The sequence below is a fragment of the Buttiauxella izardii genome (assembly GCF_003601925.1).
In the GTDB taxonomy this organism is placed as follows: domain Bacteria; phylum Pseudomonadota; class Gammaproteobacteria; order Enterobacterales; family Enterobacteriaceae; genus Buttiauxella; species Buttiauxella izardii.
Map to the genome: position 1 here is coordinate 1 of NZ_QZWH01000007.1, position 57,671 is coordinate 57,671.

The following is a 57,671-nucleotide window of genomic DNA, read 5'->3' on the forward strand; positions in this document are numbered from 1 at the left end:
CTCACCCTAACCCTCTCCCCCGGGAGAGGGAATTTCTTTCCTTTTATTTCCAATCCCTCTCCTCATCACGCTGTTTTTCGCCGACTTTGCTGCGATACTTACTCTATACGCTAAGGGGTACTGCATTTCCCCGGGCAAGGTAGAGGAAAACACCATGGAATATGAATTTTTGCGCGATGTCACCGGGCGGGTGATGGTGCGCATGTCGATGGGCCACGAAGTCGTGGGGCATTGGTTTAACGAAGAAGTAAAAGATAATCTCGGCCTGCTTGATGAAGTCGAAGAAGCGGTAAATTCAGTGAAAGGTAGCGAGCGCCAGTGGCAACGCACCGGACATGAATACACCCTATGGCTCGACGGTGAAGAAGTGATGATCCGCGCCAATCAGCTGGAAATGTCAGGTGATGAAATGGAAGAAGGGATGAACTACTACGATGAAGAGAGTTTGTCTTTTTGCGGCGTCGAAGATTTTATGCTGGTGATCGCGGCCTACCGCGAATTCTTGAGTCAAAGATAAAAAAAACAGGCCCTTGCGGGCCTGAAAGCTGAAAGGCATTACTTGCTTTTTTTAATCACATCAACAACACGGACACTGTAAGTCATTGTCGCACCAGGCGGGATCTTAGGCGGTAATCCTTTACTGCCGTAAGCCAGATCTGGCGGAACAACAACGGTAATACTGCCATGGTTGCCCAGACGCTTGAGCGGGCCGCTGAAAATTGGCGGGTAAGCGCTTAATGGCTGTGACCACACTTTGCCAGCCGCTTCCATATCGCTGATGACAGTGCCATCCGGCAGCGTCTCTTTCATGACCACAACCACGGTATCTTCCGGGCCAATCGCATCCTGGCCGGCGTAATCAATGCGGCTGTAGACCCCATCTTTGAACTCAGTGCCTTTCTGTTTGGCAAATTTCTGCTGGTAAGCTTTCCCTTCTTTAATCGCCTGACTCTCTGCTTTCGACAGGTTTTCCAACAAAGCCTGGGAAGCGGCATTCAGTGATTTATTTCGTGTGTTTTCATCAAGGGCCAGCGTGCCTTTAAACACATCGTTGATGCCCAGCATCACCGCATCGTGATCGACTTTTACGCCCTGGGATTCACGCGTGTTCAGTTCCTGCAAAACATCATTCCCCAGCGACACGCCGATGGAATAAGCCTGCTGTTGCGGAACAAGTTTCAAATCCACCACGGACGCTTTTTTAGCCGCTTCATCTTTAAACTGAGTGAAATCGGTGGTGAGTTTTGCCAGCTCGGTTTCTTTCGCTTTTACGGCCTGACTTTCTTGATTCAACTGCTCTTGCAGTGCGCTGATTTGCGTTGCATGCGCTTGATCACTGTCATTAAGTTTTTGAGTCAGGCTTTCAAGCAGAGCCGCTTTTTCTTTGAGCTGCGACTCCAGCGATGCTGACTGCTTTTGTACATCAGCAAGGCCGGTATTTTGTTGCTTCTGGGCATCAAGCTGCGCTTGTAACGTCTTAATCTGCGCCGTTAGCTCCGCTTCTTTTTGCGCATTCGTTTCTTCTTGCTCATTCATTGCCGCAAGTTGCGTCTGGAGCTGGCGAATGGTGGCATCTTTCTGCGTTAGCCAACCCTGCTGCTCAGAGAGTTTGGCATCAGGCGCGTTTTTCTTGTCGCTTGCCGTGACCCGTTTTTGACTCTTAGAAGAGTTCCTCACCGATCCCGTGGAGGCTTTATCCTGTGCCTGTTGTGCATAATTAAGAATGGCAGGAACAGAATTATCGAAATTAGAACTCGTCGTGATAGCGACTAAAGGATCTTCTTCAGCATTCGCCATCTGACCTAAACCCAACAGGCAAGTTATCGCCAATGGAAATTGCAATATTAATGAGTGACGTTTCATCGAATAGAGTTCTCACCACGAACAACCAGACTATCCATTAACTCTTTATCAATATCAGCGCACAGCTTAATACTCTTAAAGTGATACATAGAGTCAATTGCCTGGCGAGTGGTGTCACCGACTTGCCCACGAACGCTATTATATTGAGAGGCTGCATTAACCAGAGCGTTAAAATCACTATTCAATTTACGAGCACGTGAAGGATTCACTTTTTGTAATGATTCAAGCGCTTGACGGCAAAAGGTAATTTGTTCTTGTTGTGATGTTTTAACGGTATTTTGAGTGGTGCTTTCTAAGTTCGGCACCGGCTGAATCGGCTGCACGATTGTCGCTTTCTCAATAGGTTTGGCTTGCTGCGAGGACATTACGCTACAGCCGCTTGTCAACATGATCACAATAGTGGCAATTGCCGGGTAAAAACCGTGGATTGCTTTTTTAATTTTCATGGTCACGTATATCCATCCTTTGGTTTTATTTAAAAACTTATGCTGATTTCCATAGCAATAAACAAACTCTGGCGATGAGCTAAAGTAGAATGTTCTTTCTGATAAAAATAAATAACCTGGCGGTGAGTGTTGAAACTCTTCACTCAATTAATAAATAAAATGCACTCTATGATGTTTGCAATTTTAATTAGTTAATCTTGATTAACCGTTTGTCTGTATAAGAATAACTATTTTTTATTTTTACGCAATTAGCCGACGAATTTTTAGGAAATTGTTATATATGGGAGGGTTAAAACAGCAAAAATAGCCGCTTAATAGCGGCTATAACTTCCAGAAGCGTTTTAAAAAGACGGGTTACTTCACGTAGGCAAGTAAGCTTAACGAGTCCCGGGCAAGGGATTTACATTTGTTCGCGGTAGGAATGGCGATACCACTTAAATCACGATAACTGTCTTCACCGAGCGCCTTCATATTGAAGGTGTCGTAATTGCTCAAATCCCACTGGTTTTGCTGGGCAAAAAAGACCAGTGCGCGGCGAATTTGTCCATTAGGCAGGTTTTGGTAGCCACAATCATTTTTCAGGAACACAAAAACCGCAGTAAGATCGGCCATATCTTCTGCTTCAGATTCGCTAAGTGCCTGACTGCTGGTGGAAAAAACCATCAACAAACCCAGCATTAATGCCCTAACTCCCATCTTCATCACATCTACCACTTTTTATCAGATACGAAACGTTAACACAGTTAAATATGGCACGACGAGATTTATTATCTGCCCTGTAACCCGTATAAAACTTGACCTTCCCCTAAGGGTAAAGTTTATGCTCACTCTCACGCCTGCTAATGAAAGGAACTGAATATGCATCGCCGTGATTTTCTGAAATATTCTGCTGCTATTGGCGCGTTTAGCGCGCTGCCGCTCTGGAGTAAAGCGGCATTGGCTGCCGACAGACCCGCATTACCGATCCCCGGAATTCTCGCCCCTGATGCAAAGAATAGCATCCGATTAGCCGTGCAAGCGGGCAAAAGCACTTTTAATGGCAAAACCGCTACCACCTGGGGCTATAACGGCAATTTGCTCGGTCCTGCTTTGCAACTGACGCAGGGCGAAGAGGTCACCGTTGAAATTAATAACCATCTGGCCGAAGAAACGACGGTGCATTGGCACGGATTAGAAGTCCCCGGCGATGTCGATGGCGGCCCGCAAGGCGTGATTGCCGCTGGTGGCAAGCGCACAGTGAAATTTACCCCACAGCAACGCGCCGCAACCTGTTGGTTCCACCCGCATCAGCATGGCAAAACAGGCCATCAAGTCGCAATGGGGCTGGCGGGCCTGGTATTGATTGACGATCCCGAAAGCCGCGCGCTGCGCTTGCCGAAACAGTGGGGCATTGACGATGTGCCGCTGATTATTCAGGACAAACGTTTTGCTGCTGATGGCCAAATTGATTACCAATTAGATGTGATGAGCGCCGCTGTCGGCTGGTTTGGCGACACGTTGTTGTGCAATGGCGCGGTGTATCCGCAACATGCCAACCCGCGCGGCTGGCTGCGTTTACGCCTGCTCAACGGTTGTAACGCCCGTTCTCTGAATATCGCCGCCAGCGACAATCGCCCGCTGTATGTGATTGCCAGCGACGGTGGTTTACTGGCGGAGCCGGTAAAAGTGACCGAACTGTCGATGCTAATGGGCGAGCGTTTCGAAGTGCTGGTAGATACTCGCGACGGTAAAGCGTTTGATATCGTCACGCTGCCGGTTAAGCAAATGGGCATGACGGTTGCGCCTTTCGACAAACCGCAGCCTGTGGTGCGCATTCAGCCGCTGATTATTGCCGCGTCTGGCGAGATGCCTGACAAACTGGCTAACGTTCCTGCGCTACCAAATATCGACGGCGTGACCGAACGTTGGTTGCAGTTGATGATGGACCCGATGCTGGACATGATGGGTATGCAGGCGCTGATGGACAAATATGGCCAGCAGGCGATGGCGGGCATGAGCATGGTCGGGCATGGTGGCATGATGGACAATATGGATCATGGAAAAATGACCCATGGCGGCATGAATCACGGTAAGCAGGGATTCAATTTCCATGATGCCAACAAAATTAACGGCAAAGCCTTTGATATGAACACGCCAGCCTTTGCTGTTGAGAAAGGCAAATACGAGAAATGGACGATTTCCGGCGAAGGCGACATGATGCTGCACCCTTTCCATATTCACGGTACGCAATTCCGCATACTCAGCGAAAATGGTAAGCCGGTTGAAACTCATCGTCAGGGTTGGAAAGATACGGTTCGTGTGGAAGGAGGGCGCAGCGAAGTGTTAGTGCGTTTTGACCACGCGGCTTCTAAAGACCAGGCCTATATGGCGCATTGCCATCTTTTAGAACATGAAGACACCGGCATGATGCTTGGGTTTACGGTGGCGTAAAGATTACGCCCTCATCCCGGCCTTCTCCCCCAGGAGAAGGAGAAACCAATTCCTCTCTCTCAGGAGAAGGAGAAACCCATTCCTCTCTCCCAGGAGAAGGAGAAACCAATTCCCTCTCCTGGGGGAGAGGGTTAGGGTGAGGGCGTAACCTGCTAAATTACTTCGCGTCCGGCAAAGCGTAAGCCACAATATAGTCGCCCATCTTGGTTCCGAAGGAGCCGTGGCCACCCGCAGAAATTACGACATATTGTTTGCCATTCACTTCATAAGTCATCGGCGTTGCCTGTCCACCGGCTGGCAGACGCGCTTCCCACAACTTGTCACCGTTGCTCATGTTATACGCGCGCAGGTAGTTATCTGCGGTTGCGCCAATAAACAATACGTTCCCGGCGGTAGAAATTGGGCCACCCAGCATCGGCATCCCCATTTTAAACGGCAGAGGGAGCGGTGAGCTGTCGCGCACAGTACCGATACGTTTCTTCCACACCACTTCGTTGGTTTTCAAATCCAACGCAGAAATGTAGCCCCACGCCGGTTGCTTACACGGCAAACCAAACGGAGAGAGGAACGGATTCAGCGTCACGCCATACGGCACGCCGTACTGTGGCTGAATACCGGTTTCAGTACCGGAACCTTTGGCATCTTTCGGTGGCTCCATCGGGTTGCCTGGACCGCGTGGCATCAGCTTAGAAACAAACGGCAGCGCCATTGGGTTAGCAATCGCGACCTGACGGTTTGGATCAACCGAAATCCCACCCCACTCGAACATCCCCAGGTTACCCGGGAACACCAGCGTGCCTTGCTCAGATGGCGGAGTGAAAATGCCTTCATAGCGCAGCTTGTGGAAGATAATGCGGCAGACCATCTGGTCGTACAGCGTTGCACCCCACATATCCGCGCCGCTCAGATCTTTCTTCGGACGGAAACTTAAATCCGAGAACGGCTGAGTTGGCGTCACGTAATCGCCTTTCGCCGCACCTTGTGGCACTGGTTTTTCAGGCGCTGGAACTACCAGTTTGCCATCGCGACGGTCGAGCACAAAGATGTTGCCGGTTTTCGCTGGCGCGTAGATCACCGGAACGGTTTCGCCTTTAACGGTAATATCCGCAAGCGTCGGCTGCGACGGCATGTCCATATCCCACAGGTCGTGGTGAACCGTTTGATATGACCAGGCCAGTTTCCCGGTGGTTGCGTTCAGCGCCACAATGCTGCTGGCGAAACGCTCCTGTTCCGGCGTGCGGTTGCCGCCCCAAATATCTGGCGTGGTCACGCCCATCGGCAGGTACACCAAATCAAGCTTCGCGTCATAGGCGGCAGGCGCCCATGAGTTTGGCGAGTTAATGGTGAAGTGATGTTCATCGCCAGGAACCGCGTTAGGGTCTTTCGCACCTGGATCGAACGCCCACAGCAGTTTGCCGCTGTTGACATCAAACCCACGGATCACGCCAGACGGCTCGCGAGTGGAGTAGTTATCCGTCACCGCACCGGCAATCACGATCACTTTATCAGTGATGATCGGCGGCGAAGTCGGCTCATACATGCCAGGCGTGGTGACTGGCATATTGGTTTGCAGATTCAGAATGCCTTTGTTAGCAAAGCTTTCGCACAGCTTGCCGTTGTCGGCATTAATCGCAAACAGACGGCCATCATTCACCGGAAGAAGAATGCGGCGCGGGCAGTCTGAAACCACGTCCGGGCTTGCGTTATCCGCCGTTGCTTCGTGGTAAGAAACACCACGGCAGGTCACGTGCTGGAACGAAGGATTGGTATCCAGACGCGGATCGAATTTCCACTTCTGCTTGCCGGTTGCCGCATCCAGCGCAAACAATTGCTGGTGCGCGGTACACAGGTAAAGCGTGTCGCGGATTTTAATCGGTGTAACTTCGTTGGTGATTTCACCCGGATCGGTTGGGCGCTTCACATCACCGGTCTGGAACGTCCACGCTTCTTTAAGCTCACCGACGTTTTTATCGGTGATCTGCTTTAAAGGAGAGTAGCGCTGGCCTTCTTGATTGCGGCCATACGCAGGCCAGTCGGCATCAGGAATCGTCGAGCTGACTGCCGCTGGAGTTTGTGCATCGGCACTCAGCGTGCCATTGATCTCTTGCGGGTCGTTAAAGACCGCCCAGATCAACCCAATCACGGTAATCACCAGAACCGCACCCAATGCAGGAGCGGCACCCGCCGATGGACGGATCAAGTGACGATAAACAAACGGCAGCAGCAGCCACACGCCGAAGAAGAACAGAACGTCTAAGCGCGGCGTTAATGCCCAGAAATCGAAACCGACTTCCCACACGGACCACGCCACGGTGCAAAGCAATAATGCGGCGTAAACCCAAAGTGCCAATGCTTTACGTTGCCAAAGTAACACTGCGGTGATGAGCATCACCACGCCTGCAATTGGGTAGTACCAGGACCCACCAATTGCCACTAACCATATCCCGCCAATTAATAAATACAGCCCGGTCAGTACCGCAAACAGGGCTGTTAAGGTTGCGATGACTCGCGAACCTGAGTTATTTGTTTTCACAATTATCACGCTCTTAAAAGTTTGATAGCAATTCATTATAGTTATTAACAAGTGTGATCAAAATCACAATATGAGCTTTTTTACTGATAGCGGATGCGAATGTGTTTTGCTGTTATACTGCTGGCCTGAATATTTTGTGTTGGCCGAAATTTAACCAACATCGAATGATTTATTTTTAAATCATATGGTTATAACTATGAAACATACTGTTGAAGTGATGATCCCCGAAGCGGAGATCAAAGCCCGTATCGCTGAACTGGGTCGTGAGATCACTGAACATTATCGTGATAGCGGTAGTGATATGGTGCTGGTGGGTCTGCTGCGTGGTTCATTCATGTTCATGGCGGATTTGTGCCGCGAAGTGCAAGTGCCACACGAAGTCGATTTTATGACCGCATCCAGCTATGGCAGCGGCATGTCTACCACCCGCGATGTGAAAATCCTGAAAGACCTTGATGAGGATATTCGCGGCAAAGACGTGCTGATCGTCGAAGATATTATCGATTCCGGTAATACCCTGAGCAAAGTGCGCGAGATCCTGAGCCTGCGTGAGCCGAAGTCACTGGCGATTTGTACGCTGCTGGATAAACCAGAGCGCCGTGAAGTTGACGTGAACGTGGAGTGGGTGGGTTTCGCCATTCCTGACGAATTCGTTGTAGGTTATGGCATTGATTACGCTCAGCGTTATCGCCATCTGCCTTACGTCGGTAAAGTGGTTCTGCTGGACGAATAAGTCCGTAGCGTCCATTAAAAAAGGGCCTTTAAGGCCCTTTTTGCTATCTGCGTTACTGCGAAGGTGTTCTATTCTTATGGCTGATATGGGAATTTTTCAGGTTTGAAATCCCGCTGCGGTAACCCTGCTCCAGCGATTCGCGGCTGGTGGCAGTGACTTCTAAATCGCGCAGGCGACCATCGTGAATACCGTAAGCCCAACCGTGAACTGTCACTTTTTGCCCGCGTTTCCACGCCGACTGCATAATGGTGGAATGGCCAAGGTTATAAACCTGCTCCATCACGTTCAACTCGCAAAGTGTGTCCAGACGCTGCTCCGGTGGGAGTTCTCCCAGGAGCGAACTATGCTTGAACCAGATATCGCGAATGTGCAGCAACCAGTTGTTGATAAGCCCTAAATCAGGGTTCTCAACCGCGGCCTGGACACCGCCACAGCCGTAGTGACCGCAAATAATAATGTGTTCAACTTCAAGAACATCAACCGCGTACTGAACCACGGAAAGGCAATTCAAGTCCGTATGAATAACCAGGTTTGCGACGTTACGGTGAACAAACAATTCGCCAGGCTCAAGGCCAGTCAGACGTTCAGCGGGAACACGACTATCAGAACAGCCAATCCACAAGAAGCGAGGTTTTTGGGCCTGAGACAAACGTTCGAAAAAGCCCGGGTCTTCGTCCTCCATCAGTTTTGACCAGACCTGGTTATTGCTGATGAGGGTATCTATGTCTTTCATGGAAGTTAACAACCTGTAACGGAAGAAGTGCGTTGAGGTAATATAGGGCAACTGATAGAGCAACTGAAATAATTTTTAAACAGCTTAACTTTTTTGTACCGGACAAGGTAACCGTATATCCATGACAATTGCATTAGAACTGGAACAGTTAACGAAAACCTATCCCGGCGGTGTTCAGGCGCTGCGCGGCATAGATCTTCGTGTTGAAGCAGGGGATTTCTACGCTCTGCTGGGGCCGAATGGCGCAGGGAAATCCACAACGATCGGGATTATCAGTTCGCTGGTCAATAAAACCTCGGGCAAAGTTCGCGTGTTTGGCTATGACCTTGAAAAAGATGTGGTTAACGCCAAGCGTCAACTCGGCCTGGTACCGCAGGAATTCAACTTCAACCCGTTTGAAACCGTGCAACAAATCGTGGTGCATCAAGCGGGTTACTACGGCGTTGAACGTGCAGATGCCATCGCGCGTAGCGAAAAGTACCTGAAACAGCTCGATCTGTGGGAAAAACGCAACGAACGTGCGCGAATGTTGTCCGGCGGTATGAAGCGCCGTTTGATGATTGCCCGCGCCCTGATGCACGAGCCAAAATTGCTGATTCTTGATGAGCCAACCGCGGGTGTGGATATCGAGCTGCGCCGTTCTATGTGGGGCTTCCTCAAAGATCTGAACGATAAAGGCACCACCATTATTCTGACCACGCACTACCTTGAAGAAGCCGAAATGCTGTGCCGCAACATCGGCATTATTCAAAACGGTGAGCTGGTCGAAAACACCTCGATGAAATCATTACTTTCAAAGCTGAAGTCAGAAACGTTCATCCTCGATCTTGCGCCGAAAAGCCCGCTGCCACAGTTGGATGGCTACCAGTATCGCCTGGTCGATACCTCGACACTTGAAGTTGAAGTGCTGCGCGAGCAGGGAATCAATAGCGTATTCAGCCAGTTAAGTTCGCAAGGAGTTCAGGTATTAAGTATGCGTAACAAAGCTAACCGTCTGGAAGAGTTGTTCGTGACGCTGGTTAACGGCCATAAAGGAGACCAGGCATGATGCATCTCTATTGGGTGGCGTTAAAAAGCATCTGGACCAAAGAAATCCATCGCTTCACGCGTATCTGGATCCAAACTCTGGTGCCGCCGGTCATCACTATGACCTTGTATTTTATCATCTTCGGCAACCTGATTGGTTCACAAATCGGCTCAATGCATGGCTTCACTTACATGCAATTCATCGTGCCGGGTTTGATCATGATGGCGGTGATCACCAACTCCTACGCCAACGTCGCCTCATCTTTCTTTAGCGCCAAGTTCCAGCGCAACATTGAAGAGCTGCTGGTGGCTCCGGTGCCGACGCACATTATCATCGCTGGTTATGTTGGCGGTGGCGTGGCGCGCGGCCTGTGCGTGGGGATTCTGGTCACGGCGGTTTCGCTATTCTTCGTGCCGTTCCAGGTTCACTCCTGGCTGTTTGTTGCGTTAACGCTGCTGCTGACGGCGATTCTGTTCTCGCTCGCCGGTTTGCTTAACGCCGTGTTTGCCAAAACCTTTGACGACATCAGCCTGATCCCAACCTTCGTGCTGACGCCACTGACCTATTTAGGCGGCGTGTTCTACTCGCTGTCGCTGCTGCCACCGTTCTGGAAAGCGCTGTCGCACCTCAACCCAGTGGTCTATATGATCAGCGGCTTCCGCTACGGTTTCCTCGGCATTAATGACGTGCCGTTGCTGTTCACCGTTGCGGTGCTAGTCGGCTTTATCCTCGCTTTCTATATTCTGTGCTGGTATCTGATTCAACGCGGCCGCGGTTTACGCAGCTAACGCGCAAAACCTCCCCGAAAGGGGAGGTTAAATACCCACTTTCCTGATTCATATTGATTAGCATCACATGGCATTTTTTTGCCTCTGGCACACTTGCGCTCTGCGAAAAGGAGAATGCCATGTTGGGATGGGTGATTGCCGGTCATGACTATTACGCTCAGGATATGCTGGATGCAATTGAGCGACGTTTTGGGCCGCAACCGCAATGTTATGCGGTGAATTACTGGAAAGGGCTGAGCACTAATATGTTGAGCCGGATGATGTGCGACGCGCTGTATAACTGCGACTCCGGCGATGGTGTTATCTTTCTGACGGACAAAACAGGGGCCGCGCCTTATCGCACTGCTGCACTCATAAGCCACCAACACCCACATTGTGAAGTGATTTCGGGCGTCACGCTTCCGCTATTGTTTGCGATGCGCACACAACGTGAAACGCTGACCAGCGAGCAATTCCGCGACAGCATAGTTGCGCAGGGCGGGGACGACATCACCAGCCTCTGGCACCAACAACAGAAAAATCCGCCGTTCGTGTTACTTCACCAATATTAATTTGCCAGTTTGGTATTGGTCTGGATTTGCTAGAATGGCATCTTCTTAACGTCGTCGAGACTCTAAGGGCTTATGCTAAATCGCTTTATCTTTGCTGCGTTGATGCTGATTTGTAGCAGCGCCAATGCCAGCCTGCTCAGTAGCAACCATACTCCCGCGCAATATATGCAAACCACCGAAGATGCCGATATCTGGGCGCAGGTGGGGGATAAAGTCATTTCCGTAGGGACGATTCAGGAAGGGCAAATTCTGGCCGTTGTGCCAATGGCTGCGGATTATTACGAATTTAATTTCGGCTTCGGCACCGGTTTTATTGATAAAGCTCACCTTGAACCGGTAGCAGGAAAACAGCGCGTCGAAGACCGACTGGGTGATTTGAACAAGCCGCTCAGTAACCATAACCTGGTCACTTTCCGCGATGTTACCGTCTATAACGCGCCCGATAGCGGCAGCGCACCGTTTGGCACGCTGGCCGATAATTTACGTTATCCGGTGATTGGTCGCCTGAAAGACAGACTCAACCAGACGTGGTTCCAGATTCGCATCGGCAACCGCCTGGGTTACGTCAGCAGCCTGGATGCGCAGCAAGATAACGGTATTCCGGTGCTCACTTATCACCACATTTTGCGCGATGAAGAGAACACTCGCTTCCGCCATACCTCAACCACGACGTCGGTTGTGGCATTCAGCAACCAAATGACCTGGCTGCGCGACACGGGTTACACCACGCTGACCATGTACCAGCTTGAAGGATACGTGCGCAACCGCATGAACCTGCCTGCGCGCGCGGTGGTGATCACTTTTGATGACGGCCTGAAATCGGTTTATCGCTACGCGTATCCGATTCTCAAAGAATACGGCTTTAAAGCCACGTCATTTATTATTTCATCGCGCATCAAAGCGCACCCGCAAACCTGGAATCCAAAATCGCTGCAATTTATGAGTATTTCGGAATTACAGGCCAGCCAGGATGTGTTTGATATCCAGTCGCATACGCATTTTTTACATCGCGTAGATGCCAACCGCCAACCGACGCTGTTGCGCCGTACTTACCGCAATATCCTGCTGGATTTTGAGCATTCAAGACGTGCGCTCGCCCAGTTTAATCCGCATGTTTTATATCTTTCGTATCCGTTTGGCGGCTACAACGATAAGGCGGTAAAAGCCGCAAATGATGCAGGTTTCCATATGGCGGTGACGACGGTGCGTGGGAAGGTGAAGCCGGGGGATAATCCGTTTTTGCTAAAACGGCTTTATATATTGCGGACAGATTCGCTGGAAACCATGTCGCGATTGATCAGTAACCAGCCTGCTTCTTGACGCCCTCATCCCGACCTTCTCCCCCAGGAGAAGGAGAAAAACATAACATTCCCTCTCCTCCAGCTGAAGGAGGAAAACATAACATTCCCTCTCCTGGGGGAGAGGGCTAGGGTGAGGGCGCTTGTCTCTGTTAAGCCACCTGAACCGGAACTGCTTTTGCCAGGCGTTTCATCTCGTTGTCGCCATCGAAATAGGCCGCTTTCGGCTTCCAGTTGCGCGCTTGCTCATCCGGCATCGTCACGTAACTGGCGATAATCAGAATATCACCGACGCTGGCACAGTGTGCTGCCGCGCCATTCACCGAAATGATCTTAGAACCGCGTTCGCCAGCGATAGCGTACGTTGAAAAACGTATCCCGTTGGTCACGTTATAAATATCAATGGCTTCATATTCCAGAATGCCTGCCGCCTCAAGGAAGTCCTGATCGATGGCGCAGGAGCCTTCATAATGCAAATCCGCCTGCGTCACTTTGACACGGTGAAGTTTGCCTTGCAGCATGGTGCGTATCATAGCTTAAACCTTCGTCACTAGAGTTACGTAAGCGGCAAACCCTGGGCTTGCCACCGGAATTGAGTCGGGCAGTATTGCCCGATTTTTCGATGCTGTCTACTGCGCCAGTTCGACCTGAATATTATCAATCAAACGCGCCTGGCCCAGCCATGCGGCCATGAGCACGACGGCGCGTTTACTCTCAACATTCAGCTCCAGCAAAGTATCCGCATCGCGGATTTGCAGGTCGTCGGAGCGGAAGCCTTTTTCGTTAAGCTCGGTGGCAGCGATCGCCAGCATCTCTTCGGTATCACGCTCGCCCGCACGCAGTTTATCGGCCAAAGACTGCATCACTTTATGCAGGCCCGGTGCGATTTTGCGCTGCTCGGCGGTGAGATAACCGTTGCGTGAACTCAGCGCCAGACCATCTTTGGCACGAACCGTTGGCACGCCAATGATTTCGATGTCGTAACCCATATCGACAACCATTTTGCGAATCACGGCGACTTGCTGGAAATCTTTCTCACCGAAGCAGGCGATGTCCGGCTGCACCATATTAAACAGCTTGCTGACGATGGTGGAAACGCCACGGAAATGCCCTGGGCGGCTTGCGCCTTCGAGCATGGTTGAAAGCCCTGGCACTTCAACAAAAGTCTGTGATTCCAGCCCTTGCGGGTAAATATCAGCAGGCGCAGGCGCAAAAACCAAATCCACTTTGCGGCGGTTTAGCTTTTCACAATCTTCCTGCAAGGTGCGTGGATATCGGGTTAAATCGTCCGGGCGGTCAAACTGCATCGGATTAACAAAAATCGTGGTGACCACCACGTCGGCGCGGCTTTTGGCATCATCGACCAGCTTCATATGCCCGTCATGCAGATTGCCCATGGTTGGCACCAGCGCGATGCGTTTGCCTTCCTGGCGCCAGCGGCGGATTTGCTGACGTAACAGCGGTATGGTTTCGATAATCAACACAACCCTTCTCCTGTCAGTGGAAACTGTGTTCTTCACCTGGATAGGTGCCGGACTCAACTTCGGAAATATACTGGCGCACCGCAGCGCGCATGTCGCCGGTTCCGGTGAGGAAGTTTTTGGCAAATTTTGGAATGTGGCCGCCGGTAATCCCGAAGGCATCATGCATCACCAGAATCTGCCCGTCAGTGACGTTGCCTGCACCGATGCCGATCACCGGAATTGCCAGCGCTTCGGTAATGCGTTTTGCCAGAGCTACCGGCACGCATTCGAGGACTAAAAGCTGTGCGCCTGCGGCTTCAAGCGCTAAAGCGTCATCAAACAGCGTTTGTGCTGCGGCTTCATCACGGCCCTGAATTTTGTAGCCACCGAAAATATTCACCGACTGCGGCGTCAGGCCCAAATGCCCGCAAACCGGAACGGCACGTTCGGTCAGCATTTTGACTGTCTCAGCCAGCCAGCGGCCACCTTCAAGCTTGACCATATTGGCACCGGCGCGCATCAGTTCGGCGGAGTTGGCAAAGGTTTGCTCAGGCGTGGCGTAGGACATAAACGGCAGGTCGGCGAGCAGCAGGCAGTTTGGCGCACCACGGCGCACGGCGCGCGTGTGATAGGCGATATCTTCTACGGTGACGGGCAGAGTGGAATCGTGCCCTTGAACGGTCATCCCTAATGAATCGCCAACCAGCAGCACACCAATGCCTTCATCGGCAAACAGTTTTGCAAAGCTGAAATCATAAGCGGTGATGGTAGCGAATTTACGTTGAGCCTGTTTCCACTGGCGCAACTGAGACATGGTGATGGGTTTCATGGCAATCCCAGAGAAGTAAAAATGAGGAGTGAAATTGTCTGTTACTTTACCAAAAAGTAATCCCATCCCTGGAGAGATTTTCTAAAACTTCAGCCACGCGCAGGCCATCGGGGAACGCGCATTCAGGCGCAATTTCCAGCAAGGGAACCAACATAAAAGCGCGGTTTTTCATATCGTAATGCGGAATCGTCAGCGTTGGCGTATCAAGCGTCAAATTGCCGAACAACATGATATCGAGATCGAGCGTTCGCGGCCCCCAACGTTCTGCTTTACGCACACGACCATGCTCCAGCTCAATACGTTGAGTATGAGCCAGTAATGCTTCCGCAGACAGTTCAGTCTCCAGTGCGACAGCGGCATTCAGGTAATCAGGTTGGTCTTGCGGGCCGAGCGGCGGAGTGCGGTAGTACGAGGAGATAGCAACCACCCGGCTTTGCGGAATGGTTGCGATGGCGTCAAGCGCATGAGTCACTTGCTCAAGCGGCGACGCCATATTGCTGCCAAGGGCGATAAACGCCAGTGTCATGCACTTCCTCCGCTACGCGGTGCACGTTTGCGCGGGCGGCGATGACGGCGGCGTGCCGCAGGTTCATCACCTAAAACATCAAGCATATCTTTTTGCGCTGGTGGCGCGGCAACCTGGAACTCGCCCCACCATTTGGTCAGACGCTGGAGTTCGCTGTTGTTTTCCACTTCGGCACGCAGTGCCAGCAAATCGTATGCCGCGCGGAACTTAGGATGCTCCATCAGTTTCCAGGCGCGTTTGCCCTGGCGGCGTGACAAACGAAGCTGCAAGCCCCAGATATCACGCACCAGCGTGGTAATACGTTTTGGAATCGCCAGCGCACGGCAGGCTTCATCCAGCACTTCGTTCATCGCTAAAGCGAACGCGTCCATATAAGCCAGGCCGCTTTCCTGAGTCAGCTTCTGAGCCATCTCAAGCTGCGGATACCAGAACATGGCAGAGAACAAGAAGGCCGGATTGACGCGCATATCGTTATGAATGCGGTTATCGGTGTTCTTCAGCACCTGGTCGATCATGCGTTCCATCGGGCTGTCACCCTGCTCGGTAAAGTAGCGGGTGATGGATGGGAATAACGGCTGGAACAGCTGGTATTCACGCAGTAATTCGTAGGTCGCGTAACCGTGACCGGCTTGCAGAAGTTTTAAAGACTCTTCAAACAAACGGGCTGGTGGCACGTCATTAATCAGTGTGGCTAAACGCGGAATCGGCTCGCCGGTTTCCGGGCTAATCGTCATATTCAGCTTGGCGGCGAAACGCACGGCACGCAGCATTCGCACCGGATCTTCGCGATAGCGCGTTTCCGGATCGCCAATTAAGCGGATAACGCCGTTGCGTAAATCACGCAGGCCACCGACATAATCGCGAACCGAGAAATCGGCCACGCTGTAATAAAGGCTGTTGATAGTGAAATCGCGGCGTTGTGCATCTTCTTCGATAGAACCAAAGATGTTGTCGCGCAGCAGCATACCGTTCTGGCCGGTTTGCGAGGTCTGTTTATCAGACTTCTGCTCTTCGTGATGCCCACGGAAAGTGGCGACTTCAATGATTTCCGGCCCAAACATAACGTGAGCCAGACGGAAGCGACGGCCAACTAAACGGCAGTTACGGAAAAGTTTACGCACCTGATCGGGCGTTGCGCTGGTGGTGACATCAAAGTCTTTCGGGCGTTTGCCAAGCAAAAGGTCACGCACACCGCCACCCACGAGGTAAGCCTCATAGCCTGCTTTGTTCAGACGATAGAGCACCTTGAGGGCATTTTCACTGATATCTTTGCGCGACAGAGCGTGCTGGTCACGCGGAATAACCGTGATTTGCGGGAGATCTTCATTCTCCTCGACCACGACGTCATCGCGGTTAAGCACCTTGCGGCAAAAATTAGCGACTCGGGTAAAAATAGTACACCTCGGCAGTGTCAATCATAGGGACAAAAAAAACAGCGGCTAATCATAGCTCAGTGCGTGCCATTTGAGAATGATGTATTCACGACGAGCCAGGTTGAATAGCCTTGAGCGACCAGTTTTGCACCGCCTGATGCAACAACTCGTTTAGCGTTAAATCTTGCCAGTGGGCGATTTCTGGCTGATTCAAAAAAGTTAGAGCGTCACGGATAACCGGGCGCGGATCGCCTTGTGGAAGGGCTGGCGCGTGATTCTGCTTCGATAACTTTGCGCCATTTTCATTAAGTACTAATGGCAAATGGACGTAATCTGGCACCTTCCAGCCAAATTGTTGATACAGCGAAATTTGCCGCACAGTGGGCTCAATTAAATCGGCACCGCGCACAATTTCGCTCACGCCCTGGAAATTATCATCCACCACTACAGCAAGATTATAGGCAAATAACCCATCACGACGGTGAATGATAAAATCTTCACGCGCCAGTTGTTCGTCGGCAATTAAGGTTCCGTGCAGTTTATCTTCAAAACGTAATACCGGATGGCGTTGTTCAAAACGCAATGCGGCATTCTCTGGTCCGAGATTCAGCGTGCGGCAATGGCCGTCGTAAAAACCGCCAATTTGCTGAATGCGGCTGCGGGTGCAGGTGCAGTAATAACTCAGCCCTTGTTCGCGCAACCAGGAAAGAGCTTCACGATAAGCCTCGTGGCGTTGAGATTGCCACAGCACTTCGCCATCCCAGTGCAGACCGTAATGTTCTAACTGCTGTAAGATGGTCGCGGCGGCACCAGGAACTTCGCGCGGCGGGTCGATATCTTCGATACGCACCAGCCACTGACCGTGTTTTGAACGTGCCTGTAGATAACTGCCGAGTGCGGCAATCAACGAACCGAAATGGAGTTCACCCGAAGGCGAGGGTGCAAAGCGCCCAATATAGTGAGATGTGGTCATTTTTCAGGGAGCTAGAAATGAATAAGGCGGGAGAGACTCCCGCCTTTGAAAGTGATGAAATCGCGAGCTGTTAGCCAGCCATTTGTTTTTCGCGAATTTCTGCCAACGTTTTGCAATCAATGCACAAATCAGCGGTCGGGCGAGCTTCGAGGCGGCGGATGCCGATTTCAACGCCACAAGATTCGCAGTAGCCGAAATCTTCGTCTTCTACTTTCTTGAGAGTCTTCTCGATTTTTTTGATCAGTTTACGTTCCCTGTCACGGTTACGCAGTTCGAGGCTGAACTCTTCTTCCTGGGCTGCACGGTCTACCGGGTCCGGGAAGTTTGCTGCTTCGTCTTGCATATGCGTCACCGTGCGATCAACTTCATCCATAAGTTGGCTACGCCAGGCTTCAAGAATAAGCTTGAAGTGCGACAGCTGGGCTTCGTTCATATACTCTTCGCCCGCTTTCACCTGATATGGCTCCACCCCAGCGATGGCGAGGATACTCAGGGACGATGTTTTACGCTTTTGCCCTTCTTGCATGTTGTTTCTCCTTAACACGCACTATCGGTCCCCTGTTCGGGGGAAAATCAGGCCGCTATAAATAGCAGATGCTTTTCGGGTTGGCAATTATATAAATTCCTCTCTTGACAACCCTGTGAAGAAAAGCGTATTTACGCGAGCCACCAGCACACAAAACAGACAAACGTTAACTGCTCTTTATTAAAAAATTATAAACAGACAGGCAACGGCGAAATTAGAGTAAGCCCAAGGGCTGAAAGTTCGGCCTTATAGGCAATAATTTCGACTCCGGACTGTTGCGCCTCGTATAACAGTTGCGCGTATTTTGCGTCGATGTGGCGTGCCGGGGAAACTTGAGTGATGCCAGAATGCAATACCGCAAACAGCAACACCGCGCGTTCGCCCTGCAAAACCACGCTCATCAATTCCCGCAAATGCTTCTGGCCTCGAAGGCTCACCGCATCTGGGAAATAGCCACAACCTTGTTGTGATAACGTGACTGATTTTACTTCAATATAGCAGTTAACCTTGCAATCTGCCTGTAACATAAAATCAATGCGGCTGCGTTCTGCGCCGTACTTTACTTCACTTTTAATGACTGTATAGCCCATTAATTCTGAAATGCTTTCTGCATTCAACGCTTCTTTCACCACGGCATTGGCGCGCAACGTATTCACACAAATAAACTCACCGTTTTGCGTCTGCGTGATTTCCCAGGTGTGAGGATATTTACGTGTCGGGCTGTCGGAGGTGGAATACCAAACGGTATCGCCAGGGGTTGCGCAACCGGTCATCGCTCCCGTATTCGGGCAATGTAACGTCAGTTCAACGCCATCCGGCGTAACGACATCGGCCAGAAAGCGTTTGTAGCGTTTAATTAATGTGGCCTGCTGCAACGGCGGGTTAAATTCCATTCACTCTTCCTTATTACTTAACGTCCAGCGTTGGTGTTCCAGGTAACGCGTGCGCCCTTGTTTGTAAACGGACTCGTACAGTGCAAATTCATCGACCTTAAACTGCCAGCGAAAATTGGGCTGTGGGATGGAAACGGCTCGCGGCGTGTTGCGATAAAGCGTGATGTGCGGATGAAAAGGCTGCGGGCTTTGGTAACAGCCATTACGCGCCGCCTGGGAGCGTAACATATTCGCAAGTTGAATGAGTCCTAAAGGGGCGTGACGCGGGCCAATCCACACCACGTTTGAGCGCAACCATTGCCCGGCGTCGTCAATCGTCAGGGTAAAACCATTCTGGCGAATGCGCCCGGCAAGCTGGCTCAGCGCTTTTTGCTTTTCAGCGCTGATATCGCCCAAAAAGGCCAGCGTCAGATGCAGGTTTGCGGCTGCTACCGGGCGGCCAGTATCTTCAGGAAACTGTGTGGCGCGCCACTGGATAATCTGTTTTTTCGCCTCTTCAGGCAGTTCGAGGGCAAAAAACAGACGGCGAGTTTCAGCCATTTTGGTCTCTCTCGTTATGATTTGGCTTGATGCTACAATAGCGAACTTTCGATGATAACCCTTTTGGAGCCGTTCGTGCCGTCATTACCGGTCGCCGCAGTCTTACCCGATATTCTTCACGCCTTGCAAAATGCGCCACAGGTTTTACTGAGCGCGCCTACCGGTGCGGGTAAATCGACGTGGCTGCCGTTGCAGATTTTACAGCAGGCAAACTTAGGCGGACGCATTTTGCTGCTCGAGCCGCGTCGCCTGGCAGCGCGTAACGTTGCGCAGCGTCTCGCAGAATTATTGGGTGAAAAGCCGGGCGAAACCGTGGGCTACCGGATGCGTGCGGAAACCTGTGTCGGGCCGAACACGAAGCTCGAAGTCGTGACCGAAGGGATTCTGACGCGCATGATTCAGCACGACCCCGAACTTGAAGGCGTGGCGCTGGTGATCCTCGATGAATTTCACGAACGCAGCCTGCAAGCCGATCTGGCGCTGGCGCTGTTACTCGATGTGCAACAAGGCTTACGCGACGACCTCAAATTATTGATTATGTCGGCAACGCTGGATAACCCGCGTCTCCAGCAATGTTTACCAGACGCACCGATTATCAGCTCCGAGGGCCGCGCGTTTCCTGTTGAGCGCCGATACAGCCCGTTTTCCACGCATCAACGTTTTGATGAAGCCGTCGCTATTGCGGTGGCGAATTTGCTACGTGAGGAATCTGGATCTTTATTACTCTTTTTACCGGGCGTCGGCGAAATTCAGCGCGTCGCGCAGCAACTGCAAGAGCGTGTGGCAAGCGATGTTCAGCTTTGCCCGCTTTATGGCGCATTGCCTTTAAACGAGCAGCGCAAAGCGATACTGCCTGCGCAGAACGGCCAGCGAAAAGTGGTGCTGGCGACCAACATCGCCGAAACCAGCCTGACTATCGAAGGCATTCGTCTGGTTGTCGATTGCGCGCAAGAACGCGTCGCGCGCTTTGATGTGCGCACCGGGCTTACTCGGTTGATTACCCAGCGAATTAGCCAGGCGTCGATGATTCAGCGCGCCGGGCGAGCAGGGCGTCTGGAGCCGGGCATCTGTTTGCATCTGGTTAGCGCGGAACAGGCTGAACGCGCCGCCGCGCAAAGCGAGCCGGAAATTCTGCAAAGCGACCTCTCCGGTTTGCTGCTCGATTTGCTGCAATGGGGTTGTCAGGATCCAAACCAACTGACCTGGCTTGATACACCCCCTGCAACTAATATTGCCGCGGCACGAACGTTATTACGCCAGCTTAATGCGCTCGATGAGCAAAACCGGCTCACGCCTGGAGGCCAGAAAATGGCGAATCTTGGCAACGATCCGCGTTTTGCCGCCATGCTGGTTAATGCAAAAACGGCAGATGAACAGGCAACCGCTGCCCGCCTGACCGCGATTCTCGAAGAGCCACCGCGTGGCCAGGACAGCGATTTGCGCAATGCGTTTGGTCGCCGCCAGGAAAACTGGCAGCAGCGCAGCGGGCAATTGTTAAAACGCTTGAATAGCCGTGGCGGTGAGGCAGATTTTTCCCTTGCTGCACCGTTACTGGCGCAAGCGTTTCCCGACAGAATTGCCCGCCGCCGTGGGCTGGATGGACGCTATCAGCTAGCCAACGGTATGGGCGCGATGTTGAATCAGGACGATCCCTTAACGCGTTACGAATGGTTGTTGGCACCGCTACTGTTGCAGGGCAGCAACACGCCCGATGCTCGTATTTTGCAGGCGATTCCGCTGGAAATTGATGCGCTTTCCGCGCAGTGCCCGGGATTACTCACGCAAAGCGATTCCGTGGAATGGGATGAAACGCAAGGCACGCTGAAAGCATTTCGCCGCACCCAGATTGGCAAACTGGTGCTGAAAGTTCAGCCGCTGGCAAAACCGTCTGAAAGCGAGATGCATCAGGCGATGCTCAACGGGATCCGCGATAAAGGCCTGAGTGTTTTGAACTGGTCACCGCAGGCGCAACAGCTGCGAACGCGCCTGGCGTGTGCGGCGAAATGGCTGCCTGAGCTGAAATGGCCGGAAGTTTCAGACAATGCCTTGCTGCAAGATTTAGACCGCTGGCTGTTACCCGAACTTCATGGTGTACACTCGCTGCGCGCATTAAAAAACATTGATGTCACACGGGCGTTACAGAACCTGCTCGACTGGAACGCACGCGTGCGTCTGGATAGTGCGCTGCCAACTCATTACACTGTGCCGACCGGAAGCCAGATAGCGATTCGCTATGATGATGAAAACCCGCCCGTTCTTGCGGTTCGTATGCAAGAAATGTTTGGTGAAGCGCAAACCCCGGTGATTGCCGATGGCCGTGTGCCACTGGTTCTGGAGCTGCTCTCCCCGGCGCAGCGTCCTTTGCAGATAACGCGTGATTTAACCGCATTCTGGAATGGGGCGTATCGGGAAGTGCAAAAAGAGATGAAAGGACGTTATCCAAAACACGTCTGGCCGGATTCGCCAGCAGACGCGCTGCCGACGCGGCGTACCAAGAAGTACCAATGACTTTGAGAGATTTCCTCTTCCGTCTTTAATAGAGGAAAGGAAAATCAGGCCTGGCGCCTATTTTTGGTGGAGAAAGCAATGGCGGGGAATGACCGCGAACCAATTGGACGTAAAGGAAAACCTTCACGTCCCGCAAAAGAGAAAGTAAGCCGCCGTCGAGTCCGGGAAGAGGAATACGACGCGGATTACGATGATGATTATGATGACGAGGAACCGATGCCGCCACGTAAAGGTAAAGGCAGCGGCAATGGCCGTCCGCCACGCAAAAAGCGCCGCTGGTTGTGGTTCTTAGTAAAACTGTTTGTTGTTTTTGTTGTGCTGTTCGTGATTTACGGCGTCTATCTGGACCAGAAAATCCGTACCCGTATTGATGGCAAAGTCTGGCAGCTCCCGGCGGCAGTTTATGGCCGGATGGTGAACCTTGAGCCGGATATGCCGTACAGCAAAAAAGAGATGGTCAACCTGCTGGAAGCCACTCAGTACCGTCAGGTCACCAAGATGACGCGTCCTGGTGAGTTTACGGTGCAGGGCAACAGCATCGAGATGATCCGTCGTCCGTTTGATTTCCCTGACAGTAAAGAAGGGCAGATTCGCGCTCGTCTGAACTTTGACGGCGATCATCTGGAATCGATCCAGAATATGGACAGCAACCGTAGCTTTGGTTTCTTCCGTCTGGATCCGCGCCTGATCACTATGTTGTCGTCGCCAAACGGTGAGCAGCGTTTGTTTGTGCCGCGTACGGGTTTCCCGGATCTGCTGGTTGATACGCTGATCGCCACCGAAGACCGCCACTTCTATGAGCACGATGGCATCAGTTTCTTCTCTATTGGCCGTGCGGTTCTGGCGAACCTGACCGCCGGACGCACCGTGCAGGGCGCGAGTACGCTGACGCAGCAGCTGGTTAAAAACCTGTTCCTGTCGAGCGAGCGTTCTTACTGGCGTAAAGCGAACGAAGCGTACATGGCGCTGATCATGGATGCGCGTTACGGCAAAGATCGCATTCTTGAGCTGTATCTGAACGAAGTGTATCTCGGCCAGAGTGGCGACAACGAAATTCGTGGTTTCCCGCTGGCAAGCCTGTATTACTTTGGCCGTCCGGTAGAAGAGCTGAGCCTCGACCAGCAAGCGTTGCTGGTGGGCATGGTGAAAGGGGCGTCGATTTACAACCCGTGGCGTAACCCGAAACTGGCTCTGGAGCGTCGTAACCTGGTGTTGCGCCTGCTGCAAGAGCAGAAGGTGATCGACCAGGAACTGTACGACATGCTGAGCGCCCGCCCTCTGGGTGTGCAGCCGCGCGGTGGCGTGATTTCGCCACAGCCTGCGTTTATGCAGATGGTGCGTAACGAACTCCAGACCAAACTGGGCGATAAAGTTAAAGACTTGTCCGGCGTGAAGATCTTCACCACTTTCGACTCCGTTTCTCAGGATGCGGCAGAAAAAGCGGTGAGCGAAGGGGTTCCGGTACTGCGTGCGTCCCGTAAGCTGAAAGACCTCGAAGCGGCGATGGTGATTGTTGACCGTTCGACTGGCGAAGTCCGTGCGATGGTGGGCGGCGCTGAAACTCAGTTTGCTGGCTTTAACCGTGCGATGCAGGCGCGCCGTTCTATCGGTTCTCTGGCAAAACCCGCGACCTATCTGACGGCATTGAGCCAGCCAGATTCGTATCGCCTGAATACCTGGATTGCCGATGCGCCAATCGCGCTGAAACAGCCGAATGGCCAGGTCTGGTCACCGCAAAACGATGATCGTCGCTACAGTGAGAGCGGCAAGGTCATGTTAGTGGACGCGCTGACGCGTTCGATGAACGTGCCGACCGTCAATCTGGGTATGGCGCTGGGCTTGCCAGCTGTCACCGACACCTGGGTTAAACTCGGCGTGCCGCAAAACCAGCTGCATCCGGTTCCGGCAATGTTGCTGGGCGCACTCAACCTGACGCCAATTGAAGTGGCTCAGGCGTTCCAGACCATTGCCAGCGGCGGTAATCGTGCCACGCTTTCGGCTCTGCGTTCGGTGATTGCGGAAGATGGCACCGTGTTGTATCAAAGCTTCCCGCAGGCGGAACAAGCGGTTCCACCGCAGGCGGCGTACATGACGCTGTTTACCATGCAGCAAGTTATGGCTCGCGGTACGGGTCGTGCGTTAGGTGGGAAATACCCGAACCTGCATTTAGCGGGTAAAACGGGCACCACCAACGATAACGTCGACACCTGGTTTGCCGGGATTGATGGCAAAGAAGTCGCCATTACCTGGGTGGGTCGTGATAACAACCAGCCGACCAAGCTGTACGGCGCGAGCGGGGCGATGTCGCTTTACCAGCGTTATCTGGCTAACCAGACGCCAATTCCGTTGGTGCTCAATCCGCCGGAAGATATCGTCGATATGGGCGTGGACAGCGCGGGTTACTTCCAGTGCGGCGGCGGTGGCGATCGCGTGTTGCCGGTGTGGACGACGAATCCAGACGGTTTGTGCCAGCAAAGCCAGCAGGCCGAGCAGAACAACAATCCGTTTAGTCAGTCGCAGCAGCCTCAATCGACGCAGCAGCAACCACAGCAGCAACAGCAACAACCGCAGCAGCAGCCAGAAAAAAGTGATGGTGTTGCAGGTTGGATTAAGGACATGTTCGGCGGTAACTAATCCTCGCTGTATTGTGAAAAAGCCTCCGTTTGTAACGGGGGCTTTTCTTTTTTGTTAAGTCCATGCAATTACTCTGGTTAATTATTATTCCTTCGCACACTTCATGGGTGTGATCTGCTTGCTATGCACTTTCCGTTTCGTCTATTATTCTGCGGGCATAATAATAATTATCGTTTACGTTATCATTCGTCACTTCATCAGAGAAATCACAATGGCGCGTTTAAGAACTGGACAACCAGTCAATACCTCAATTCGCAAACTGGCATTTTTTGTTGCTGCAGCCTTAAGCGGCGTGAGTGCAACAAGTTTTGCAGCAGACAACACAACCAAAAAAGAAGACACCGTCACGGTTACCGCCACGGCGGCTCCTGATGAAAGCGCGTGGGGCCCGTCGCCAACGATTGCGGCAAAACGCAGCGCCACCGCCACCAAAACTGATACACCAATTGAAAAGACTCCACAGTCTATTTCGGTGGTGACTAATGAAGAGATGCAAATGCATCAATTCCAGTCGGTGAAAGAAGCTCTGGGCTATACGCCAGGTGTCACAGTCAGCAGCCGTGGTGCTTCCAATACTTATGATTTTGTTATCATTCGTGGTTTTTCCTCTGTAGGTCTGAACCAAAATAACTATCTTGATGGCCTGAAATTACAGGGTGATTTCTATAATGATGCCGTCGTAGATCCTTATTTGTTGGAACGTGTAGAACTGATGCGTGGCCCGACCTCCGTGTTGTACGGAAAAAGCAGCCCGGGCGGTATCGTTTCTATGGTTAGTAAGCGCCCGACCACAGAACCGCTTAAAGAAGTGCAGTTCAAGATGGGAACAGACAGCCTGTTCCAGACCGGTTTTGATTTCAGCGATGCGCTGGATGACGATGGCGTTTACTCCTATCGCCTGACTGGTGTGGCACGTTCTGGTAACGAACAGCAGCAGAATTCAGAAGCGCAGCGTTATGCCATTGCGCCTTCTTTCTCATGGCGTCCGGATGACAAGACCAATTTCACCTTCTTGTCTTATTTCCAGAATGAACCAGAAACTGGCTACTACGGCTGGTTGCCAAAAGAAGGCACGGTTGAGCCATTGCCAGGCGGGGGCCACCTGCCAACCGATTTCAATGAAGGTGCGACCAACAACAGCTATTCCCGTAACCAAAAAATGGTCGGTTATAGCTTCGAGCACGGTTTTAACGACACCTTTACCGTGCGCCAGAACCTGCGTTTCTCAGAGATGAAAGTGGCTCAGCAAAGTGCTTACGGCACTGGGTTGTGTAACAACAGCATGAACCTCTTCAACTCGTACTGCCAGGCACTGTCACCAGAGCAGCAGGCGCACTATTTAGGCCGCGGCACAGTTGTTGATGAAGAGCGCCTGCAAAACTTTAGCGTTGACACTCAGTTGCAAAGTAACTTTGCGACAGGCGCGGTTGAACACACGCTGTTAACCGGTGTTGATTACTCGCGCATGCGTAACGATATCAGCGCGTTGTTTGGTAATGCTCCGCCATTGGATCTGAATAACCTGCCGCCGATGGAACCGGTTGATTTCGGCGAAGCTGTGCCTTACCAAATGAACGAAAGTAAGCAAACGGGTATCTACGTTCAGGATCAGGCTGAGTGGGACAAATGGGTGCTGACACTGGGCGGCCGTTACGACTGGTCTAAACAAGCGACGACCGTACGTAGCGACAACGGTTACATCGACCGTAACGACAAGCAGTTTACCTGGCGTGGTGGTGTGAACTACCTGTTTGATAATGGTATTTCACCATACGTCAGCTATAGCCAGTCTTTCGAACCTAATGCCTTTAGCCTGTACAGCACGCCGCGTGTCGCTTATGAACCCTCTAAAGGTGAGCAATACGAAGCGGGTGTGAAGTATGTGCCGAAAGATATGCCGGTCGTTATTACCGGTGCGGTCTATCAGTTGACCAAGTCTGATACCCTGATGACTGACCCAACGAATGCATTTAATCAGGTTCCTGCTGGTGAAGTGCGCGCGCGTGGTGTTGAACTGGAAGCTAAAGCGGCTCTTAACGCCAACATCAACGTCACTGCGTCTTATACCTATACCGATGCGGAATACACCAAAGACACCAACTTGCAGGGCAACACGCCTGCGCAAGTGCCAGAACACATGGCTTCCCTGTGGGGCGATTACACCTTCAACGATGGCGTACTGAGTGGACTGACTTTGGGGACGGGTGGTCGCTTTATTGGTTCCAGCTACGGTGACCCGGCAAACACCTTCAAAGTGGGCAGCGCAGCGGTAATGGATGCAGTCGTCAAATATGACCTCGGTCGCTTTGGTCTGAATGGTTCAAGCGTGGCGGTAAACGTGAATAACCTGCTTGATCGTGAATATGTGGCCAGCTGCTTTGAAACCTATGGTTGCTTCTGGGGCGCAGAGCGTCAGGTTGTTGCGACTGCAACATTCCGCTTCTAAGTGTATTCGGGCACGGTTCGCCGTGCCCCATCAACAAAGATGGCTACCATGCAGGACAAACAGCTTCATCCCGATACCACGTTTAGCCTCACTGACGTTACCTTTCGCGTTCCCGGTCGCACGCTTCTCCATCCTCTTTCGCTGACCTTTCCGGTCGGAAAAGTCACTGGCCTGATTGGGCACAACGGCTCGGGCAAATCGACATTACTTAAAATGCTCGGTCGTCACCAGAAGGCTTCTGAGGGTGAAATTCATCTCAACGATCAACCGCTCGATAGCTGGAGCAGTAAGGAATTTGCGCGCAAAGTCGCATACTTACCGCAGCAACTTCCGGCAGCCGAAGGCATGACTGTGCGCGAACTGGTGGCGATTGGTCGCTATCCGTGGCACGGCGCGTTGGGCCGTTTTGGTGCGGCAGATCGCGAACTGGTGGATGAGGCGATTACGCTGGTTGGCCTGAAGCCCTTTGCCCATCGTCTGGTGGACAGCCTTTCCGGCGGTGAACGCCAGCGCGCGTGGATTGCCATGCTGGTGGCGCAAGACAGCCGCTGCTTGCTGTTGGATGAACCGACATCGGCGCTGGATATCGCCCATCAGGTTGATGTGCTGGCATTGATTCATCGCCTCAGCCAGGAGCGCGGCCTGACGGTGATTGCCGTTTTGCACGATATCAATATGGCCGCCCGCTATTGCGATAACCTGGTGGCGCTGCGTGGCGGTGAAATGATTGCCCAGGGCAGCCCAACTGATTTGATGCAAAGCGAAACGCTTGAGAAAATTTACGGGATCCCGATGGGTATTCTGCCGCATCCGGCGGGTGCCGCTCCGGTGAGCTTTGTTTACTGATGCCTGATTTGATTAATCCTTTCATGAGTCGTCGCCAGTTGCTTACCGCGCTGGCGCTCTCGCCGTTGTTGCTCAAAATGGGTAGCGCGCAAGCGGCTTCCATCGATCCTCATCGCATTGTGGCCCTTGAATGGTTGCCGGTTGAATTGATGCTGGCGCTGGGGCTGACGCCTTATGCAATGGCGGATATCACTAATTATCAAGCCTGGGTTGGCGAGCCAAAATTGCCCGATGGCATTATCGAAGTCGGGTTGCGTACCGAACCGAATCTCGAACTTCTCACCCAACTCAAACCGTCGCTGATTCTCTATTCCGCAGGCTATGGCCCGTCTCCTGAAAAACTGGACCGAGTCGCGCCCGGTTTAGGTTTTAGCTTTAACGATGGCTCCGGCAAACCGCTGAACGTCGCTCGCAAGTCTCTGACAGAACTGGGCGAAAAGCTCGGGATGCAGCAGGCGGCAGCCGATCACTTGCTGAAGTTCGACCAATTTATCGAGCAGATGAAACCTCGCTTTGCGAATCGCGGTGATAAACCTGTTTTGCTGATGACATTGTTGGATTCCCGCCACGCGCTGGTGATTGGCAAAAGTAGCCTGTTCCAGCAGGTGATGGATTTGCTTGGCGTGAAAAACGCCTGGCAGGGCGAAACCAATTTCTGGGGCAGCGCGGTGGTTGGCCTTGAGCGTTTAGCCGCCGTGAAAGATGCCGACGTTATCTGCTTTGATCACAATAACGATGCCGAGATGGAACGCGTAACCGCGACGCCGCTTTGGAATGCGATGCCTTTCGTACGCCAGAATCGTTTCCAGCGCGTTCCTCCGGTCTGGCTTTATGGCGCAACGCTTTCCGCCATGAACTTTACGATCACGTTGGCGAAAGCCATAGGGAGCCAGGCGTGAAACATCGTCAAGCCCTGTTCCCGGCGATGCTGTTATCGCTGCTGTTTGTGGTCGCCTGCGCGCTGACGCTCCACAACCTGAACGCGCAGTTGCCTTCCGCGCAGTGGCTGGTGGCCTGGTGGCAGCCGAACATTGATGACATCAACCAGATGTTATTCCACTACAGCTTATTGCCGCGCCTGGCGATCTCTTTGCTGGTCGGCGCAGGGCTTGGGCTGGTGGGCGTGCTGTTCCAGCAGGTGCTGCGTAACCCGCTTGCCGAACCGACCACGCTTGGCGTGGCGAGCGGTGCACAGTTGGGCGTTACCGTTGCCACGTTATGGGCGCTGCCCGGTGGATTCGCGACGCAACAATTTGCCGCGTTAGTCGGCGCAGGTGTCGTGGGTTTGCTGGTGTTCGGCGTGGCGTGGGGTAAGCGTTTATCGCCGGTCACGCTGATTCTTGCCGGTCTGGTACTCAGCCTGTATTGCGGCGCAGTAAATCAGTTGCTCGCCATATTCCATCACGACCAGTTGCAGAATATGTTCCTGTGGAGCACCGGTTCGTTGAACCAGCAGGACTGGGATATCGTCAACGGCCTGTGGCCGCGTCTGGTTGGCGGATTGTTATTAACGCTGTTGCTGTTGCGCCCGCTAACGCTGATGGGCCTCGACGACGGCGTGGCGCGAAACCTCGGCCTGGCGCTTTCCATGGTGCGCCTGGCGACGCTGGTGCTGGCGATTGCCATCAGTGCGCTGCTGGTGAACGCGGTCGGGATTATCGGCTTTATCGGTTTGTTCGCTCCATTGCTGGCGAAAATGCTGGGTGCGCGTCGCCTGGTGGCGCGGCTGTTCCTCGCACCGCTGATTGGCGCGTTGATTTTATGGCTGTCTGATCAGTCGGTTATCTGGCTGACCAGCGCCTGGCGTGAAATTTCTACCGGCACGGTGACGGCGCTGATTGGTGCACCGTTGTTGCTGTGGCTGTTGCCGCGCCTGCGAACCGTGGGCACTCCGGCGATGAATCAGGGCGATAACGTGCCGACTGAACGCCAGCATCTGGTGTGGTGGGTGTTAATCGGCAGCGGCGTGTTAGCGCTGGTGATCGTCACCGCCTTGACGCTAGGCCGCGATGCGAATAGCTGGAACTGGGCGATGTTCCACGAGTTATTGCAGTGGCGCTGGCCGCGCGTGCTGGCGGCACTCACTGCGGGCATGATGCTGGCGGTTGCCGGGAGCGTGATTCAGCGTCTGACCGGCAACGCGATGGCGAGCCCTGAAGTGTTGGGGATTAGTTCGGGTGCGGCATTCGGCGTGGTGATGATGCTGTTTATCGTGCCGGGAAATGCCTTCGGTTGGTTGTTCCCAGCGGGAAGCCTCGGTGCGGCGGTCACGCTATTAGTGATTATGGTCACCGCCAGCCGTGGCGGTTTCTCGCCGCAGCGCATGTTGCTGGCAGGGATGGCGCTGAGCACCGCGTTTACAATGTTGTTGATGCTTTTGATGGCGAGCGGCGACCCGCGCATGGCGGGGATCCTCACCTGGATTTCAGGTTCGACGTACAACGTGACCGGCGATCAGGCAGTCAGGACGTTAATCCTGATGGTGATTTTATTCGCGCTGACGCCGCTGTGCCGCCGCTGGCTGATGATTCTGCCATTGGGGGGCGCAACCGCGCGCGCAATTGGCATGGCGCTGACGCCATCGCGCTTTGCATTGCTTTTGCTGGCAGCAACGTTAACCGCAGCCGCAACGATGACCGTCGGCCCGCTGAGTTTTGTCGGCTTAATGGCACCGCACATTGCGCGCATGTTGGGGTTCAGACGTGCGATACCACAGCTAATTATGTCGGCGTTGTTTGGCGGAATGCTGATGGTGGCGGCGGACTGGTGCGGAAGAATGATTTTGTTCCCGGACCAGGTTCCAGCCGGGTTATTGGCGACGTTTATCGGTGCGCCGTATTTTGTCTATTTGCTGCGTAAGCAGACTCGTTAATTAATACGCCCTCACCCTAACCCTCTCCCGCAGGAGAGGGGACGACTCGGTGTTCTCCCTCTCCCGCAGGAGAGGGGACGATTCGGTGTTCTCCCTCTCCTTTGGGAGAGGGGCGGGGTGAGGGGAAAAATATTACAGCTTCGCAAACACCCGACGCGCAGCGTCAATCGTCTTCTGAATATCTTCCTTCGAGTGCGCAACCGACATAAAGCCTGCTTCAAACGCAGACGGTGCCAGGTAAACGCCTTCTTCCAGCATCAGGTGGAAGAACTTCTTAAAGCGCTCAACATCACACGCCATCACATCCTGATAGCACGTCACAGACTCTGCATCGGTAAAGAACAAACCGAACATGCCGCCAACGTTATTCACCACCAGTGGAATATTTTCGGTTTTTGCCGCGTGTAGCAGGCCGTTTGCCAGCATTTCAGTCAGCTCGGTCAACGTCTGGTGAACGCCAGGCTGTGCGACTTCCGTCAGACACGCGAAGCCTGCTGCCATGGCGATTGGGTTGCCGGAAAGCGTACCCGCCTGGTAAACCGGGCCGGTAGGTGCCAGTGCGTCCATGATTTCACGACGACCACCGAATGCGCCGACTGGCATACCGCCACCGATGATTTTACCCAGGCAAGTTAAGTCAGGCTCAACGCCGTAGTAAGACTGCGCGCCCGCCAGTGCAACACGGAAACCAGTCATCACTTCATCGATAATAAACAGCGCGCCAAACTCGTCGCACAGCGCGCGCAGGCCCGGCAGGAAATCGTCGTTTGGTGGAATGCAGTTCATGTTGCCCGCGACCGGCTCAACGATGATACAAGCGATGTCTTGTGGATATTGCTCGAACGCGGCACGCACGGAAGCGAGATCGTTATAAGTGCAGGTGAGGGTGTGTTTGGCGAAATCAGCCGGAACGCCCGGTGAGTTTGGCTGGCCGAGAGTCAACGCGCCGGAACCGGCTTTCACCAGCAGGCAGTCGGCGTGGCCATGGTAGCAGCCTTCGAATTTGATGATTTTGTCGCGGCCAGTGAAGCCACGCGCCAGGCGAATCGCGCTCATGGTAGCTTCAGTGCCGGAGTTCACCATGCGTACCATATCCATGGTAGGAACCAGTTCGGTGACCAGTTCTGCCATTTTCACTTCCATCTCAGTCGGCGCGCCAAAGCTCAGGCCGCGTTCTACCGCTTCAATCACCGCGTTGCGGATGGCCGGGTGATTATGGCCGAGAACCATCGGGCCCCATGAACCGACGTAGTCGATATAGGCTTTGCCGTCAGCGTCAAACAGGTAAGCCCCGTCAGCGCGTTCGATAAACAGCGGCACACCGCCGACTCCGGTAAAAGCACGAACCGGTGAGTTCACCCCGCCAGGGATGACTTTGCGGGCGGCAGCGTACAGGTTTTCAGACTTACTCATGAATCGGCTCCAGAATTCGTAGAAATAAAAGCAACACGCTATTCTAAGGGATTCCGCCGAAGTTATGAAAGTTTTGCCCTAACGCGCCGAGAGAGTAGAATGCCCCCTCGATTTGTATTACCAATAAATGATTAGCCTAATGAATCACTCCCACCCCTCTTTTGAAGCGCAACAGGTAGTGCGCTTACGTAGGGGCGACATGGTGCGTCGCCTAATTCGACAGGATAAAACTCCGGTCGCGATTCTTTTTATGGCCGCGATAGTAGGGACGTTAGCCGGTTTGGTGGGTGTCGCTTTTGAAAAAGCGGTCACCTGGGTTCAACAAAATCGCCTGGCAATGCTGGCGCATGTGGCTGATTACAGTCTCATTGTCTGGCCGTTGGCATTCATCAGTTCAATGCTTTTGGCGATGCTTGGCTATTATCTGGTGCGCAAATATGCACCGGAAGCGGGTGGTTCAGGTATCCCTGAAATTGAAGGTGCGCTGGAGGAGTTACGCCCGGTGCGCTGGTGGCGCGTTATCCCGGTGAAATTTATCGGCGGTATGGGAACACTCGGCGCGGGTATGGTGCTGGGTCGCGAAGGGCCAACCGTGCAATTGGGTGGGAATATCGGCCGCATGGTGCTGGATATTTTCCGTCTGCGCGGTGCCGAAGCACGCCATTCTCTGTTAGCGACCGGTGCCGCAGCGGGTTTATCCGCCGCGTTTAACGCCCCGCTGGCAGGGATTCTGTTCATTATTGAAGAGATGCGCCCGCAGTTCCGCTACAACCTGATTTCGATAAAAGCCGTGTTTATCGGCGTGATTATGTCGAGCGTAGTGTTCCGTATCTTCAACGGCGAAAGCGCGGTGATTGAAGTCGGAAAACTGTCTAATGCGCCGGTCAATACGCTGTGGTTGTATCTGGTTTTGGGCATGGTGTTCGGCATCGTCGGCGTGTTCTTTAATGCGATGGTGTTCCGTACTCAGGATATGTTCCAGCGTTTCCACGGCGGCAATCTCAAAAAATGGGTGATTATTGGCGGCCTGCTGGGCGGCGTTTGTGGCGTGTTAGGGTTGATTCAGCCCGCAGCCGCAGGTGGTGGTTTTAACCTGATCCCGATCGCTGCTGCCGGAAACTACACCCTCGGTATGCTGCTGTTTATCTTTGTTGCCCGTGTGATTACTACGCTGCTGTGTTTTTCTTCTGGCGCGCCTGGCGGGATTTTTGCCCCAATGCTGGCGCTCGGCACATTGCTGGGCACGGCGTTTGGCATGGCAAGTGCGGCCTGGTTCCCGGCGTATCACCTTGAAGTGGGGACATTTGCTATCGCTGGAATGGGGGCATTGTTTGCCGCCTCGGTGCGTGCGCCACTGACCGGGATTGTGCTGGTTCTGGAAATGACTGACAATTATCAGCTCATTCTGCCAATGATTATTACCTGCCTTGGCGCGACACTATTGGCACAATTCCTCGGCGGAAAGCCGCTATACTCCTCGATTCTTGAGCGTACGTTAGCAAAACAAGAAGCCGAGCAGCGAGCGAAAGAACAGCAAACCCCAGCCGGGGAGAATACTTGAACGATTTACTCGGGTATTAGATAATGACCCCAAATGTCGGCTATACCCGACTTCTTATTTCGTTGGGAGCAAATGATGAGTGATGACGTAGCAGTGCTGCCGTTGCAGTTTACCGAAGCAGCAGCCAATAAAGTAAAAACCCTGATCGCGGATGAAGAGAACCCGAATCTGAAACTGCGCGTTTACATCACCGGTGGTGGTTGCAGCGGCTTCCAGTATGGTTTTACCTTTGACGATCAGATTAACGACGGCGATATGACTATCGAGAAGCAAGGTGTTGCTCTGGTGGTTGACCCGATGAGCCTGCAATATCTGGTAGGCGGCGCGGTGGACTACACCGAAGGTCTGGAAGGTTCACGCTTTGTGGTGACTAACCCGAATGCGAAGAGTACCTGTGGTTGTGGTTCTTCCTTCAGCGTTTAAACCTGCATACTTCAAGCTGCAGGTGCGTTGACTGCACCCGTTCACCCCAGTCACATAGTTATCTATGCTCCTGGGGATTTACGGCTTTGTCGCCTTCCTGCAGCTCGAATTATTTGGTTTAAATAGTAAAAGATTATGTAGGCCGGATAAGCGTAAGCGTCATCCGGCTTTTTTATTGTCTATTGTCGGTCATCCAACGCAAACGTCGGCAATTTAAGATGCCAGCGAATCGCCGCCAGACGAATTGCCAGCGTCACGACCATGCCAATCATACTCGCCTGTTCCAGTGGGACGTGGAAAGTGTAATACGCCGTGGCGTGAACAATACCGCCAGCAATACAGGCGGTGGCGTAGATTTCGGTCCGCAGAATCATTGGGATTTCACGCGCTAAAACATCACGAATGATCCCGCCGCCCACACCCGTTAACACACCCATGCAGATGGCAACCAACGGGCTGGCTCCGGCCAGAAATGCTTTATTCACCCCAATTCCGACAAACACCGCCAGACCAACAGCATCGAGCACCGGCAAAATCCATTTTGGCAGGCGACGCGGCTGGCGCACCAGCACAATAGTCAGCATACAAGTGACCATCGCCACCACTAAATCGGTGGGATCTTTAACCCAAAACACCGGGCCATTATCGAGCGCCATATCGCGAATCGTACCGCCGCCCACTGCTGTCACCACGCCCAGCACCAGCACGCCGAACGGGTCCATACGGAGTTTTCCTGCCAGCAGCACGCCGGATATGGCAAAGACGGCTGTGCCAATGATGTCCAGCCAATAAACGAGCATCTCGCTACCCTCATCATCTAAATATTATTTTTCTGCCAGCTCCTCACAGAGCTGTTTTGCGGCGAGGATAATACGTGGGCTTGAACGACTAAACCAGTCATCATTCACTGCAATAACCGGAATTTTTAGCTGGGTATTCCAGAACTGTTCAATGGGAGGAATTTTGCTGTCATCGCCAGTGATAATAATAGCTTGTGGACGGCGGCTAAGCACCTGTTCGCGGCTCACCTGCGGCCAGGGAACGCGGCTATCAGCAAAGATATTTTGCCCGCCACACACTTCCAGAATTTCGTTCTGAATCGAACCGCGGCCGGTAGTAAACAGCGGCTGCTGGCCAAATTGCAAAAAGACCTTTTTCGGCGTTCGTTGGGAATATTGCGCTTTTAATGCGGCAAACTGCTTAGCGAGTTGGTCTGCGGCCTGGTTGGCAGTTTCGGGCGTCGGGCTGTACTGGCCTAATTGACGCAGGGCGGCAATCACTTCTTCGACCGTTGTCGGATCCAGCCAGACGACTTTGATCCCTAATGCTTTCAATTGGTTGATCTGGCGTTCTGCATTCCCCCCGCGCCAAGCCAGCACCACATCGGGCTTTAACGCGACAATGCGCTCGAGATTCATTCCCTGCCAGTTCGAGACTTGCTCAAGTTTTTTGGCGGCTTCTGGGTAATCCGACCAGGCGCTGACGGCTATTGGCGTGATGCCCGCCGCAAAGGCCAGTTCGGTATTGCTCGGTGAAAGTGAAATAACGCGCGGCGCCGCAATCAGCAGCGCCGGGATGCAAAAAAGTAGCGCGGTAATACCGCGCCAGAATGTCTTATTAACCACGGGCCAGTTTCTGTACTAGGTTTTCAACCATCAGCGTGGACTGCTTCGCTGCAACCGCCAGGAACTCTTCAAAGCTCAGGTGCGATTGCTGGTCAGCCACGTCAGAAATTGCACGAACCACCACAAACGGCGTGCCGAAGTTATGGCAAACGTGCGCAACGGCAGTCGCTTCCATTTCTACAGCAACAGCCTGCGGGAAGTTATGGCGAATTTTTGCCAGCGCCACAGAACCGTTAATAAAGGCATCACCACTAACCACTAAACCGCGAACAGCATTCAGGTTCAGCTCGGCAATGCACTCTTGTGCAGCGGCAATCAGTTTTGCATCAGCAGCAAAACCGGCCGGGCAGCCAGGCAGTTGGCCGAACTCATAACCGAAAGCGGTGACGTCCGCGTCGTGATAACGCACTTCATCAGAAACCACGATATCGCCGACTTTCAGCGTCGGTGCGAGGCCGCCCGCAGAACCGGTGTTGATAATCACATCAGGTTTGTAGTGTTCGAGCAAAAGCGTTGCGCCCATCGCTGCCGCCACTTTACCGATGCCTGATTTCAACAGCGCCACTTCAACGCCATTCAGCGTGCCGGTGTAAATTTCACACCCGGCCAGGGTCAGAGTTTGACGGTTTTCAATTTTGTCACGCAGCAGCGTAACTTCTTCTTCCATTGCACCAATAATGCCTGCTTTCATAGTGATACTCGCTAAAGTGTTAGATTACCTTCATAGTCTATCATGTCAGGCATGAAGGATTAATCCGCTCTTAATCTGGGCGAAGGAGAAGGCATGAGTGAAATAGATTTCCGTAAGAAAATTAACTGGCACCGCCGTTTCCGTTCGCCTGAAGGGCCAAAGAATGAACATGAGATCCTGCGTATTTTTGAAAGTGACCGTGGGCGTATCGTTAATTCTCCGGCCATTCGCCGTTTGCAGCAGAAAACTCAGGTCTTTCCCTTAGAGCGTAATGCCTCTGTTCGCACGCGTTTAACGCATTCCATGGAAGTCCAGCAAGTCGGGCGTTACATCGCCAAAGAAGTGTTGAGCCGCCTGAAAGAGCAGCAAGACCTCGAACGCTATGGCCTGCATGAACTTACTGGCCCGTTTGAAAGCATCGTCGAAATGGCGTGCCTGATGCACGACATCGGTAATCCACCGTTTGGTCATTTTGGCGAGTCAGCAATTAATGACTGGTTCCGTCAGCGCCTGTTTCCAGGGGATGCCGGAAGCCAGCCATGCAGTGACGATCGCTGCAAAGTGGCGGCGCTGTGTTTGCGCGAAGGTGAAGATCAATTGAATGGCTTGCGCCGAAAAGTGCGCCAGGATCTTTGCCAGTTTGAAGGCAATGCGCAGGGTATTCGCCTGGTGCACAGCCTGTTGCGGATGAATCTGACCTGGGCGCAGGTGGGCTGCATTCTTAAATACACCCGTCCAGCCTGGTTTGTTGGTGAACCGCCAGAAAGCCACGCTTACCTGATGAAGAAGCCTGGCTACTATCTTTCTGAAGAATCTTACATTGCGCGTTTGCGTGCGGAGCTGGAACTCGGCGAGTACAGCCGTTTCCCGCTGACCTGGATTATGGAAGCGGCAGACGATATTTCTTACTGCGTGGCGGATCTGGAAGACGCCGTTGAGAAACGCATTTTCAGCGTCGAGCAGCTTTATCAGCATTTGTGTGAAGCGTGGGGCGAGCGTGTTGAAGGCGATCTTTTTGAACGCGTGGTGCACGAAGCGTGGGAAAAATCCCGTACTAATCAAATGCGCCGCAGCACGGAGGATCAGTTCTTTATGTATTTGCGCGTTAATACGCTAAACCAACTGGTGCCTTACGCTGCCCAGCGTTTTATCGATAATATTAACGAGATTTACAGCGGCGAGTTCAATCACGCCTTGCTGGAAGACGACAGCCCGTTTGCGCGCCTGCTGGAATTGTATAAACAAGTCGCATTTAAGCATGTCTTCAGCCACCCGGAAGTCGAACAGCTCGAATTACAGGGTTATCGCGTGATAAGCGGCTTACTTGATATTTACAGTCCCTTACTCCATATATCCGTTGAGGATTTTGCTGAACTGGTGGAAAAAGAAAGTTTGCGCCGTCTGCCGATTGAGACGCGTTTGTTCCACAAATTGTCGACAAAACATCGGCTTGCTTACATTGAAGCGGTCAGTGATCTGGATAAGTCTGCCAGTGATTTCGGCGTGTGGGAGTATTATTACCGCTGCCGCCTGATTCAGGATTATATCAGTGGAATGACGGACTTATATGCATGGGATGAGTACCGACGCCTGATGGCGGTGGAATAAGTGACTCGTTGAGTTTTGTAAAGACGGACAATAAATTTTTACTTTTTCCAGTGACTTATCGGCGGAACTTAGCGCCTCAATTGTCACTCTATATTGGCCTACACAGCAATTTTGCGTGACTTATTAACTTGAGACTTAAATCGATGAAAAAAACAACTTTAGCAATGAGCGCGCTGGCTCTTAGCCTAGGTTTGGCGCTGGGTCCTGTATCTGCAATCGCTGCTGAAACAGCTTCTTCTGCATCGGCCGCGCAACCGCTGCCAAGCCTTGCACCGATGCTGGAAAAAGTGATGCCTTCTGTAGTGAGTATTAATGTTGAAGGCAGCACCACGGTGAACACGCCGCGTATGGGGCGTAACTTCCAGCAGTTCTTTGGCGATAATTCACCGTTCTGCCAGGAAGGTTCTCCATTCCAGAGCTCTCCGTTCTGCCAGGGCGGCGGCGGGGCTGATGACGGCTCTCAGGGCGGCGGTAGCCAACAGCAAAAATTTGCTGCACTCGGTTCCGGCGTCATTATTGATGCAGCAAAAGGCTACGTGGTGACCAACAACCACGTTGTTGATAATGCGACTAAAATTCAGGTTTCCCTGAGCGACGGCCGTAAGTTCGATGCGAAAGTGGTGGGTAAAGATCCACGCTCTGACATCGCGCTGTTGCAGTTGCAGGATCCGAAAAATCTGACTGCGATTAAAATGGCTGACTCTGACGCACTGCGCGTCGGTGATTACACCGTGGCAATCGGTAACCCGTATGGCCTGGGCGAAACCGTGACTTCTGGTATCGTTTCGGCGTTGGGTCGTAGCGGCCTGAACATTGAAAACTACGAAAACTTTATCCAGACCGATGCGGCAATCAACCGTGGTAACTCCGGTGGCGCACTGGTTAACCTTAACGGTGAGCTGATTGGTATTAACACCGCGATTCTGGCACCAGACGGCGGCAACATTGGTATCGGCTTTGCCATCCCGAGCAACATGGTGAAAAACCTTACCGCGCAAATGGTGGAATTCGGCCAGGTTAAGCGTGGCGAATTGGGCATCATGGGGACTGAGCTGAACTCTGAGCTGGCGAAAGCGATGAAGGTTGATGCACAACGCGGGGCATTCGTAAGCCAGGTGATGCCGAACTCTTCAGCGGCGAAAGCGGGGATTAAAGCTGGCGACGTTGTGGTTTCCATGAACGGTAAAGCCATCAGCAGCTTTGCGGCTCTGCGTGCCGAAGTGGGCTCTATGCCGGTTGGCAGCAAACTGACTCTTGGCCTGCTGCGCGACGGCAAGCCGGTATCGGTGAATCTGGAACTGCAACAAAGCAGCCAGACTCAGGTTGATTCTGCGAGCATCTTTACCGGTATTGAAGGGGCTGAAATGAGCAACCGCAGCGGTAAAGATGAGAAGGGCGTTATCGTCAATAACGTGAAAGGGAATACCCCGGCTGCGCGTATTGGCCTGAAAAAAGGTGACATCATTATTGGTGTTAACCAGCAGGCGGTGAATAACATCGCCGAACTGCGCAAGATTCTCGATGCGAAACCGTCAGTGATGGCGCTGAACATTCAGCGTGGTGATACCACTATCTACCTGCTGATGCAGTAATCGTTACCGAGTTCATCTCAACACTATCAGGGCCGCTTATTGCGGCCCTTTTTTGTGAGCCTTTCCACAACTCCACATTCTTCACCCGCGCTTTGTGCATTCGCACAATGCTGAGGGGATTCATCTCGCCTATGCTAGGCCATTAGCACGATTCAGGAGGAAGCATGGCTGGCTGGCATCTTGACACCAAAATGGCGCAGGACATTGTGGCGCGGACCATGACCATCATTGATACCAACATCAACGTGATGGATGCGCGTGGGCGGATTATTGGTAGCGGTGATAAAGAACGTATTGGTGAATTGCACGAAGGTGCGCTGCTGGTGCTCTCTCAGGGACGTGTTGTCGATATTGATGACGCGGTGGCGCGTCATCTTCACGGTGTGCGCCAGGGGATTAACCTGCCGCTGCGCATTGAAGGGGAAATTGTTGGCGTTATTGGTTTGACCGGCGAGCCGGGATCGCTGCGTAAATACGGCGAGCTGGTGTGTATGACGGCTGAAATGATGCTTGAGCAATCACGCCTGATGCACTTACTGGCCCAGGACACGCGTCTGCGTGAAGAGCTGGTGATGAACCTGATTCAGGCGGAAGAACAAACGCCTGCATTGAGCGAATGGGCGCAGCGTTTGGGTATCGACCTCAACCAGCCGCGTGTTGTTGCAGTGGTGGAAGTGGATAGCGGGCAGCTTGGCGTAGACAGCGCCATGGAAGAGTTGCAGCAGCTGCAAACCGCGCTGACGACGCCTGAGCGTAATAACCTGATAGCGATTATCTCGTTAACGGAAATGGTGGTGCTGAAACCCGCGCTGAATCAGTTTGGCCGCTGGGACGCCGAAGATCATCGCAAACGTGTAGAGCAGCTAATTCAGCGCATGAAGGAGAATGGCCAGCTGCGTTTTCGCGTGGCGCTGGGCAACTATTTTACCGGCCCTGGCAGTATTGCGCGTTCGTACCGAACCGCTCGCACCACCATGATGGTCGGCAAACAACGTATGCCGGAAAGCCGGGGTTATTTCTACCAGGATTTGATGTTGCCGGTGTTGCTGGATAGTTTACGTGGCGGCTGGCAGGCGAACGAACTGGCACGCCCGTTGGCGCGTTTAAAAGCCATGGATAACAACGGATTACTGCGCCGAACATTGAGCGCCTGGTTTCGCCATAATGTGCAGCCACTGGCAACCTCTAAGGCGTTGTTTATTCATCGCAATACGCTTGAATACCGTCTGAACCGTATTTCAGAATTAACGGGTTTAGATTTGGGGAATTTTGACGATAGATTGCTGCTGTATGTGGCGTTGCAATTAGACGAGCAGAGATAAGAAAAGGGCCGGAGATTCCGGCCCTTTGGCATTATTTGTTGCGGGTAAGCTTTTCCAGATCGGACTCAATTTCTGCGATCTTATTGGTCACCACGGATTCCAGATGACGTAAATCATCGAGGATCTTGCGTTTCAGATCGACTTCAGTGCGATCGCGCTGACACAGTTGATCAAGTTCATCAATTACATAGCGCAGGTTCGGGCTGATTTCCTGCACTTCTTTGTAACCCTGGCCTACGCCATCGGCAACGACAGTTTTGCGCTGGCGTGGATATTTAAACTTCACGCTCTTGGCAAAAAACTCGCCTTTATCCTTCTGGAAATAGATTTTCAGGATATCGTTGTTGGCTTCCTGCCGGAGGCTATAACGATCGATTTCATCAGGATTGGTAATACCCAGACTTTTCAAGTTATCGTACATAGTGTTACCTTTTGCGATATCAGTATCATTAACCATTAGATAATTAACGGAAAAGTCCATTCCCGCTAGCCCGAAATGCTAAAAAGGCGGGTGAACCCGCCTTTTACACATTTAATTAATCGATTGTGCGAAGCAGTTCGTTGATTCCAACTTTGCCGCGAGTTTTCGCATCGACTTTTTTCACGATAACTGCGCAGTACAGGCTGTACTTACCATCTTTAGATGGCAGGTTACCCGAAACAACCACGGAGCCTGCTGGCACACGTCCGTAATGCACTTCACCGGTTTCGCGGTCATAAATACGCGTGCTCTGGCCGATGTAAACGCCCATGGAAATCACAGAACCTTCTTCAACGATAACGCCTTCAACCACTTCTGAACGTGCGCCGATGAAGCAGTTATCTTCGATGATAGTAGGGTTTGCCTGTAATGGCTCCAGAACACCGCCGATGCCTACGCCGCCAGACAGGTGAACGTTTTTACCAATCTGCGCGCAAGAACCGACTGTTGCCCAGGTATCAACCATTGAGCCTTCATCAACGTATGCGCCGATGTTGACGTAAGAAGGCATCAGCACGGTGTTACGTGCGATGTATGCGCCCTGACGGACTGCCGCTGGTGGCACCACGCGGAAACCTTCTTTCTGGAAACGTGCTTCGTCGTAGTTAGCGAATTTCATCGGCACTTTGTCGAAGTAACGGCTTTCTGCGCCATCAATAACCTGGTTGTCATTGATACGGAAAGAGAGCAAAACCGCTTTCTTCAGCCACTGGTGAGTCACCCACTGGCCATCAATTTTTTCGGCAACGCGCAGCGCACCGCTGTCGAGCAGGGAGATGACCTGGTTTACCGCTTCACGAGTAACGGTATCAGCATTTGCCGGAGTGATTTCGGCGCGGCGCTCGAAAGCGGTTTCAATTACATTTTGTAGCTGCTGCATTGTTAAAGTTTTCCTGATTGTGACGAAATTAACAGACTGTTATTTATCGTTTGGATTAAGGGCCGCTGTCAACCGTTGCTGTACTTCCTGTTGCAACTCATCATTAAGAGCACGCCGGTCGGCGGTGGCTATTATAAATAAATCTTCTACTCGCTCACCAATTGTCGTAATTCTTGCGCCATAAAGCGAAATTCCAAGATCCGCGAACACTTCCCCGACACGCGCTAATAACCCTGGCTGATCTAACGCAATCAGCTCGAGGAAGTTGCGTCTGTCGGTATGTGTGGGCAGGAAATTCACTTCGGTATCGACGGTAAAGTGGCGCAGTTTAGCCGACTGGCGGCGCGGTTGCGGCGGTTGCCAGGTTGCCTGGGTAATCGCCTGTTCAAGGCTGTGGCGGATGAGATCGTGCCTGTCGGCGGAAAGCGGGCTGCCGTCCGGTTCGAGCACAATAAAGGTGTCCATGGCCATGCCGTCGCGGGTGGTAAAGATTTGCGCGTCGTGAACACTGAGATTGCGTCTGTCGAGTTCAGCACAAACCGCAGCAAACAGGTGTGGCCTGTCGGGGCTCCAGATGAAAATCTCTGTGCCGCCGCGAGTGGCCTGCGGGCTGAGTAAAATCATCGGTTTACTGAGATCGTGTTTCAGCAAATGACGAGCGTGCCAGGCAATTTGGTTCGGCGTATGGCGGACAAAATAATTCGCCCGACAGCGACGCCAGATATGATGCAGCGCCTCTTCGTTGATGTTGTCCATACGCAACAAGGCCAGCGCTTGCAACTGGTGATGGCGCACGCGTTCGCGCATATCCGGGCTGTTTTGCATTCCGCGACGCAGCTGTTTTTCGGTGGCGAAGTACAGCTCGCGCAACAGGCTTTGTTTCCAGCTATTCCACAGGGTTTCGTTGGTGGCGCAGATATCGGCAACGGTCAGGCAAACCAGGTAGCGCAGGCGGTTCTCGGTCTGCACTTCTTCAGCAAATTGCTTGATGACTTCCGGATCCTGAATATCACGGCGCTGGGCGGTCACGGACATCAATAAATGCTGGCGTACCAGCCAGGCGACGAGCTGCGTTTCGCGTGAGTTCAGGCCGTGTAGTTCGGCAAATTTTAAAACGTCCTGCGCGCCGAGCACCGAGTGATCGCCACCGCGACCTTTGGCGATGTCGTGGAACAGGGCGGCAATCAGAATCAGTTCCGGATGCGACAGGCGCGGCCACAAATCGACGCATAAAGGGTGTTTCGGACGCGTTTCTTCTTTGGCGAAACTTTCCAGTTTTTGCAGCACCCGAATCGTGTGTTCATCAACGGTATAGGCGTGGAACAGATCGAACTGCATCTGACCGACAATGTGCGACCACTGCGGCATGTAGGCCCACAACACGCTGTGGCGGTGCATCGGTAGCAGGGCGCGGCTTACGGCTCCAGGATGACGCAATATCGTGAGAAACAGGTCGCGCGCTTCAGGGATGTAGCAAAGCGGCTGCGCAAGATGACGGCGAGCATGGCGCAAATGGCGCAAGGTGGTGGAGTAAATTCCGCTGATATCGCGGTTACGTACCATCATGTAAAACATGCGCAGAATCGCCTGTGGCTCGCGCATAAACAGCGTTTCGTCGCGCAGGTCAATCAAAGTGCCGCGTAGCTGGAAATCATCATCGAGCGGACGCGGTTTTTCGCTGGCATCCAGCGCCAGAATCGCTTCGTCAAACAGCTGCAACAGCATCTGGTTAAGTTCGCCGACGCGGCGGGTCACACGATAGAAATCTTTCATCATGTGTTCGACCGGCTGGTTGCCTTCTCCGCTGTAATTCAGGCGCTGGGCGACGCTAAGCTGGCGGTCGAACAATAAACGGTTGTCGTAGCGGTTCACTTCAAGGTGCAGCGCAAAGCGAATGCGCCACAGCAGATACTGACATTCGTCGAGTTCGTTGCGTTCAGCTTCGGTTAAAAAGCCAAAGCCGACCATTTCGCTCAGGGACGTTGCGCCAAAGTGGCGGCGGGCGACCCATTGCAGCGTGTGAATGTCGCGCAAACCCCCAGGGCTGCTTTTGATGTCCGGCTCGAGGTTGTAACTGGTGCCGTGGTAACGCTGATGGCGCTCGTTTTGCTCATCAATTTTGGCGGCAAAAAATTTGGCTGACGGCCAGAAACCATCGCTAAATATGTGTTTTTGCAGTTCAAGGAAGAGGGCGACATCGCCAATTAACAGGCGCGATTCAATCAGATTGGTGGCGACGGTTAAATCCGACAGGCCTTCGAGCAGACACTCTTCCAACGTGCGCACGCTGTGGCCGACTTCCAGCTTTACGTCCCACAAAAGGGTGAGCAGTTCGCCGATTTTTTGTGCTTGCGTTTCGGTCAGACGTTTGCGACTTAGGATCAGCAAATCAATGTCGGACAATGGATGAAGCTCGCCGCGCCCGTAACCGCCAACGGCAACCAGGGCGGTTTCGGCGACGTCGCCAAAGCCGTAACTGATCCATAGGCGTTGCAAGAGCTGGTCGATGAATTCGGTGCGCGCGTCCATCAGTTTTTCAGCGGAAATGCCGCCATCAAATGCGCGTCCAAGCCATTGCTGGAACAAGTCGATACGGGCTTTTATCTGAGCACAATTAAGCTCCGAATCAGACCAGTTGACGGGGTATTCAGGTTGCCCGGAAATCTCAGGAAGCACCGTGGTCGCATACTGCTCGGGTAAACTCTGTGTCATGTCGCCATCCATAAAAAAAGCCGGCATAGGCCGGCTTCGATTGCTGACTTGCGCCAGGCGAATCACTCGTTATGCGAAATCACATTCGGGATGGTGTCATCTTTACGCAATGTGAGAATTTCGCAGCCGTTATCAGTCACCACAATAGTATGCTCGTATTGTGCAGACAAGCTGCGATCTTTGGTTTTCACCGTCCAACCGTCTTTCATGGTGCGAATACGGTAATCACCCGAGTTCACCATCGGCTCGATGGTGAAAGTCATGCCAGGTTGCAGCACTACGCCGCTGTCGTCCGCGTCATAATGCAGAACTTGTGGCTCTTCATGGAATACGCGACCGATGCCGTGCCCGCAGTACTCGCGAACCACAGAAAAACCTTCAGCTTCGACGAATTTCTGAATAGCCGCGCCGAGGGTACGCAGACGAATGCCTGGTTTAACCATGCGCAGTGACAAATACAGGCTTTCTTGAGTCACACGGCACAGACGCTCACCAAGAATGGTCGGTTTGCCCACGAGGAACATTTTTGAGGTGTCGCCGTGATATTCGTCTTTGATAACGGTAACGTCAATGTTGACGATATCGCCATCTTTCAGAAGCTTAGCGTCGTCAGGAATGCCATGACAAACCACTTCGTTAATGGAGATGCACACGGATTTTGGGAAACCGTGGTAGCCCAGACACGCAGAAATTGCCTGCTGTTGGTTAACGATATAATCGTTACAAATACGGTCGAGTTCGCCAGTGCTGACGCCCGGTTTCACGTGGGGTTCGATCATTTCCAGCACTTCAGCGGCAAGTCGGCCCGCAACGCGCATTTTTTCGATTTCTTCAGGTGTTTTAATTGAGATAGCCATTAATTCTGTCCGCAGGTGTCGTCATAATCGACAATAATTGAGCAGTTAGTGGGGCAATGTTATCAGGGCGTACGATCGGTGCCAAATCGAGAATCAATGTCCGCACAATCTACCAACAACTATTGGAGTCCTGGTCTGTTTTATGGTATAAAGCGCGCCGGACTTGTATTCCGATTTTTCGGATACAGCCAACACTCTCACTTTGTGTAAATAACACACACGTATCGACACATATTCCGGGGTGCCCTTTGGGGTCGGTAATATGGGATACGTGGAGGCTTAACCCCATACTTTTATATAGAGGTTTTAATCATGGCAACTGTTTCCATGCGCGACATGCTCAAGGCTGGTGTTCACTTTGGTCACCAAACCCGTTACTGGAACCCGAAAATGAAGCCTTTCATCTTCGGCGCACGTAACAAAGTTCACATCATCAACCTTGAAAAAACTGTACCTATGTTCAACGAAGCTTTGGCTGAACTGAGCAAGATTTCTTCTCGTAAAGGCAAAATCCTTTTCGTTGGTACTAAGCGCGCAGCAAGCGAACCAGTAAAAGACGCTGCTCTGAGCTGCGATCAGTTCTTCGTGAACCATCGCTGGTTGGGCGGTATGCTGACTAACTGGAAAACAGTTCGTCAGTCCATCAAACGTCTGAAAGATCTGGAAATTCAATCTCAAGACGGTACCTTCGAGAAGCTGACCAAGAAAGAAGCACTGATGCGTACCCGTGAGCTGGAGAAGTTGGAAAACAGCCTGGGCGGTATCAAGGATATGGGCGGTCTGCCGGATGCTCTGTTTGTAATCGACGCCGATCACGAACACATTGCAATCAAAGAAGCGAACAACTTGGGTATCCCAGTATTCTCTATCGTTGATACTAACTCCGATCCAGATGGCGTTGATTTCGTTATCCCTGGTAACGACGATGCAATCCGTGCTGTAACCCTGTACCTGGGTGCTGTAGCTGCTACCGTACGTGAAGGCCGTTCTCAGGATCTGGCTTCTCAGGCAGAAGAAAGCTTCGTAGAAGCTGAATAATAAGGTTTGCTCTTATTTGAGCTCTTATTAACCAGGTATTGAATAGTTTGGTTAGGGGGCCTGTCTCAGGCCCCCTTTTTATTTTGAGCCAGGGTTCGTCTGTACCGTGAACCAGGGCTTATCTCTCTCTACGAGATAACCGAGGATTTTAGAATGGCTGATATTACTGCTGCTCTGGTAAAAGAACTGCGTGAACGTACTGGCGCAGGCATGATGGATTGCAAAAAAGCACTGACTGAAGCTAATGGCGACATCGAGCTGGCAATCGAAAACATGCGTAAATCTGGTGCGATCAAAGCAGCTAAGAAAGCAGGCAACGTAGCTGCTGACGGCGTGATCAAAACTAAGATTGCTGACGGCTATGCTGTGATTCTGGAAGTTAACTGCCAGACTGACTTCGTTGCTAAAGATGCTGGTTTCCAGGCATTCGCTGACAAAGTACTGGACGCAGCTGCTGCTGGTAAAGTGACTGACGTTGAAGTTCTGAAAGCACAGTTCGAAGAAGAGCGTGTTGCACTGGTTGCTAAAATCGGTGAGAACATCAACATCCGTCGCGTTTCAGTACTTGAAGGCGACGTTTTGGGTAGCTACCTGCACGGTGCTCGCATCGGTGTTCTGGTTGCAGCTATTGGCGCAGACGAAGAGCTGGTTAAGCAAATTGCAATGCACATTGCTGCAAGCAAGCCAGAATTCGTTAAGCCAGAAGACGTGTCTGCTGAAGTGGTAGAGAAAGAATACCAGGTTCAGCTGGACATCGCTATGCAGTCTGGCAAGCCAAAAGAAATCGCAGAGAAAATGGTTGAAGGCCGTATGAAGAAATTCACCGGTGAAGTTTCTCTGACTGGTCAGCCTTTCGTTATCGACCCAAGCAAAACTGTTGGTCAGATTCTGAAAGAGCACAATGCCGACGTGAATGGCTTCATCCGCTTTGAAGTGGGCGAAGGCATCCAGAAAGTTGAGACTGACTTCGCAGCAGAAGTTGCTGCAATGTCCAAGCAGTCTTAATTTTTAAGGGAGCCGCCAATTGGCGGTTCCTTTTTATCTGGCACTAAAAAATCAGTCTGCTCTGATACAGAACTTGCTGATATGCGGCACCATATCGCTAGAATTAACCATCCCCATTCGTTGACTGTTCCCAGGAAAGAATCATGGCTACCAATGCAAAACCTGTCTACAAACGCATTCTGCTCAAGCTAAGCGGCGAAGCGCTGCAAGGTACCGAAGGCTTCGGTATTGATGCAAGCATCCTTGATCGTATGGCTCAGGAAATTAAAGAGCTGGTTGAATTGGGTATTCAGGTCGGGGTCGTGATTGGTGGTGGCAACTTATTCCGCGGTGCTGGCCTTGCGAAAGCAGGTATGAACCGTGTTGTGGGCGACCACATGGGCATGCTGGCAACCGTCATGAACGGCCTGGCAATGCGTGATGCGCTTCATCGCGCCTATGTGAACGCCCGCTTGATGTCCGCTATTCCATTGAATGGCGTGTGTGATAACTACAGCTGGGCAGAGGCCATCAGCCTGCTGCGTAATAACCGCGTCGTTATCCTGTCAGCTGGCACCGGCAATCCGTTCTTTACCACTGACTCTGCTGCGTGTCTGCGTGGTATTGAGATTGAAGCCGACGTTGTATTGAAAGCCACAAAAGTCGATGGCGTGTTTACTGCTGACCCAGTGAAAGATCCGACGGCCACACTTTGTGAGCAGCTGACTTATACCGAAGTGTTGGAAAAAGAGCTGAAAGTCATGGATCTTGCGGCATTCACCCTTGCTCGTGACCATAAAATTCCGATTCGTGTTTTCAACATGAACAAACCAGGTGCGCTTCGCCGTGTTGTGATGGGCGAAAAAGAAGGCACATTGATCACTGAATAATTTCAGTCGATGCTGAATCAGGGTAAGATTCGTTTTTATTTGCTCTGATTAGTTTGAGTAGCAGGCAACCCTAAAGGGCGCCATGAATAAACAAGGCTATACTTAGCACGCAGCGTCTGCTTCGCGGCGTAAAGTGTGGTCTGGCATAAACCAGTTTTCAAGGACTCGTAACGTGATTAGCGATATCAGAAAAGATGCCGAAGTGCGTATGGAAAAATGCGTAGAAGCATTCAAAAGCCAAATCAGTAAAATCCGTACCGGCCGTGCCTCTCCGTCCCTGCTGGATGGGATCATTGTGGAATATTACGGTACTCCAACTCCACTGCGCCAACTGGCAAGTGTCACGGTTGAAGATTCACGTACGCTGAAAATCAACGTGTTTGACCGTTCTCTGAGCCAGGCTGTTGAGAAGGCCATTATGACTTCCGACCTGGGTCTGAACCCAAGTTCTGCGGGTAGCGACATTCGTGTTCCACTACCAGCGCTGACTGAAGAACGTCGTAAAGACCTGATCAAAATTGTTCGTGGCGAAGCTGAAGGCGCGCGCGTTGCAGTGCGTAACGTTCGCCGTGACGCTAACGACAAAGTTAAAAATCTGCTGAAAGATAAAGAGATCAGCGAAGATGACGATCGTCGTTCCCAGGATGACGTTCAGAAAATGACTGATGCCGCTATCAAAAAAGTGGACTCCGCTCTGGCAGAGAAAGAAGCCGAGTTGATGCAGTTCTAATCCGTTGAAATGACGGATCAAACGCCGTATGCAAGCCGTGACTCACGTCACGTGAATTGTCTACGGCGTTTTTTATTTGATTATTCATACTAAAAACTCCAGAGCGTCCCATGAAGCAACTGACCATTCTTGGCTCTACCGGATCTATCGGTACCAGTACCCTTAGTGTTGTTCGTCATAATCCTGACAAATTCTCCGTCGTGGCATTAGTTGCCGGGAAGAATGTCACGCGAATGGCTGAACAATGCCTGGAGTTCAAGCCACGTTGGGCGGTGATGGATGATGAAGTTTCTGCGAGCCAACTGCGTCGTCTGCTAAAAGAGCATGGGAGTGCAACTGAAGTTCTTTCCGGGCAGCATGCCGCATGTGAGATGGCCGCTCTGGATGAAGTGAACCAAGTAATGGCAGCGATTGTCGGGGCGGCAGGATTGTTACCTACGCTGGCTGCGATTGGCGCAGGCAAGCAAGTTTTGCTGGCCAACAAAGAGTCACTGGTGACATGCGGGCGTTTATTTATGGACGCGGTGCAGCGCAGTAAAGCTCAGTTGCTGCCTATCGACAGTGAACACAACGCTATTTTTCAGAGTTTGCCCGAAACAATCCAACAAAACCTCGGGTACGCTGAACTTGAGAGTAATGGCGTTTCGTCGATTATTCTTACCGGATCAGGTGGCCCATTCCGCGAGACACCATTAGGTGAGCTTGCCGCGATGACGCCGGACCAGGCTTGTAGCCATCCGAACTGGTCGATGGGACGAAAAATTTCTGTCGATTCGGCCACCATGATGAACAAAGGTCTCGAATACATTGAAGCTCGCTGGCTATTCAATGCATCAGCTAAACAAATGGAAGTATTGATCCATCCGCAGTCGGTTATCCATTCGATGGTTCGCTATCGTGATGGTAGCGTGCTGGCGCAGTTAGGCGCGCCAGACATGCGCACTCCAATTGCACACGCTATGGCATTTCCTGAGCGCGTACAGTCGGGGGTTGAACCGCTCGATTTTTGTAAGATTGGGACTTTCACCTTCATGGAACCCGACTATCACCGCTATCCTTGTTTGAAGCTGGCGATGGAAGCGTTCGAGCAAGGGCAGGCCGCGACAACTGTGTTGAATGCGGCCAATGAAGTCGTTGTTGAAGCGTTCTTACAAGAGCAATTGCGGTTTACAGACATTGCTGCCCTAAACCGTGCCGTTCTTGATAGCGTCGAACTGACAGAGCCAAAAAGTGTAGAAGAAGTCCTGGCGGTTGATGCAAAAGCACGCGAAGTCGCCCGAAATCTGGTGACGCGTATCTCAACCCGATGATTATTCATCCGGCTGATGTACCTCCATTTGTTAGCTCTGTGCTTCAGTGATATAGTCTGCGCCATCTTTTAGTCAGGAAAAGCTGGCTGAATGATTGGGAAGCCGTGTTATAGCACGGCTTTTTTATGTTAAAGCTGAAATCATTTTGAGTACCGCTTAATCCATATCTGGGAATAATTACGCGTTATGTTGTCTGCAAACCAACAAAAGAGCGAAACACAATCTGAGCATGGCGCGCGTCATGTTGCCATTATCATGGATGGCAATGGTCGCTGGGCAAAGCTTCAGGGGAAGATGCGAGTTTCCGGCCATAAAGCGGGAGCGAAATCTGTTCGCAGAGCGGTGAGTTTTGCCGCAAATAATGGTATTGATGCGCTGACACTCTATGCTTTCAGTAGTGAAAACTGGAATCGCCCGGCTCAGGAAGTAAGCGCACTGATGGAATTGTTTGTGTGGGCTTTAGATAGCGAAGTCAAAAGCTTGCATCGTCACAATGTCCGTCTGCGCATTATCGGTGATACCAGCCGATTCAATGCACGCCTGCAAGAACGTATTAATAAAGCCGAAGCCTTAACCAGTGCCAATACAGGCTTGACCCTCAATATCGCCGCGAACTATGGCGGACGTTGGGATATTATTCAGGGAGTGCGGCATCTTGCCGAGCAGGTGCAGGAAGGTTTGCTGCGCCCTGATCAGATTGATGAAGAGTTGCTGAGTCAGCAAATCTGCATGAATGAACTGGCTCCTGTAGATTTAGTAATTAGGACGGGGGGAGAGCACCGTATTAGTAACTTTCTGATTTGGCAGATTGCCTACGCAGAACTTTATTTTACCGATGTTCTTTGGCCTGATTTCGATGAACAAGACTTTGAAGGTGCGCTAAATGCTTTTGCAAATCGAGAGCGTCGTTTTGGTGGCACGGCACCTGGTGGTGAGTAAGCCTGTTGGGGGTCACTTTTGCTAAAGTATCGCCTGCTTTCTGCGTTTATTTTAATCCCGGTGGTGATAGCCGCGTTATTCTGGCTTCCACCTGTAGGATTTGCCATTACAACCCTCGTGGTCTGTATGCTCGCAGCCTGGGAATGGGGACAATTAGCAGGTTTTAAAGCTCGCTCTCAGCGCGTGTGGCTTGCTGTTTTGTGTGGTCTGGTATTGGCTCTGATGCTATTCGCATTGCCAGAATATCAGCGCACCGTCCATATCCCGCTCATTGAAGCATCGCTCTGGGCTTCCTTAGCCTGGTGGTTTGCGGCATTGCTGCTGGTGCTTTTCTATCCGGGTTCTGCATCCATTTGGCGTAATTCTAAAACGCTACGCCTGATATTCGGTGTATTAACGATTGTGCCATTCTTCTGGGGCATGATTGTGCTGCGCAACTGGCACTACGATATCAATCATTACACCGGCTCAATCTGGTTGTTATACGTGATGGTCTTGGTCTGGGGCGCGGACTCCGGTGCATATATGTTTGGCAAAATGTTTGGCAAACATAAGCTGGCTCCGAAAGTGTCTCCGGGCAAAACCTGGCAGGGCTTCTTTGGTGGGCTGTTCACCTCTGCGGTAATTTCACTGCTGTTTGGCATGTGGGCGAATCTTGATGTGGCACCGGTTATTCTGCTGACTTGCTCAGTGATTGCTGCATTGGCCTCGGTGCTGGGTGATTTAACTGAAAGTATGTTTAAGCGTGAAGCAGGGATTAAAGATAGCGGTCACTTGATCCCCGGTCATGGTGGTATCCTAGACCGCATTGATAGCCTCACAGCAGCAGTACCGGTATTTGCCTGTCTGTTATTGCTGGTATTCAGGACGATTTAACGGAAGGTTATATGCTGAGCTTACTCTGGAATTTGGCTGCATTTATTGTTGCACTGGGCGTATTAATTACCGTGCATGAGTTCGGCCATTTTTGGGTAGCTCGCCGCTGTGGCGTTAAAGTAGAGCGCTTTTCCATTGGTTTTGGTAAAGCGCTCTGGCGCCGTTCTGACCGCCACGGTACAGAATTTGTCATCGCCCTAATCCCCCTGGGCGGTTATGTCAAAATGCTTGATGAACGTGTCGAGGCCGTTGCCCCGGAACTGCGCCATCAAGCCTTCAATAACAAAACCGTTTCTCAACGAGCCGCAATTATTGCGGCTGGTCCGATTGCCAACTTTATCTTCGCTGTGTTTGCCTACTGGCTTGTGTTTATCATTGGTGTCCCTGGCGTTCGTCCTGTTGTTGGTGAAATTACGCCCAACTCGATTGCGGCCGAAGCACAAATTGCACCAGGCATGGAACTTAAAGCGATAGATGGTATCGAAACGCCTGATTGGGAATCAGTTCAACTCGCGTTGATGGCTAAGATTGGCGATGACAGTGTCAAGGTGACAATGGCCCCGCTGGGCTCGAATTTGCGCAGTGAAAAAACGCTGGATTTGCGCCACTGGGAGTTTGAGCCAGAAAAGCAGAATCCGATTACTTCACTGGGTATCGGGCCACGCCGTCCGCAAATTGAAACGACGCTACAAGAAGTGCAGCCAAATTCCGCTGCGAGCAAAGCGGGTTTGCAAGCCGGTGACAGGATCGTTAAAGTCAACGGTGCGGCTCTGACACAGTGGACAGAATTTGTTAGTCAGGTGCGTGACAATCCAGGTCACCCACTGGAGCTAGAAATAGAAAGACAAGGGGCGCTCTTGTCTTTAACGCTGATACCGGATACAAAACCGGGTAATGCGAAGCCTGAAGGGTTTGCGGGTGTGGTTCCAAAGGTTATCCCGCTGCCTGAAGAGTATAAAACAGTACGCCAGTATGGGCCGTTTGCCGCTGTTGCGGAAGCCACGGATAAAACCTGGCAACTGATGAAGCTGACGGTCAACATGCTGGGAAAATTAATAACCGGTGACATCAAGCTCAATAACCTCAGTGGGCCAATCTCCATAGCTCAAGGGGCAGGTATGTCGGCGGAATCGGGGTTGATTTACTACCTGATGTTCCTGGCGCTGATTAGCGTCAATCTGGGGATAATCAACCTGTTTCCGTTACCCGTCCTCGACGGGGGGCATCTGCTCTTTTTGGCGATTGAAAAGCTGAAAGGTGGGCCGGTTTCCGAGCGAGTTCAAGACTTTAGTTACCGCATTGGCTCTATATTGCTGGTGCTGTTGATGGGGCTTGCACTTTTCAATGATTTCTCTCGGTTTTAGAGAGAATAGGTTAGGAAGAACGCATAACAACGATGGCGATGAAAAAGTTGCTCATAGCGTCGCTGCTGTTTAGCAGCGCCACCGTATACGGTGCAGACGGGTTCGTAGTGAAGGATATTCATTTCGAAGGCCTGCAGCGAGTCGCCGTCGGTGCGGCCCTCCTCAGCATGCCGGTTCGCGTAGGCGATACTGTCTCTGACGAGGATATCAGTAATACTATTCGTTCACTTTTTGCTACCGGGAACTTCGAAGATGTCCGGGTACTTCGTGATGGCGAAACGTTAGTTGTTCAGGTGAAAGAGCGCCCGACAATTGCGAGTATTACCTTCTCTGGTAACAAGTCCGTGAAGGACGACATGCTGAAACAGAATCTTGAGGCTTCTGGTGTGCGTGTCGGTGAATCTCTGGACCGCACAACCCTGGCCGATATTGAAAAAGGCCTTGAAGATTTCTACTACAGCGTTGGTAAGTACAGTGCCAGCGTTAAAGCCGTTGTTACGCCTCTACCGCGTAACCGTGTTGACCTGAAACTGGTATTCCAGGAAGGCGTCTCGGCCAAAATTCAGCAAATCAACATCGTCGGCAACCATGCGTTTACCACTGATGAACTGATCTCGCACTTCCAGTTGCGTGATGAAGTGCCGTGGTGGAACGTGGTGGGTGACCGTAAATACCAGAAACAGAAACTGGCGGGCGACTTAGAAACGCTGCGCAGCTACTACCTGGATCGCGGTTATGCACGTTTTAATATCGATTCTACTCAGGTCAGTCTGACGCCTGATAAGAAAAGCATTTACGTGACTATCAACGTGACAGAAGGCGATCAGTACAAGATTGCTGGTGTGACGGTGAACGGTAATTTGGCAGGGCACTCAGCAGAAATTGAAACGCTGACTAAACTGAAACCCGGCGAACTTTATAACGGCACCAAAGTGACCAAGATGGAAGACGACATCAAGAAGTTGTTGGGTCGTTATGGTTACGCCTATCCGCGTGTACAAACGCAGCCTGAAATCAACGATGCAGATAAGACTGTAAAACTGCATGTAAACGTTGATTCCGGTAACCGTTACTACGTGCGTAAAATTCGCTTTGAAGGCAACGACACCAGTAAAGATGCTGTTTTGCGTCGCGAAATGCGTCAGATGGAAGGCACCTGGCTGGGTAGCGACCTGGTTGATTCAGGCAAAGATCGTCTGAACCGTCTTGGCTACTTCGAAACGGTAGACGTTGATACACAGCGCGTGCCAGGTAGCCCTGACCAGGTTGATGTTGTCTACAAAGTTAAAGAACGTAACACCGGTAGCTTCAACTTCGGTATCGGTTACGGTACTGAAAGTGGTATCAGCTTCCAGGTTGGTGTTCAGCAGGATAACTGGTTAGGTACGGGTTATTCTGTCGGCATCAACGGGACGAAAAACGATTATCAGACATATGCTGAATTGTCGTTAACCGACCCGTACTTTACAGTTGATGGTGTGAGCCTCGGCGGTCGTGTCTTCTACAATGACTTTAAAGCAGACGATGCGGACCTTTCTGACTACACCAACACAAGTTACGGTGTGGATGGAACGCTTGGCTTCCCGGTAAACGAGAACAACACGTTACGTTTGGGCTTAGGTTATGTGCACAACGACCTGTCCAACATGCAGCCGCAAGTAGCGATGTGGCGTTATCTGGATTCAGTCGGTCAAACAGCTAGCACATCATCTGATGACAATGGCTTTGCCGCAGATGACTTCACCCTGAACTATGGCTGGACGTACAACAAGCTTGACCGTGGTTACTTCCCAACAGAAGGTTCACGAGTCAACTTGAACGGCAAAGTGACCGTACCAGGCTCTGATAACGAGTTCTATAAAGTCACGTTGGATACCGCGAGCTACTTCCCAATTGATGAAGATCATAACTGGGTAATGTTAGGTCGTACCCGTTGGGGCTACGGTGATGGCTTTGGCGGTAAAGAAATGCCGTTCTATGAGAACTTCTATGCCGGTGGTTCCAGTACCGTTCGTGGCTTCCAGTCCAATAACATCGGTCCGAAAGCGGTCTATATTGGCGGCGCAGGGAACGATAATTGCGACCAGTCTGGTGGCTATTGTTCATCTGATGATGCGGTCGGTGGTAACGCAATGGCAGTGGCAAGTTTAGAACTTATCACGCCAACACCGTTCTTGAGCGAGAAGTATGCGAACTCGGTTCGTACTTCTCTGTTCATGGATGCGGGTACTGTTTGGGATACCAACTGGCAAAATACTGCTGATATGAGAGCGGCTGGGGTGCCTGATTACAGCGACCCAAGCAACATTCGTATGTCCGCAGGTATCGCATTGCAATGGATGTCGCCTCTGGGACCGTTGGTGTTCTCTTACGCCCAACCGTTCAAGAAATACGAAGGCGACAAAGCAGAACAGTTCCAGTTTAACATTGGTAAAACCTGGTAATTGTTCTGTGCGAAGGAATGCGTAAAGCAATGAACGTTGACGCCAGTTCGCGAAATGCAGAACTGGCGCGCGTAAAAAGAGTGTCTTAGGGCACATACGGGATGGTAAGGAGTTTATTGTGAAAAAGTGGTTATTTGCCGCAGGTCTTGGCCTCGCTATGGCTGCATCAGCCAGCGTTCAAGCAGCTGACAGCATTGCTGTAGTAAACATGGGTAATCTGTTCCAACAGGTTGCACAGAGCACCGGTGTGTCTAAAACTCTGGAAAACGAGTTCAAAGGCCGCGCAGGCGAACTGCAAAATATGGAAGGCGATCTGCAATCCAAAATGCAAAAGCTGCAACGTGATGGTTCTACCATGAAAGCTGCTGACCGTAGCAAAATGGAAAAAGATCTGATGGCTCAACGTCAACAGTTCCAGACCAAAGCTCAGGCATTCGAGCAAGACCGTAACCGTCGTTCTGGCGAAGAACGCGCTAAACTGGTTACTCGTATTCAGAGTGCTGTGAAGAAAGTTGCTGACGACAAAGGCTACGACGTAGTTCTGGATGCTAACACCGTTGCTTATGCAGGCAGCAGTGTAAAAGACATCACTTCAGATGTTCTGAAACAGGTTAAATAAGTAATGTCTTCAATTCGACTGGCTGATTTAGCCCAGCAGTTGGATGCAGAATTGCACGGTGATGGCGAACTCGTCATCACCGGCGTTGCATCTATGCAATCGGCCCAGGCTGGCCAAATTACTTTCATGGTAAACCCGCGTTACCGTGAGCAATTGGCTGTTTGCCAGGCTTCTGCCGTCGTAATGACTGAAGCCGATCTTCCATTCGCACATAGCGCAGCACTGGTAGTGAAGAATCCCTACCTGGTTTACGCTCGCATGGCACAAATTCTTGATTCCACGCCGCAACCGGCTCAAAACATCGCACCTACTGCGGTCATTGATGCTGATGCGAAGCTTGGAAATAACGTGGCAATTGGCGCTAATGCAGTTATCGAATCTGGCGTCGTGCTGGGTGATAACGTTGTCATTGGCGCAGGCTGCTTCGTCGGTAAAAACACCAAAATTGGTGCAGGCACTCGCCTGTGGGCGAATGTGTCGA

The 57,671-nt window shown here is 52.0% G+C and carries 50 protein-coding genes and 1 pseudogene (1 of these 51 running past the window's edge); 29 read left to right on the top strand and 22 right to left on the bottom strand.

From position 1 onward, the window contains the following. Nucleotides 1-154 precede the first annotated feature (154 nt). Nucleotides 155-517: a protein YacL gene (gene yacL, locus D6029_RS05285; protein WP_120063766.1), complete on the top strand. Its 363-nt coding sequence runs from the start codon at nt 155-157 to the stop codon at nt 515-517. Nucleotides 518-555: 38 nt separating this feature from the next. On the opposite strand, the gene D6029_RS05290 is transcribed toward yacL, so the two are convergent. From D6029_RS05290 to D6029_RS05300, 3 genes are all read right to left on the bottom strand, one after another. Further along, nucleotides 556-1,863, bottom strand: coding sequence for an FKBP-type peptidyl-prolyl cis-trans isomerase N-terminal domain-containing protein (locus D6029_RS05290; protein WP_120063767.1), 1,308 nt, complete (start codon nt 1,861-1,863; stop codon nt 556-558). Beyond that, nucleotides 1,860-2,168, bottom strand: a complete 309-nt coding sequence (locus D6029_RS05295; protein WP_418230247.1) for a permease — start codon at nt 2,166-2,168, stop codon at nt 1,860-1,862. Before D6029_RS05295 ends, D6029_RS05290 begins: the two co-directional genes overlap by 4 nt. A gap of 495 nt (nt 2,169-2,663) precedes the next feature. Beyond that, nucleotides 2,664-3,011, bottom strand: a complete 348-nt coding sequence (locus D6029_RS05300; RefSeq protein ID WP_120063768.1) for a YacC family pilotin-like protein — start codon at nt 3,009-3,011, stop codon at nt 2,664-2,666. Between the two features lie 156 nt (nt 3,012-3,167). On the opposite strand from D6029_RS05300, the gene cueO reads away from it, so the two are divergent. After that, a complete protein-coding gene (gene cueO / locus D6029_RS05305) occupies nt 3,168-4,739 on the top strand; it encodes a multicopper oxidase CueO (RefSeq protein WP_120063769.1) in 1,572 nt (523 codons plus the stop codon). Nucleotides 4,740-4,896: 157 nt separating this feature from the next. Here the strand turns inward: cueO and D6029_RS05310 are convergent, their stop codons facing one another. Beyond that, complete coding sequence (locus tag D6029_RS05310) at nt 4,897-7,308, bottom strand: glucose/quinate/shikimate family membrane-bound PQQ-dependent dehydrogenase (protein ID WP_418230246.1); 2,412 nt, start codon at nt 7,306-7,308, stop codon at nt 4,897-4,899. A gap of 160 nt (nt 7,309-7,468) precedes the next feature. On the opposite strand from D6029_RS05310, the gene hpt reads away from it, so the two are divergent. Continuing rightward, complete coding sequence (gene hpt / locus D6029_RS05315) at nt 7,469-8,005, top strand: hypoxanthine phosphoribosyltransferase (RefSeq protein WP_034460899.1); 537 nt, start codon at nt 7,469-7,471, stop codon at nt 8,003-8,005. Between the two features lie 52 nt (nt 8,006-8,057). Here hpt and can read toward each other — a convergent pair whose 3' ends face one another. Next, nucleotides 8,058-8,738 carry a carbonate dehydratase gene (can, locus tag D6029_RS05320; protein WP_120063770.1) on the bottom strand — a complete coding sequence of 227 codons (681 nt, stop codon included), beginning with the start codon at nt 8,736-8,738 and terminating at the stop codon, nt 8,058-8,060. A gap of 121 nt (nt 8,739-8,859) precedes the next feature. Between can and D6029_RS05325 the strand changes: the two genes are divergently transcribed. From D6029_RS05325 to D6029_RS05340, 4 genes are all read left to right on the top strand, one after another. Next, entirely contained in the window at nt 8,860-9,786 is a 927-nt protein-coding gene (locus tag D6029_RS05325) for an ABC transporter ATP-binding protein (RefSeq protein ID WP_120063771.1), read from the top strand. After that, on the top strand, nt 9,783-10,553 hold the full coding sequence (locus D6029_RS05330; protein ID WP_034493435.1) for an ABC transporter permease: 771 nt from the start codon (nt 9,783-9,785) through the stop codon (nt 10,551-10,553). The genes D6029_RS05325 and D6029_RS05330 overlap by 4 nt, the downstream gene beginning before the upstream one ends. A 119-nt stretch (nt 10,554-10,672) precedes the next feature. Further along, the gene (locus tag D6029_RS05335; RefSeq protein WP_120063772.1) at nt 10,673-11,104 is read left to right on the top strand and encodes a PTS sugar transporter subunit IIA; all 432 of its coding nucleotides are present in this window, start codon (nt 10,673-10,675) and stop codon (nt 11,102-11,104) included. Between the two features lie 72 nt (nt 11,105-11,176). Beyond that, a complete protein-coding gene (locus D6029_RS05340) occupies nt 11,177-12,424 on the top strand; it encodes a polysaccharide deacetylase family protein (protein WP_120063773.1) in 1,248 nt (415 codons plus the stop codon). Nucleotides 12,425-12,554: 130 nt separating this feature from the next. Here the strand turns inward: D6029_RS05340 and panD are convergent, their stop codons facing one another. The 9 genes and pseudogenes from panD to thpR all read right to left on the bottom strand — a co-directional run bounded on the left by panD (nt 12,555) and on the right by thpR (nt 19,525). Beyond that, entirely contained in the window at nt 12,555-12,935 is a 381-nt protein-coding gene (panD, locus tag D6029_RS05345; RefSeq protein ID WP_120063774.1) for an aspartate 1-decarboxylase, read from the bottom strand. A gap of 96 nt (nt 12,936-13,031) precedes the next feature. Then, complete coding sequence (gene panC / locus D6029_RS05350; RefSeq protein ID WP_120063775.1) at nt 13,032-13,886, bottom strand: pantoate--beta-alanine ligase; 855 nt, start codon at nt 13,884-13,886, stop codon at nt 13,032-13,034. A 13-nt stretch (nt 13,887-13,899) separates the two neighbouring features. Then, nucleotides 13,900-14,694 (bottom strand): 3-methyl-2-oxobutanoate hydroxymethyltransferase, encoded by a 795-nt coding sequence (panB, locus tag D6029_RS05355; protein ID WP_120063776.1) that lies wholly within the window; start codon nt 14,692-14,694, stop codon nt 13,900-13,902. Nucleotides 14,695-14,740: 46 nt separating this feature from the next. After that, nucleotides 14,741-15,220 (bottom strand): 2-amino-4-hydroxy-6-hydroxymethyldihydropteridine diphosphokinase, encoded by a 480-nt coding sequence (folK, locus tag D6029_RS05360; protein ID WP_120063777.1) that lies wholly within the window; start codon nt 15,218-15,220, stop codon nt 14,741-14,743. Continuing rightward, a complete protein-coding gene (pcnB, locus tag D6029_RS05365; protein WP_208642664.1) occupies nt 15,217-16,614 on the bottom strand; it encodes a polynucleotide adenylyltransferase PcnB in 1,398 nt (465 codons plus the stop codon). The genes folK and pcnB overlap by 4 nt, the downstream gene beginning before the upstream one ends. Before the next feature lie 56 nt (nt 16,615-16,670). Next, nucleotides 16,671-17,566: pseudogene (gene gluQRS, locus D6029_RS05370) on the bottom strand (tRNA glutamyl-Q(34) synthetase GluQRS). Nucleotides 17,567-17,636: 70 nt separating this feature from the next. Beyond that, nucleotides 17,637-18,092, bottom strand: a complete 456-nt coding sequence (dksA, locus tag D6029_RS05375; RefSeq protein WP_120063779.1) for an RNA polymerase-binding protein DksA — start codon at nt 18,090-18,092, stop codon at nt 17,637-17,639. Nucleotides 18,093-18,280: 188 nt separating this feature from the next. Beyond that, nucleotides 18,281-18,985, bottom strand: a complete 705-nt coding sequence (sfsA, locus tag D6029_RS05385) for a DNA/RNA nuclease SfsA (protein WP_120063780.1) — start codon at nt 18,983-18,985, stop codon at nt 18,281-18,283. Continuing rightward, a complete protein-coding gene (gene thpR, locus D6029_RS05390; RefSeq protein ID WP_120063781.1) occupies nt 18,986-19,525 on the bottom strand; it encodes an RNA 2',3'-cyclic phosphodiesterase in 540 nt (179 codons plus the stop codon). It abuts the gene before it with no gap. A 75-nt stretch (nt 19,526-19,600) separates the two neighbouring features. On the opposite strand from thpR, the gene hrpB reads away from it, so the two are divergent. From hrpB to fhuB, 6 genes are all read left to right on the top strand, one after another. Beyond that, nucleotides 19,601-22,033 (top strand): ATP-dependent helicase HrpB, encoded by a 2,433-nt coding sequence (gene hrpB, locus D6029_RS05395; RefSeq protein ID WP_120063782.1) that lies wholly within the window; start codon nt 19,601-19,603, stop codon nt 22,031-22,033. 78 nt (nt 22,034-22,111) lie between these two features. After that, entirely contained in the window at nt 22,112-24,667 is a 2,556-nt protein-coding gene (gene mrcB, locus D6029_RS05400) for a bifunctional glycosyl transferase/transpeptidase (protein ID WP_120063783.1), read from the top strand. A gap of 211 nt (nt 24,668-24,878) precedes the next feature. Beyond that, a complete protein-coding gene (gene fhuA / locus D6029_RS05405; RefSeq protein WP_120063784.1) occupies nt 24,879-27,113 on the top strand; it encodes a ferrichrome porin FhuA in 2,235 nt (744 codons plus the stop codon). A 48-nt stretch (nt 27,114-27,161) separates the two neighbouring features. Next, a complete protein-coding gene (gene fhuC / locus D6029_RS05410) occupies nt 27,162-27,959 on the top strand; it encodes a Fe3+-hydroxamate ABC transporter ATP-binding protein FhuC (RefSeq protein WP_120063785.1) in 798 nt (265 codons plus the stop codon). Then, nucleotides 27,959-28,858, top strand: a complete 900-nt coding sequence (gene fhuD / locus D6029_RS05415; protein WP_120063786.1) for a Fe(3+)-hydroxamate ABC transporter substrate-binding protein FhuD — start codon at nt 27,959-27,961, stop codon at nt 28,856-28,858. The genes fhuC and fhuD overlap by 1 nt, the downstream gene beginning before the upstream one ends. Further along, on the top strand, nt 28,855-30,831 hold the full coding sequence (gene fhuB, locus D6029_RS05420; protein ID WP_120063787.1) for a Fe(3+)-hydroxamate ABC transporter permease FhuB: 1,977 nt from the start codon (nt 28,855-28,857) through the stop codon (nt 30,829-30,831). The genes fhuD and fhuB overlap by 4 nt, the downstream gene beginning before the upstream one ends. A gap of 132 nt (nt 30,832-30,963) precedes the next feature. Here fhuB and hemL read toward each other — a convergent pair whose 3' ends face one another. Beyond that, a complete protein-coding gene (gene hemL, locus D6029_RS05425; RefSeq protein ID WP_120063788.1) occupies nt 30,964-32,244 on the bottom strand; it encodes a glutamate-1-semialdehyde 2,1-aminomutase in 1,281 nt (426 codons plus the stop codon). A 139-nt stretch (nt 32,245-32,383) separates the two neighbouring features. On the opposite strand from hemL, the gene clcA reads away from it, so the two are divergent. Both clcA and erpA read left to right on the top strand, forming a co-directional pair. Continuing rightward, nucleotides 32,384-33,805, top strand: coding sequence for a H(+)/Cl(-) exchange transporter ClcA (clcA, locus tag D6029_RS05430; RefSeq protein WP_120063789.1), 1,422 nt, complete (start codon nt 32,384-32,386; stop codon nt 33,803-33,805). Between the two features lie 75 nt (nt 33,806-33,880). After that, nucleotides 33,881-34,228, top strand: a complete 348-nt coding sequence (erpA, locus tag D6029_RS05435) for an iron-sulfur cluster insertion protein ErpA (protein ID WP_064539800.1) — start codon at nt 33,881-33,883, stop codon at nt 34,226-34,228. Nucleotides 34,229-34,407: 179 nt separating this feature from the next. On the opposite strand, the gene D6029_RS05440 is transcribed toward erpA, so the two are convergent. From D6029_RS05440 to mtnN, 3 genes are read right to left on the bottom strand one after another with little or no spacing between them, the layout of a single operon-like run. After that, nucleotides 34,408-35,028: a TRIC cation channel family protein gene (locus tag D6029_RS05440; RefSeq protein ID WP_120063790.1), complete on the bottom strand. Its 621-nt coding sequence runs from the start codon at nt 35,026-35,028 to the stop codon at nt 34,408-34,410. 24 nt (nt 35,029-35,052) lie between these two features. After that, on the bottom strand, nt 35,053-35,853 hold the full coding sequence (gene btuF / locus D6029_RS05445) for a vitamin B12 ABC transporter substrate-binding protein BtuF (protein WP_120063791.1): 801 nt from the start codon (nt 35,851-35,853) through the stop codon (nt 35,053-35,055). After that, nucleotides 35,846-36,544 (bottom strand): 5'-methylthioadenosine/S-adenosylhomocysteine nucleosidase, encoded by a 699-nt coding sequence (gene mtnN / locus D6029_RS05450; RefSeq protein WP_120063792.1) that lies wholly within the window; start codon nt 36,542-36,544, stop codon nt 35,846-35,848. Before mtnN ends, btuF begins: the two co-directional genes overlap by 8 nt. A 93-nt stretch (nt 36,545-36,637) precedes the next feature. Between mtnN and dgt the strand changes: the two genes are divergently transcribed. The 3 genes from dgt to D6029_RS05465 all read left to right on the top strand — a co-directional run bounded on the left by dgt (nt 36,638) and on the right by D6029_RS05465 (nt 41,066). Continuing rightward, entirely contained in the window at nt 36,638-38,152 is a 1,515-nt protein-coding gene (gene dgt / locus D6029_RS05455) for a dGTPase (RefSeq protein ID WP_120063793.1), read from the top strand. Between the two features lie 143 nt (nt 38,153-38,295). Beyond that, a complete protein-coding gene (gene degP / locus D6029_RS05460; RefSeq protein ID WP_120063794.1) occupies nt 38,296-39,744 on the top strand; it encodes a serine endoprotease DegP in 1,449 nt (482 codons plus the stop codon). Between the two features lie 164 nt (nt 39,745-39,908). Continuing rightward, on the top strand, nt 39,909-41,066 hold the full coding sequence (locus tag D6029_RS05465; protein ID WP_120063795.1) for a CdaR family transcriptional regulator: 1,158 nt from the start codon (nt 39,909-39,911) through the stop codon (nt 41,064-41,066). A 31-nt stretch (nt 41,067-41,097) separates the two neighbouring features. Here D6029_RS05465 and D6029_RS05470 read toward each other — a convergent pair whose 3' ends face one another. The 4 genes from D6029_RS05470 to map all read right to left on the bottom strand — a co-directional run bounded on the left by D6029_RS05470 (nt 41,098) and on the right by map (nt 45,996). Further along, nucleotides 41,098-41,487 (bottom strand): DUF3461 family protein, encoded by a 390-nt coding sequence (locus D6029_RS05470; RefSeq protein WP_120063826.1) that lies wholly within the window; start codon nt 41,485-41,487, stop codon nt 41,098-41,100. A gap of 115 nt (nt 41,488-41,602) precedes the next feature. Then, a complete protein-coding gene (dapD, locus tag D6029_RS05475) occupies nt 41,603-42,427 on the bottom strand; it encodes a 2,3,4,5-tetrahydropyridine-2,6-dicarboxylate N-succinyltransferase (protein WP_034461055.1) in 825 nt (274 codons plus the stop codon). 39 nt (nt 42,428-42,466) lie between these two features. Further along, a complete protein-coding gene (glnD, locus tag D6029_RS05480; protein ID WP_120063827.1) occupies nt 42,467-45,139 on the bottom strand; it encodes a bifunctional uridylyltransferase/uridylyl-removing protein GlnD in 2,673 nt (890 codons plus the stop codon). Between the two features lie 62 nt (nt 45,140-45,201). Beyond that, nucleotides 45,202-45,996, bottom strand: a complete 795-nt coding sequence (gene map, locus D6029_RS05485; RefSeq protein WP_120063796.1) for a type I methionyl aminopeptidase — start codon at nt 45,994-45,996, stop codon at nt 45,202-45,204. 312 nt (nt 45,997-46,308) lie between these two features. On the opposite strand from map, the gene rpsB reads away from it, so the two are divergent. From rpsB to lpxD, 11 genes are all read left to right on the top strand, one after another. Next, on the top strand, nt 46,309-47,034 hold the full coding sequence (gene rpsB, locus D6029_RS05490) for a 30S ribosomal protein S2 (protein WP_120063797.1): 726 nt from the start codon (nt 46,309-46,311) through the stop codon (nt 47,032-47,034). Nucleotides 47,035-47,187: 153 nt separating this feature from the next. Then, on the top strand, nt 47,188-48,039 hold the full coding sequence (gene tsf / locus D6029_RS05495) for a translation elongation factor Ts (RefSeq protein WP_064556808.1): 852 nt from the start codon (nt 47,188-47,190) through the stop codon (nt 48,037-48,039). A gap of 143 nt (nt 48,040-48,182) precedes the next feature. Continuing rightward, nucleotides 48,183-48,908, top strand: coding sequence for a UMP kinase (gene pyrH / locus D6029_RS05500; RefSeq protein WP_120063798.1), 726 nt, complete (start codon nt 48,183-48,185; stop codon nt 48,906-48,908). Nucleotides 48,909-49,080: 172 nt separating this feature from the next. Beyond that, entirely contained in the window at nt 49,081-49,638 is a 558-nt protein-coding gene (frr, locus tag D6029_RS05505; protein ID WP_120063799.1) for a ribosome recycling factor, read from the top strand. A gap of 110 nt (nt 49,639-49,748) precedes the next feature. Continuing rightward, entirely contained in the window at nt 49,749-50,948 is a 1,200-nt protein-coding gene (gene ispC, locus D6029_RS05510) for a 1-deoxy-D-xylulose-5-phosphate reductoisomerase (protein WP_120063800.1), read from the top strand. Between the two features lie 186 nt (nt 50,949-51,134). Next, a complete protein-coding gene (gene ispU / locus D6029_RS05515) occupies nt 51,135-51,887 on the top strand; it encodes a (2E,6E)-farnesyl-diphosphate-specific ditrans,polycis-undecaprenyl-diphosphate synthase (RefSeq protein WP_120063801.1) in 753 nt (250 codons plus the stop codon). An 18-nt stretch (nt 51,888-51,905) separates the two neighbouring features. Then, entirely contained in the window at nt 51,906-52,763 is an 858-nt protein-coding gene (gene cdsA, locus D6029_RS05520) for a phosphatidate cytidylyltransferase (RefSeq protein WP_120063802.1), read from the top strand. Between the two features lie 11 nt (nt 52,764-52,774). Then, on the top strand, nt 52,775-54,127 hold the full coding sequence (rseP, locus tag D6029_RS05525) for a sigma E protease regulator RseP (RefSeq protein ID WP_120063803.1): 1,353 nt from the start codon (nt 52,775-52,777) through the stop codon (nt 54,125-54,127). Nucleotides 54,128-54,159: 32 nt separating this feature from the next. Continuing rightward, complete coding sequence (bamA, locus tag D6029_RS05530; RefSeq protein WP_120063804.1) at nt 54,160-56,571, top strand: outer membrane protein assembly factor BamA; 2,412 nt, start codon at nt 54,160-54,162, stop codon at nt 56,569-56,571. Between the two features lie 118 nt (nt 56,572-56,689). Further along, nucleotides 56,690-57,190, top strand: coding sequence for a molecular chaperone Skp (gene skp, locus D6029_RS05535; RefSeq protein WP_120063805.1), 501 nt, complete (start codon nt 56,690-56,692; stop codon nt 57,188-57,190). Nucleotides 57,191-57,193: 3 nt separating this feature from the next. Further along, nucleotides 57,194-57,671 carry the 5' portion of a UDP-3-O-(3-hydroxymyristoyl)glucosamine N-acyltransferase gene (lpxD, locus tag D6029_RS05540; protein ID WP_120063806.1) on the top strand. It continues 548 nt past the right edge of the window, so 478 of the gene's 1,026 nt are visible here — the first part of the coding sequence; it begins with the start codon at nt 57,194-57,196; its stop codon lies beyond the right edge, outside the window.

Excerpts from the sequence above, each read along its gene's own strand:
- yacL (WP_120063766.1), top strand. The coding sequence starts at position 155 with ATGGAATATGAATTTTTGCGCGATGTCACCGGGCGGGTGATGGTGCGC.
- D6029_RS05290 (WP_120063767.1), bottom strand. The coding sequence starts at position 1,863 with ATGAAACGTCACTCATTAATATTGCAATTTCCATTGGCGATAACTTGC.
- D6029_RS05300 (WP_120063768.1), bottom strand. The coding sequence starts at position 3,011 with ATGAAGATGGGAGTTAGGGCATTAATGCTGGGTTTGTTGATGGTTTTT.
- cueO (WP_120063769.1), top strand. The coding sequence starts at position 3,168 with ATGCATCGCCGTGATTTTCTGAAATATTCTGCTGCTATTGGCGCGTTT.
- D6029_RS05310 (WP_418230246.1), bottom strand. The coding sequence starts at position 7,308 with ATGAATTGCTATCAAACTTTTAAGAGCGTGATAATTGTGAAAACAAAT.
- hpt (WP_034460899.1), top strand. The coding sequence starts at position 7,469 with ATGAAACATACTGTTGAAGTGATGATCCCCGAAGCGGAGATCAAAGCC.
- can (WP_120063770.1), bottom strand. The coding sequence starts at position 8,738 with ATGAAAGACATAGATACCCTCATCAGCAATAACCAGGTCTGGTCAAAA.
- D6029_RS05325 (WP_120063771.1), top strand. The coding sequence starts at position 8,860 with ATGACAATTGCATTAGAACTGGAACAGTTAACGAAAACCTATCCCGGC.
- D6029_RS05330 (WP_034493435.1), top strand. The coding sequence starts at position 9,783 with ATGATGCATCTCTATTGGGTGGCGTTAAAAAGCATCTGGACCAAAGAA.
- D6029_RS05335 (WP_120063772.1), top strand. The coding sequence starts at position 10,673 with ATGTTGGGATGGGTGATTGCCGGTCATGACTATTACGCTCAGGATATG.
- D6029_RS05340 (WP_120063773.1), top strand. The coding sequence starts at position 11,177 with ATGCTAAATCGCTTTATCTTTGCTGCGTTGATGCTGATTTGTAGCAGC.
- panD (WP_120063774.1), bottom strand. The coding sequence starts at position 12,935 with ATGATACGCACCATGCTGCAAGGCAAACTTCACCGTGTCAAAGTGACG.
- panB (WP_120063776.1), bottom strand. The coding sequence starts at position 14,694 with ATGAAACCCATCACCATGTCTCAGTTGCGCCAGTGGAAACAGGCTCAA.
- folK (WP_120063777.1), bottom strand. The coding sequence starts at position 15,220 with ATGACACTGGCGTTTATCGCCCTTGGCAGCAATATGGCGTCGCCGCTT.
- dksA (WP_120063779.1), bottom strand. The coding sequence starts at position 18,092 with ATGCAAGAAGGGCAAAAGCGTAAAACATCGTCCCTGAGTATCCTCGCC.
- sfsA (WP_120063780.1), bottom strand. The coding sequence starts at position 18,985 with ATGGAATTTAACCCGCCGTTGCAGCAGGCCACATTAATTAAACGCTAC.
- thpR (WP_120063781.1), bottom strand. The coding sequence starts at position 19,525 with ATGGCTGAAACTCGCCGTCTGTTTTTTGCCCTCGAACTGCCTGAAGAG.
- mrcB (WP_120063783.1), top strand. The coding sequence starts at position 22,112 with ATGGCGGGGAATGACCGCGAACCAATTGGACGTAAAGGAAAACCTTCA.
- fhuA (WP_120063784.1), top strand. The coding sequence starts at position 24,879 with ATGGCGCGTTTAAGAACTGGACAACCAGTCAATACCTCAATTCGCAAA.
- fhuC (WP_120063785.1), top strand. The coding sequence starts at position 27,162 with ATGCAGGACAAACAGCTTCATCCCGATACCACGTTTAGCCTCACTGAC.
- fhuD (WP_120063786.1), top strand. The coding sequence starts at position 27,959 with ATGCCTGATTTGATTAATCCTTTCATGAGTCGTCGCCAGTTGCTTACC.
- hemL (WP_120063788.1), bottom strand. The coding sequence starts at position 32,244 with ATGAGTAAGTCTGAAAACCTGTACGCTGCCGCCCGCAAAGTCATCCCT.
- clcA (WP_120063789.1), top strand. The coding sequence starts at position 32,384 with ATGAATCACTCCCACCCCTCTTTTGAAGCGCAACAGGTAGTGCGCTTA.
- erpA (WP_064539800.1), top strand. The coding sequence starts at position 33,881 with ATGAGTGATGACGTAGCAGTGCTGCCGTTGCAGTTTACCGAAGCAGCA.
- D6029_RS05440 (WP_120063790.1), bottom strand. The coding sequence starts at position 35,028 with ATGCTCGTTTATTGGCTGGACATCATTGGCACAGCCGTCTTTGCCATA.
- mtnN (WP_120063792.1), bottom strand. The coding sequence starts at position 36,544 with ATGAAAGCAGGCATTATTGGTGCAATGGAAGAAGAAGTTACGCTGCTG.
- dgt (WP_120063793.1), top strand. The coding sequence starts at position 36,638 with ATGAGTGAAATAGATTTCCGTAAGAAAATTAACTGGCACCGCCGTTTC.
- degP (WP_120063794.1), top strand. The coding sequence starts at position 38,296 with ATGAAAAAAACAACTTTAGCAATGAGCGCGCTGGCTCTTAGCCTAGGT.
- D6029_RS05465 (WP_120063795.1), top strand. The coding sequence starts at position 39,909 with ATGGCTGGCTGGCATCTTGACACCAAAATGGCGCAGGACATTGTGGCG.
- D6029_RS05470 (WP_120063826.1), bottom strand. The coding sequence starts at position 41,487 with ATGTACGATAACTTGAAAAGTCTGGGTATTACCAATCCTGATGAAATC.
- dapD (WP_034461055.1), bottom strand. The coding sequence starts at position 42,427 with ATGCAGCAGCTACAAAATGTAATTGAAACCGCTTTCGAGCGCCGCGCC.
- glnD (WP_120063827.1), bottom strand. The coding sequence starts at position 45,139 with ATGACACAGAGTTTACCCGAGCAGTATGCGACCACGGTGCTTCCTGAG.
- map (WP_120063796.1), bottom strand. The coding sequence starts at position 45,996 with ATGGCTATCTCAATTAAAACACCTGAAGAAATCGAAAAAATGCGCGTT.
- rpsB (WP_120063797.1), top strand. The coding sequence starts at position 46,309 with ATGGCAACTGTTTCCATGCGCGACATGCTCAAGGCTGGTGTTCACTTT.
- tsf (WP_064556808.1), top strand. The coding sequence starts at position 47,188 with ATGGCTGATATTACTGCTGCTCTGGTAAAAGAACTGCGTGAACGTACT.
- pyrH (WP_120063798.1), top strand. The coding sequence starts at position 48,183 with ATGGCTACCAATGCAAAACCTGTCTACAAACGCATTCTGCTCAAGCTA.
- ispC (WP_120063800.1), top strand. The coding sequence starts at position 49,749 with ATGAAGCAACTGACCATTCTTGGCTCTACCGGATCTATCGGTACCAGT.
- ispU (WP_120063801.1), top strand. The coding sequence starts at position 51,135 with ATGTTGTCTGCAAACCAACAAAAGAGCGAAACACAATCTGAGCATGGC.
- rseP (WP_120063803.1), top strand. The coding sequence starts at position 52,775 with ATGCTGAGCTTACTCTGGAATTTGGCTGCATTTATTGTTGCACTGGGC.
- bamA (WP_120063804.1), top strand. The coding sequence starts at position 54,160 with ATGGCGATGAAAAAGTTGCTCATAGCGTCGCTGCTGTTTAGCAGCGCC.